The sequence below is a fragment of the Pseudomonas sp. S35 genome (assembly GCF_009866765.1).
Lineage (GTDB): Bacteria > Pseudomonadota > Gammaproteobacteria > Pseudomonadales > Pseudomonadaceae > Aquipseudomonas.
This window is the reverse complement of sequence record NZ_CP019431.1, coordinates 2,925,342-2,983,012: the sequence shown is the minus strand read 5'-3', so window position 1 is coordinate 2,983,012 and position 57,671 is coordinate 2,925,342. Positions and strand designations below refer to the sequence as shown.

Here is a 57,671-nt window from a genome sequence, read left to right as displayed (position 1 = left end):
TCTGGCGTGCGCTCGCTGATGGGGCAGCGAAACCAGTCCATGAACATCTTGACCCGCAATAGCGAAGACACCGCCAGCAGCACCAGCCACACCCGCATGACGTTGTGGTCAAAGCGGTCCCAGCACAACCAGCACAGCATGGCAGCCGCCATGTAACTGCCGAAGATAGCGGCAAACGACTGCCGGAACAGCTGGTGTAGACGGTCTGTCCGCACCTGCTCTTCTATAACGCAATCCTGCTCCTGCCCACGCCCAAGGCCATTCATGAAATCCGCCTGATCCGACTGCCGCGACAAAGGTGCCATTGTGGCACCCTGCCAGCACCGCGGACAACTGAATACCGCACCCCAGAGCCCTTAACTCGTTTCGGGCCGCAGAATCAGCACGCCCAATGGCGGCAAATTCAGTGACAGCGACACCGGCTGGCCATGACGCGGCTCGTCCTGGGTGAACACCGCGCCGCCGTTACCGAAATTGGAACCGGCATAGGTATCCGCATCGGTATTGATCACCTCGCTCCAGCGCCCGGCAAACGGCACGCCCACAGCGTAGGCTTCGCGGGGCACGGGGGTAAAGTTGGCCACGACCAGCACCGGCGCGCCGTCCTTGCTCCAGCGCAACCAGGCGTAGACGCTGTTGATCGCATCATCGCCGATCAACCATTGGAAGCCTTGGGGCGCATCGTCCTGCTCGTGCAAGGCAGGCTCTTGGCGGTAGAGACGGTTCAAGTCCCCCACCAGCTTTTGCACGCCTTTGTGTTCCGCGTACTGCAACAGGTACCAGTCCAGTTGCTGGTCGTGGTTCCATTCGCGCCACTGGCCGAACTCGCAGCCCATGAACAGCAGCTTCTTGCCGGGGTGCATCCACATGAACGCCAGGTAGGCGCGCAGGTTGGCGAACTTCTGCCAGCGGTCGCCGGGCATCTTGTCGATCAGCGAATGCTTGCCGTGCACCACTTCATCGTGGGAGATCGGCAGGATAAAGCGCTCGGACCACGCATACACCAGGCCGAAGCTCAGCTCGTTGTGGTGATGGGCGCGGTACACCGGGTCTTGCTGGATGTAGTGCAGCGAATCGTGCATCCAGCCCATGTTCCATTTGTAGTTGAAACCCAGGCCGCCCTGTTGGGTCGGCTGGCTAACGCCGGGCCAGGCCGTGGATTCTTCGGCGATCACTAGCGCGCCGGGCGCTTCCAGGGCCACCACGTCGTTCAAGTGGCGCAGGAAGTCGATGGCTTCCAGGTTCTCGCGGCCGCCGTGACGGTTAGGCACCCATTCACCGGCCTTGCGCGAATAGTCGCGGTACAGCATCGACGCCACTGCGTCCACGCGCAGCCCGTCGATGTGGAAATGCTTGAGCCAGTGCAGCGCCGAGGCCAGCATAAAGCCGTGCACTTCGGTGCGCCCCAGGTTATAGATCAGCGTGTCCCAGTCCTGGTGGAAGCCTTCCAGCGGGTTGGCGTACTCGTAAAGCGCGGTGCCGTCGAACTGCGCAAGACCGTGGGTATCGGTGGGGAAATGCGCCGGCACCCAGTCAAGAATCACGCCGATATCGGCCTGGTGCAGGGCGTTGACGAAATAAGCGAAATCTTCCGGCGAGCCAAAACGCGCACTCGGGGCGAACTGCGACAAGGCCTGATAACCCCAGGAACCGCCAAACGGATGTTCCATGATCGGCATCAGTTCAATGTGGGTGAAGCCCAATTGCTGCACATACGGGATCAGCCGCTCAGCCAGCTCACGCCAGCCATATTGACGGGCGACTTCACCAGCCTCGTCCAGCTCGCATTGCCACGACCCTACGTGCAATTCATAGATCGACAGCGGTGCGCTGGATTTATGCTTGTCGGTCCGCGACTGCATCCAGTCGTGGTCTTGCCAGTCCACCTGCAACGGCGGCGCGACTTTCGAAGCAGTGTCCGGCGGCAACTGGGTGGCCAGGGCCATCGGATCGGCCTTGAGCGGCAGGATCCCATTGGCGCCGAGTATCTCGTACTTGTAGGCAGCCCCCGGTTGCAGGCGCGGGATGAAAATTTCCCATACACCCGAAGGATGGCGCAGGCGCATTGGGTGGCGACGGCCGTCCCAGATATTGAAGTCGCCCACCACTGACACGCGTCGCGCATTTGGCGCCCACACGGCAAAGCGCACGCCCTGCACGCCATCGACGCTGGTCACCTGGGCGCCCAGGCAACTGCTGAGGTCGCGGTGATTGCCTTCGGCAAACAGGTACAGGTCCATTTCACCAAGCAACAGCTGACTGAAGCTGTAGGGGTCTTCGGTAATCTGCTCACCGCCCGCCCACTGGACCTTCAACAGATAGGGCTGGCGTGTGGTGAAGTGCCCGACAAACAAGCCTGGCACCTGGGTCGCACCCAGGCTGCCGATGGGCTCGCCACTGTCCTGCGCCAATACCTGGACACTCAGGGCTTCCGGCAGGAACGCGCGGATAAACTGCCCGCCCTGCTCGTCATCGTGCGGCCCAAGGATCGAAAACGGGTCATGGTGCTCGGCGCGCACCAGCGCTTCGACGTCCTTGGACGCCGGCATGGCAGTCAACGTGGGCTGCAGCGGTTCTTTATGCGTGTAATTCATGACGTCTCCCCACCGCGTGCAGTGTTAGATAGAGGTGCTAGCCCGCTGAGCAAACCGTGCAGCCCTTGCAGGGGCACCGGCAGCCAGGTCGGGCGGTTTTCCGCTTCGTAAGCCACTTCGTACGCGGCCTTCTCCAAGCTGAACAATGTCAGCGCGGCGTCCTGGCCCTTGGCATCCTGCCAGTCATGCGCCAGTGTAGACGTAGCTGCCTGATAAGCCTGGATAAATGCCTCGCGTGCTTCATTCAGGTAGCGTTCGGTCACACGCCTGCGGGCCTGATCGGCTTGCGGCGAGTGATCCACTCCTTGCACATTCAGGGCCATAGCGGCCGCGTAATCAAACGAACGCAGCACGCCGCTCACATCTTTATACGGGCTGTGCTTGCCCCGTCGCTCATGCAGCGGCCTGGCGGGCTCGCCTTCAAAGTCGATCAGGTAGGCATCGCCCTTCACCACCAGCACCTGGCCCAGGTGCAAATCGCCGTGGACCCGAATGCGCAGCCCGCCCACGGTGGCCTTCGCCAACGCCTGGACATGGGCAGCGATGGTTTTTTTCTGCGCCAGCAAATCACTGACCAACGCCTGATCCGCCGGGTTCAATTGGGTTTGATGGAGCTTGAGCAATTGCAGCGCACGTTCGATCTGCGCACCGACGTCCTTGGCCCAGGCGTGTGTGTCCTTGGCCGTGGTGACCTCGGGCTTGAAGTCCTCGTTGAGGGTCTTCGCGCCCAGCACCAGGTGCATTTCCCCCAGACGCTGGCCGAGCAGGCCGGCAAAGTCCGCCAGTTCGCCCAACGCGTTGTAGTGTTGTTCCTGCTCGGAGATCGCCTGCGCCAGTTCGTCACGAATCGCGCGTTCCAGGTTGTTCTGGGTCCAGCTCCAGGCATCGCCCTGGTTGCTCAGGTAGCCCTGGGCAATCATCAACAGGTTGTCCTGGCCGTCGCCGTCGCGGCGAATCATCGAACCCAGCAGCGGCGAGATGTTCGGGTAATCGGCGGCGGTCAGGTAGGCACTCATTTCCAGCTCCGGGTGCACGCCGGCGCTGACTTTGCGGATCAGCTTGAGCACCAGGCTCTCGCCCACCACCACCGAACTGTTGGACTGCTCGGCCGACAAGTAGCGCACCTGGGCGTCATCGGTCAGTTGCAACGGCGCCAGGTGCGGCGTCGCTTCAAAGCGCAGGTCGCCTTCGCTGGACGTGAGTACCGTACCGGCCTGCAGGCCCTGGATCACCGCGCGGATAAAATGCTCCAGGCTGAACGCATCGGTGACCAACCCCACCTGACGGGTACGCCTTACGCGGGCCAACGCCAATTGCTGGGGCAAGGCGCTGGTGAACTGGTCCTCACCCAGGAAGCCGAAGGGCAATTGATAGCGACTGACTTGGCCACCGCTGGTGACATCAATCTCACTGAGCAACACCGGATGCTGCGGGTCGCCAAAGCGTACGCCGTAGGCGATGTGCACGTTGTCGATAGCAGCGTCCTTACCCGCGAACCAGCGCCGCTTGGGCAGCCAGGCCGGTAAAGAGGTCTGCTCCAGGGTGGTGCGACAAGGGTCTTCGAGCAATTCTTCCATGCGCTTTTTCAGTACCAAGGTGGTGAAGTCGGGAATGCTCTGCGCCGGTTCCACGTGCCAACTGGGCATCTGATTCTCCGCCGCCAATACAAACCAATAGAAGCCATAGGGCGCCAGGGTCAACAGGAAATTCAACTGGCCGATGGGCGGAAAAGCGTTCCCGCCGAGCATCTCCACCGGCACCATGCCGGCAAATGCAGACAGGTCCAACTCAGCCGCCTGGGCACTGCGCGACACGTTGGCCACACACAGGATGATTTCCGTGCGCCCATCTTCCCCGGTGTATTCGCGGGTGTAGGCCAGGATGCGGCGATTGCTTGGCGAGAGCATTTTCAAACTACCCCGGCCAAAGGCCTTGGATTGCTTGCGCACGGCGAGCATGCGCCGGTTCCAGTTGAGCAGCGAGTGCGGGTCTTGGGTCTGGGTTTCGACGTTGACCGACTGGTAGCCGTACAGCGGGTCCATGATCGGCGGCAACACCAGGCTGGCCGGGTCGGCGCGTGAGAAGCCGCCGTTGCGGTCGATGGACCACTGCATCGGCGTGCGCACACCGTCACGATCGCCGAGGTAGATGTTGTCGCCCATGCCGATTTCGTCACCGTAATATAGGGTCGGCGTGCCCGGCATCGACAGCAGCAGGCTGTTGAGCAGCTCCACGCGGCGGCGATCACGCTCGAGCAACGGCGCCAGGCGTCGGCGAATGCCCAGGTTGATGCGGGCGCGGCGGTCGGCAGCGTAGTAATTCCACAGGTAGTCGCGCTCTTTGTCGGTGACCATTTCCAGGGTCAGCTCATCGTGGTTGCGCAGGAAGATCGCCCATTGGCAGTTGGCGGGAATCTCCGGGGTCTGGCGCAGAATATCGGTGATGGGGAAGCGATCTTCCTGGGCCAGCGCCATGTACATGCGCGGCATCAGCGGGAAGTGAAACGCCATATGGCATTCATCACCGTCATCGCCGTGTTTGTCGCCAAAGTACAACTGAGTGTCTTCCGGCCATTGGTTGGCTTCGGCGAGCAGCATGCGATCCGGGTAGTTGGCGTCGATTTCGGCGCGGATCTGCTTGAGCACGTCGTGGGTTTCGGGAAGGTTTTCGTTATTCGTGCCGTCGCGCTCGATCAGGTAAGGGATGGCGTCCAGGCGCAGGCCGTCGATGCCCATGTCCAGCCAATAACGCATCACCGACAGCACGGCCTTCATGACTTGCGGGTTGTCGAAATTGAGATCGGGCTGGTGGGAGTAGAAGCGGTGCCAGAAATACTGGCCGGCGACCGGGTCCCAGGTCCAGTTGGACTTCTCGGTGTCGAGGAAGATGATGCGCGTGCCGTCGTACTTCTGGTCGTCGTCGGACCACACGTAGAAGTCCCGCGCCGCCGAGCCCGGCTTGGCCTTGCGCGCGCGCTGGAACCACGGATGCTGGTCGGAGGTGTGGTTGATCACCAGTTCGGTAATCACCCGCAACCCACGCTTGTGGGCCTCGGCGATAAAACGCTTGGCGTCGGCCAGGGTGCCGTAGTCGCTGTGTACGCCACGGTATTCGGCGATGTCATACCCGTCATCGCGACGTGGCGAGGGGTAGAACGGCAGCAGCCAGATAGTGTTCACGCCGAGGTCGGCGATGTAGTCGAGCTTGGCGATCAGCCCGGGAAAATCACCGATGCCGTCGTTATTGGAGTCGAAGAAGGATTTGACGTGAACCTGATAGATCACCGCATCCTTGTACCAGAGCGGGTCCTTGATGAAGGTGGCAGCCTTGGGTTTCTTCGCCATTGGAAACTCCTGAAAAATAAACAGCCATGCTAAGCACGCGTCTGTGGTGAGCGGGCTCGCCCCGCGCTGGGCTGCGAAGCGGCTCTATTGAAGCCAGTGAGTTCTTTCAGATAGCGCTCGGTGCCAAACTTGAGGGCTGCTGCGCAGCCCGGTGCGGGCGGGGCGACGATTCGACAAGCCCGCTCACTGCACGAGCTTGCTCACCACAAGAGAACTCATACACCTCAGGTCAAAGTGATGCGCCAGATCCCGAACGGCATCTGCGGATCAAGGCGCGTCCACTGGGTCTTGCCATACCAGGTCCAGCGATGGCCGTTCATCAAATCTTCACCTTGGGTCTGCGCATCATCGGGCAGGCCCAACTCCCACAGCGGCAACTCAAAGTGCGCTTGCTGGGCATTGAACGGGTCGAGGTTGATGGCGACCAGGATGAAGTTGCTGCCATCCTCGCTGCGCTTGCCGAAGTACAGGATGTTGTCGTTCCACGCGGTGTAGAGCTTGAACCCCAGGTGAGTCTGCAACGCCGGGTTTTGCCGGCGGATGCGGTTGAGCTGGGCGATTTCGGCAATGATGTTGCCCGGCGCGGTGAAGTCCCGAGGGCGGATCTCGTATTTCTCCGAGTCCAGGTATTCCTCTTTGCCCGGCACCGGTGCGGCTTCGCACAGTTCAAAGCCGGAATACATACCCCACAGGCCCGAGCCCATAGTCGCCAGCGCGGCACGGATCAGAAAGCCAGGGCGGCCGGATTCGTGCAAAAAGCCTGGGTTGATGTCCGGGGTATTGACGAAAAAATTCGGCCGGTAGCACTCGCGCCACGGCGACTGGTTCAATTGAGTGAAGTATTCGCTCAGCTCGGCCTTGGTGTTGCGCCAGGTGAAATAGGTGTAGCTCTGGGAATAACCGACCTTGCCCAACCGCGCCATCATCGCCGGCGTGGTGAAGGCCTCGGCGAGGAAGATCACGTCGGGGTGCTTGGCGCGAACATCGCTGATCAGCCATTGCCAAAAGGGCAACGGCTTGGTGTGGGGGTTGTCGACGCGAAAGGTCTTCACGCCCTCTTCCACCCAGCCCACCACGATATCCCGCAGTTCGGTCCACAGGCCGGGAATGGCATCCGCCGCATAGAAGTCGACGTTGACAATGTCCTGATACTTTTTCGGCGGGTTTTCCGCGTATTTGATCGTGCCGTCCGGGCGCCAGTTGAACCAGCCTGGGTGCTGCTTGAGCCACGGATGGTCCTGGGAACACTGGATGGCGAAATCCAGGGCGATTTCCAGGCCGTGATCGGCGGCCGCCTTGACCAGGCGGCGAAAGTCGTCGCGGCTGCCCAGTTGCGGGTGGATGGCCTCGTGCCCGCCCTCCTCGCTGCCAATCGCGTACGGACTGCCCGGATCATCGGGGCCGGCGGTCAGCGAGTTGTTCTTGCCTTTGCGATGGCTGCGGCCGATGGGATGGATCGGCGGGAAGTACAGCACGTCGAAGCCCATGTCATGGATCATCGACAAACGCGAATGCACGTCGTTGAACGTGCCATGACGCGCCGGGTCGTCGGTGATCGAGCGCGGAAACAGCTCGTACCAACTGGCGAATTGCGCTGCCTCACGCTCAACGTCAATCGGGTACACGGTGCTGATGCTCAAGTAGGCGCGGTGATCAGCCTGGGTCATCAGGTGTGCACTGTCATCGTGCAGGAACAGCGCGACTTGCTCGGTTTCCAGCAGGCCGGACAGTTCATGGTGCAGCAGCATCAGGCGGTCGCGCAGCTCATTGTCACTGCGCTCGGCGGCCTGCAGCACCAGGCTGCGGCCTTCCTGCAACTCCAGGCTGACCGGCACGCCAGCCTCATGCTTCTTGCGCAGTTCGTAGCAGAAGCTGGCGTAGGTATCGATCCAGGCTTCGATGCAGTATTCGTGAGGGCCTTGGGCGGTGACGGTAAACGCACCTTCCCAACCATTGTTGCCTACGTCGGTCATTACCACGCTGTGCCAGCTTTCATCGTGCAGCGGGCGCCAGCGGATCAATACGGCGAGCTTGTCGTGGCCGTCGGCGAATACCTTGCTGGTCACGTTGACCCGCTGGCCTACAGCGGCCTTGACCGAAAATTCGCCGCCGTCGATGACCGGCATGGTGCTTTCAATCGCAATCCTGGGCAGCAACAGCGCCTGGGACAGCGGCAATAAGGAATCATCTGGAACCTGAGTTTCAGCAGTCATCGAGCATCTTCCCCTTACGCCCTGTGGACGCTCTTTGCTTGATCCGAATTCTGAGACGGCAGCGCTCTCCCTGAGCGGGGCCGTAATAGGTCCGAGCCTGGGCCTTGGTCAAAAGTTCAGGTGGATGTACCGCCATTGAGCGGGGAATCAAATCCCACAGGCGGTTGTCCACCGGTAGAGCAAAGCACAAAGGAGGCCACACCGATGAATATCCCGATCCCGGCTGAAACCCCTGATCCTAATATCGACAACCCGACCCTGCCGCCCACCGACCCGGAACCGGTCCCCGAGCAAGACCCTCCCGAAAACGAGCCACCAGCAGTGGAGGAGCCGCCGACGACCATGCCGCCGGTGATCGTCAGCCCTTCTCGAAACGCTTGACGATTTTCGGCATCACGCTGAACACCGCCAGCGCCAGCAACGTACTGAGCACCGCTGTCGATTCCCGGCCCAGCCCGGTCGAGACCCCAATCGCAGCGGTCATCCACAGGCCTGCGGCGGTGGTCAGGCCTTTGACGTGCCCCTCTTCATCATCCTTGCCTTTGATGATAGTGCCGGCGCCGAGAAAGCCGATCCCCGCGATCACGCCCTGCACCACCCGGCTCATGGCGTCCGCCTGACTACCGGACATCTGCGGCACCATCACAAACAGCGCGGCGCCCAACGCCACGAGCATATGGGTGCGCACCCCGGCGGCCTTGCCTTTGCTCTCGCGCTCAAAACCGAGAATGCCGCCCAACACGGCGGCAATCAGCAGGCGCACGGTGATCTGGGTCAGTTGTTTGGCATCGCCGATATCAGCGAACTCAGCCTGCAGGGTTTGCCACACTTCATGCCACCAAGCGTTCATGGAACCGGTCCTTTTAAGAGGCGGATAAATCATGGACAGCGTCTACCGCCAGTCAGTTGCCTTGAACCACGGCCCGAGGCTACCCCCTAACGTTCATAGCCGATGAGAAAGGAGTTCAGCATGAGCGTACGTATTGAAAACCACCTGTGCTATTTCACGCTCGATGACAATGGCCAGGAACAGAGCGTGCCCGCCACACGGGTGAGCATTTTGACGGACGATGACAAGTCCATGTCTTACGTGGAACTGGCCGGCCAACGCATCTACATCACCGAGGCCGAGGCGGATGCCCTGACGGTTGAAGGGGCGACAGACGGGCGCAACCACGTGAAGGCCACCGAGCCTGGTTCGCTGATTTGATTGATCTGTATCATTACCGCTGAAATAACCCTGCACCCCAGGCGCGCCGGGGTGCAGCAGATTGTCGCAGTGCCCGCCTCACAGCGTATCTGATCCGCTTTTTATCGCTTTAGCTGAGTCTGTTATGCACACAGTCGCCGGCCCATAGTTCATTCGCCTGATGGAGGCTGATGAGCGAATGACCATGAGCGAACGAATCCCAACCGTGGAAACCTTTGAGCCTATGCACCCAAAGACGGTGAAGGCCAAGTCCAGCGATACCCTGATCCATACCCGCAGTTTCACCGGCCTGTTCCGCAGCTTGCGCGTGGCCGGTGCTGGTTTTCTGTTCCTGGCGTTTTTCGGCACCGTGTGGCTGAACTGGGGCGCACGCCAAGCCGTGCTGTGGGACCTGGCCGAAAGCAAATTTCATATTTTCGGCGCGACCTTCTGGCCCCAGGATTTCATCCTGTTGTCGGCGCTGCTGATCATCTGCGCCTTCGGCCTGTTTGCGATCACCGTGTTCGCCGGCCGCGTCTGGTGCGGCTACACCTGCCCGCAGAGCTCGTTCACCTGGCTGTTCATGTGGTGCGAAAAAGTCACCGAGGGCGAGCGCAACCAACGCATCAAGCTGCAAGCAGCGCCGTGGAGCTTGAACAAACTGGCACGGCGTTCGGCCAAACACACGTTGTGGCTGGGCATCAGCGTGCTGACCGGGCTCACCTTTGTCGGCTACTTCACACCCATCCGCCCGTTGGCCGAGGAACTGCTGACCTGGCAAATGGGCGGTGTGAGCCTGTTCTGGGTGCTGTTTTTCACTGCTGCTACCTATATCAACGCCGGCTGGCTGCGTGAAGCGGTGTGCATGCACATGTGCCCATATGCGCGGTTCCAGAGCGTGATGTTCGATAAAGACACGCTGACCATCTCTTACGACGCGGCCCGTGGCGAGCATCGAGGCCCGCGCAAACGCGAAGCCAAACCCGCCGACGTCGGCCTGGGCGATTGCATCGACTGCCAACTGTGCGTGCAGGTCTGCCCCACTGGCATCGATATCCGCGACGGTCTGCAAATGGAATGCATCGGCTGCGCCGCCTGCATCGACGCCTGTGATTCGATCATGGACAAGATGGGCTACGCCCGTGGCCTGGTGAGCTACACCAGCGAACATCAACTGCAAGGCGGCAAGACCCATCTGCTACGGCCCCGCCTGATCGGCTACAGTGCGGTGCTGCTGGTGATGATTGCCGCGCTGGTGGTGGCGCTGGTGGAACGGCCAATGGTGTCGTTGGACGTGACCAAGGACCGTGGCATGTTCCGCGAAAACGCCCAGGGCCAGATCGAAAACATCTACAGCCTCAAGGTCATCAACAAGACCCAACAGCGCCAGGATTATCGGGTAGAACTGGTGGATGCCGACGGTTTCCAATTGCAAGGCAAGACCCTGGTCAGCCTGGCGCCGGGTGAAATCATTGATGTACCCGTGTCGGTGGCGTTGCTGGCGGATAAACCGGCGAGCAGTTCGCAGACGTTGCGCTTCAAGGTAATGGATGTGGATGAGCCGTGGATCTACAGCGCGGCCGATAGCCGCTTTGTGGCGCCGCTCAACCGTTGAAATCCATGTGAACCCGCCCCTCCCACACTTTGATTCGCATGCAAACTGAAAACATTGCTCAAGGCCGCTATGAAACGCTACGAAAAATTCGCCGAAGACATTGCCGAACTGATCCGCTCCGGCGTCCTGGGGCCCGGCCAGCGCGTGCCGTCAGTGCGCTATGCCAGCCAGACCTACGGCGTCAGCCCGTCCACGGTGTTCCAGGCCTACTACCTGCTGGAGCGCCGCGGCCTGATCCGTGCGCGGCCGCGTTCCGGCTACTTCGTCAACACCCATGCGCCAAGCCCGTTTTCCGAGCCGGTGGTGAGCGAGCAGGTGCACGAGTCCACCGAGGTGGATGTCAGCGAGCTGGTGTTTTCGGTGCTCGACTCGATCAAAGACCCCAACACCGTGCCCTTCGGCTCGGCGTTTCCCAGCCCGATGCTGTTCCCGCTCCCGCGCCTGGCCCGCTCCCTGGCCAGCGCCAGCCGTGAAATGGACCCGCGCCTGGTGGTCACCGACATGTCGCCGGGCAACCCGCAATTGCGTCGGCAAATCGCCCTGCGTTACATGGTCGGCGGGCTAATGCTGCCGATGGAAGAACTGCTGATCACCAACGGCGCCCTGGAAGCGCTGAACCTGTGCCTGCAAGCGGTGACTGAGCCGGGCGACCTGGTGGCCATCGAATCCCCGGCCTTCTACGCCTGCCTGCAAGTGCTGGAGCGCCTGAAGCTCAAGGCAGTGGAGATTCCCGTGCACCCGCGCGACGGCATCGACCTCGGCGCCCTGGCCCAAGCCCTGGAGCGCTATCCGATCAAGGCCTGCTGGACCATGACCAGTTTCCAGAACCCCATCGGTGCCACATTGCCGGAAGCCAAGAAACAGGCGCTTGTGGAACTGCTGCGCAGCCATCAGGTGCCGCTGATCGAAGACGACGTATACGCCGAGTTGTATTACGGGCAACAGGCACCCAAACCGGCCAAGGCCTTCGACACCGAAGGCCTGGTGATGCACTGCGGTTCCTTCGCCAAGAGCCTGGCACCCGGTTATCGCGTGGGCTGGGTGGCCGCCGGACGCTATGCGCAAAAAGTCGAACGCCTGAAGCTGATGACCTCACTGTGCCCGTCGATGCCGGCCCAGGCGGCGATTGCCGATTACCTGCAACATGGTGGCTACGACCGGCACCTGCGCAAATTGCGCTATGCCCTGGAAGAACAGCAAAGTGCCATGCTCGCCGCCATTGCCCGTTATTTCCCGACGCAGACCCGCGTCAGCCAGCCGGCCGGTGGGTATTTCCTGTGGTTGGAATTGCCGGAACAGACCGATTCATTGAAGTTGTTCCAGATGGCATTGGCCCAAGGCATCAGCATTGCGCCGGGGCCGATCTTCTCGGCGACCCAGCGCTTTCGCAATTGCATTCGTCTGAACTATGGCAGCCCGTGGACCGAGGCGTCGGAGAAGGCGATGGAGACGTTAGGGCGGATTGTGCGTTCGTTTTAAAGGGTGGGGCTGCCCTTTCTGACGCCGTCAGGGCAAGCCTCCTCCCACATTTTTACCGCATCAAGCCTTAAGCGATAAACGAATACACCAACGCCGTAATCGCTACCAACCCGACTGCCGTCACAAACACATTCGACGCCTGCCCCCGGTACTTGGCCATGGCCGGCACTTTGCGGATCGCATACATCGGCATCAGGAACAGGATCGACGCAATGATCGGCCCGCCCAGGGTCTCGATCATGCCGAGGATGCTCGGGTTCAGCGTGGCAACGATCCAGCACACCACCAGCATGAACGCGGCAGTCATGCGGTCCAGGGTCTTGGCAGCTGGGCGACGACCACTTTTGAGCACTAACCCCTTGAGGCCTTCGCTCGCGCCGATGTAATGGCCGAGGAACGACTTGGCAATCGCCACGAACGCGATCAACGGCGCGGCAAACGCGATGGTCGGGTTGTTGAAGTGGTTGGCCAGGTACGACAGGATCGACAGGTTCTGCGCCTTCGCTTGCGCCAACTGTGCCGGCGACAGGGTCAGCACACAGCTGAACACGAAGAACAGCACCATCACCACCATCAACAAGTGCGCACGGGACAGGATCTGCGAACTGCGCTCATCGGCGTGGGCGCCGTACTGGCGCTTCTGGTCAACCGCAAAGGCGGAGATGATCGGCGAGTGGTTGAACGAGAACACCATCACCGGAATCGCCAGCCACAAGGTGTTGAGCAGCGCCGACGGTGCCGGGACCACGCTGGCGGTGCTGAGGATGCCGCCGTTCCAATGCGGGATCAGGTACACGGCGAGGAACAGCAGTGCGACGATAAACGGGTACACCATCAGGCTCATGGCCTTGACGATCACTTGCTCACCACAACGCACCACAGCCAGCAGGCCGAGAATCAGCACAAACGACAGGATCGCCCGTGGCGGCGGCAGGATGTGCAGTTGGTGCTCCATGAAACTGCTGACCGTGTTGGTCAACGCCACGCTGTAGATCAACAGGATCGGGAAGATGGCGAAGAAGTACAGCAAGGTGATCAGCGCACCGGCCTTGATGCCAAAGTGCTCTTCGACCACGTCGGTAATGTCGGAGCCTTCACGGCCGGACAGTACGAAACGGGTCAGGCCACGGTGGGCAAAGAAGGTCATCGGGAACGCCAGCACCGCCAGGATCAGCAGCGGCCAGAACCCCCCGAGGCCTGCATTGATCGGCAGAAACAAGGTGCCGGCGCCAATGGCGGTGCCAAACAGGCCGAGCATCCAGGTGGTGTCCTGGCGGCTCCAGCTTGTGAGGGTTGCAGGTGTCGTTGCATAGCGTTCGTCGACGCTATTGGCCTGATCATTCATCCGGTCGGATCTCCGCATTTACACGGCCGGGACGAGTCAGAAAAACCTGACAGGCAGCGCCCCGACTATAGAAGGGGCCGGATTGTCCGGGATTCTCGTGAATAAGCAAAGACTTAGCTGAGGAACGGTTGTCGCGCAGCCGCCTGATCCGGTTAACGACAATTTGTTTGAATCAGGAACGTCAGCGCCCCCAGGTCCACTCATAGACAGCTTTATCACGAAACTTGGAGATTCAACCATGACGGTATCAAACCTCAACCTGTCCAACGTCGGCCACTTGATCGACAGTGTGGCGATACATATTGCCGATCAAATCGCACCACAAGACAAGCCCAAGCCACAGCAACCGCCCAGCTTCCCCTTCAACGGCGTTGAATACGCCGCCGCGCCCAAATCGCACAACACCATGATCCCGATGCCTCGAATAGGCTGAAGATAGGCGATTAACCAGGGCGATGGATCTACACACAGATCCATCGCCCTTGCCCCGCTCCTGGATCGCGGTTCCTACACACGACAGAGGCAAGCACCTAGGCCACCTCTGCAGGACGCGCCCTGCGGCGTCAGCGGGTTTGCCGGGCCTTATCCTGCTGAGCCTGGGCTATTTCTCGAAAATCATAAGTTGCAAAGAACTCTGTCCGATAGGCACCCCACGCGGTGTTTTCCAAGGCAAGATTCACCGCCGACAAGCGTGATGCGGGAAAGCGCAGCACCACGACCTGGCCGATACCCATTGTGATGTTCCAACTGACCACCTCGACCCCCGCAGGCGGAAACACTTTATAGAACTCCTGCTTGTCCAACTGAGCTCTCAATTCGCTCAACGGGCGAGATTGATCATGTTTGAGAAAGACAGTGAGCATGACGGCATTGTCAGCGGTGGCAACAGGCATGTTGGCGGTTTCGGGGGGGTTGGCCTGTGCATGGACCCCAGGGGAAACAAGTACGCAGATCAATGCACTGGAGAGAAATAGAGACTTAAGTCTGACTCGCATAGGTAAACACCTTTTTTATTTTAAATGTCGCGAAATTTTGTCTATGTGTTTTATTACACACACGAGCGTAACGACATCAAAGCCGGGATAGTTACCCAGTGTATCTAATGAGACGCAGAGGTCTTAATGTTCCCGTTATAGGGCGCATGAACTACATAAATACGCACGGGCGCATTATTTTCAATCATGTCGCGTGGCACTTCCCGCGAGTAAGTGAACTCTTTGTTATTGAGCACTTCCAACCGGCGCACCACTGTTCGGGCGGGACCCTTGTCGGGCACGAGGATATGGGTTGTCTTGTCGCCGGTTACCAGGAAATAGCCGCCACCGCCTTGCTCATATTTCGACAGCCCGGTATCGGTATAGAAAAACTCATAACGATTGCGCTCAGGGTCCCACATCGAAATACCGACCACGCCAGGGTACTTGTCCTTGACGTCGACGTCCGGTGCGCCCTCTATATAAACACGGGTAGTCAGCCACTGAGGTGACGAAGCGAATGCGCGAATATCGGACTGGGCGTCTATCGCGCGTGCATGACTGCCAAGCGAGGTCAGCAGTCCAGCAAGTAATACACTTGCAAAAATAACAGGGCGTTTTTTCATGGGGAAATCCTGTTTCGTTTAGTTAAGTGTTTTCTACAGGGTTGTTTCGCTCCGCTCGGATACTTACAAGATGAGCGAACGAAATATAGGCCTAACGAAAAATGCTCTCAATACCCACGCACACCTTGAAACAATTACTCAGAAAAATAGCTAGAAGTGATTTAATTGCGTTTAATATAGGAAATTTAAGTAGGAATTATCTGATACAACACACTTAACCAATCAACTTTGTTTATTGCATGAAGTCGACATTTGGCATCCAGCCCTATCGCTCCGATTCCACACCGCCACGCAAGACCATAAATTCAGAGGCGCCCTGACAACGCTTGAATTTTTTCCACACCCACAAAACGATCCAGCCTACAAATCCCGCATACTGAGGCCCTCCAACCCACAAGGAAGAGCCGTCCGATGACCACCACTGTTCTGGTCCTGGTTGAAACCATCAACGACTACCTGCCCATCATCGAAAGCAACGACTTTCATGTGATTCTGGCGCCGACCCCCACCGAACGCGCCCAGGCCATCAAGGCTCATGGCGGCCAGATCAAGGCCGTGCTGACCCGTGGCCCGCTAGGCTTATACGCTGAGGAAATCGCCGCGCTGCCGCTGCTGGAAATCATCTGTGTGATCGGCGCCGGATACGAGCATGTGGACCTGCAAGCGGCGAGCAATCGCGCGATAGTGGTGACCAACGGCGCCGGGGTGAACGCCCCGTCGGTGGCGGACCACGCCATGGCGCTGCTGCTCTCACTGGTACGCGGCATCCCGCAGACCGATGCCGCCGTGCGGCGCGGCGAGTGGCCCAAGGTCATGCGCCCCTCCCTGGGCGGCAAGCAGTTAGGCATTCTGGGGTTAGGCGCCGTGGGCCTGGAAATCGCCAAGCGCGCCTCCCTCGGGTTCGGCATGGAGGTGAGCTATCACAACCGCCAACCCCGTGATGATGTGGACTACACCTACTGCGCCACCGCCGTGGAGCTGGCGCGCTCGTCGGACTTCCTGATCCTGGCCACACCCGGCGGCCCGAGCACCCGCCACCTGATTGATCGTCTCGCCCTGGATGCCCTGGGGCCCAATGGCTACCTGGTCAATATCGGCCGTGGCAGCGTGGTGGTCACCGCCGACCTGATCACCGCCCTTGAACAGCGCCGTATCGGCGGTGCGGCGCTGGATGTATTCGATGACGAACCCAAGGTGCCCGACGCCCTCAAGCACCTGAACAATACCGTGCTCACCTCCCATGTGGCGGGCCTGTCGCCGGAAGCCGCCCATGACACCGTGCAACGGGTGGCTGACAATCTGGTGGAGTACTTCGCCGGCCGACCGGTGCTCACCCCGGTACTCTTGCCCGCGCCCGTAAAGTGACCGATCAGGCACGCTGATCCTGCGCCAACACGCTAACCTATTAAGCCGCCCCGACCTTGTCGCTGGGCGGCTGCGCGCATTAGATTAGGAAATAGTCCAAGGCCTTTAGAATAAGCAGAAGGGATAAGCATGGCACTGAACGACCAATCGACCCAGATTCGCCCAGGCGAAGAACTTGATGCCAGCCTGATCGATCCCTACCTCAAGGCCCATATCCCGGGCCTGAGCGGCATGCCCACGATCAGCCAGTTTCCCGGCGGCGCGTCCAACCTGACCTACTTGCTCGAATACCCCGGCCAGGAATTCGTGCTGCGCCGCCCGCCCTTTGGCCACAAGGCCAAGTCCGCCCATGACATGGGCCGCGAATACCGCATTCTCAACCAGCTTAAAGACGGCTTCCCCTATTGCCCCAAAGCCTACGTGCATTGCACCGATGAGTCGGTGATCGGCGCCGAGTTCTACGTGATGGAGCGCGTCAACGGCATCATCCTGCGCTCAGACCTGCCAGCCGAATTGGGGCTGGACGCGACCAAGACCGAAGCATTGTGCAAAAGCTTCATCGACAAGTTCGTCGAACTGCACCAGGTCGACTACACCGCCTGTGGCCTGGCCGACCTGGGCAAACCCGAAGGCTATGTAGCGCGCCAGATCCGTGGCTGGAGCGACCGCTACGAAAAAGCCCTGACCCCCGACGCGCCAAAATGGGAGGTGGTGCGCGCCTGGCTCAATGACAAGATGCCAGCCGACCACGCCACGTCCAGCATCGTGCACAACGACTACCGCTTCGATAATGTGATCCTCGACCCGCACAACCCGATGCAGATCATCGGCGTGCTGGACTGGGAACTGACCACCCTCGGCGACCCGCTGATGGACCTGGGCAACACCCTCGCCTATTGGATCGAAGCCGCCGACCCGGCACCGGTGCAACTGATGCGCCGCCAGCCGAGCAATGCACCCGGCATGCTGACCCGCCGCGAGTTCGTGGATTACTACGCCGAACGCTCAGGCATCCAGATCGACAACTTCGACTTCTACTACACCTACGGCCTGTTCCGCCTGGCCGGCATCGTGCAGCAGATCTACTACCGCTTCTTCCACGGCCAGACGCAGGACAAACGCTTTGCGCAGTTCATTCAGATGAACAAGCTGCTGGAGCAGATGAGCCTGAACGTCATCGGTAAATCAGCCCTCTGATCCTACAAAAACAAGGAACCTCCATGTCCAAGACTCATCTGTTCGACCTCGACGGCAAGATCGCGTTTGTCTCCGGCGCCAGCCGTGGCATCGGTGAGGCCATCGCCAAGTTGCTGGCCCAGCAAGGCGCCCATGTGATCGTCTCCAGCCGCAAGCTCGAAGGCTGCCAGCACGTGGCCGACGCGATCATCGCCGATGGCGGCAAGGCCACGGCGGTTGCCTGCCACATCGGTGAAATGGAGCAGATTACCCAGGTGTTCGCCGGGATTCGCGAGCAGTTCGGCCGCCTGGATATCCTGGTCAACAACGCCGCCACCAACCCGCAGTTCTGCAACGTGTTGGACACCGACTTGGGTGCGTTCCAGAAGACCGTTGACGTGAACATTCGCGGCTACTTCTTCATGTCGGTGGAAGCCGGCAAGCTGATGCGCGAAAACGGCGGCGGCAGCATCATCAACGTGGCTTCGATCAACGGCATCTCGCCGGGTGTATTCCAGGGCATCTACTCGGTGACCAAAGCCGCCGTGATCAACATGACCAAGGTGTTCGCCAAGGAATGCGCCGAGTTCGGCATCCGCTGCAATGCCCTGCTGCCCGGCCTGACCGACACCAAGTTCGCCTCGGCACTGGTGAAGAACGACGCGATCCTGAAAATGGCCCTGGCGCAGATCCCCCTCAAGCGCGTGGCCGACCCAAGCGAGATGGCCGGTGCGGTGTTGTTCCTGGCCAGTGACGCGTCCAGCTACACCACCGGCGTATCGCTGAATGTGGACGGTGGTTTCCTGTCCTGAGTTCGCCTGGGTTTCTGTCGATCGATTTACGCGTAACCTTGGCGTAGATCGATTTGTCTCAGGGTGAAACATGGAACTGCACATCGTCATCAAGGGCCGCAAGGACTTGGCGGCCCAGCTTTATCAGCAATTGCGCGAAGCCATTGCGGGCGGGCGCCTTGCGGCAGGGGCGCAACTGCCCCCCAGCCGCCTGCTGGCCGAGCAACTGGGCATCTCACGCAAGACCGTGTCCGACACCTACGCCACGCTGACCTATGAAGGCTTGCTGGTTGGGAAGATTGGCCGTGGCACTTTCGTTAACGCGTGGGCGCCACCGGCGGATCGCCTGCAAACCGCCACCGACCTGGCCTGCGCCGCCAACCTGGCGAAATGGCAGGCGCTGCCCTCGCCCATGCGCCACCCCACTCGCGACAACACCCTGCGCTACGAATTTCTCGGCGGCGCCACCAGCCGCAACCAGTTCCCCCAGGATGAATGGCGACGCTGCACCCAGGACGCCCTGCGCCGTATCGCGCAGAACAGCGGCTTCTACAGCCAACCCGAAGGCCTGCCCGCACTGCGCAGTGCGATTGCCGGGCATATCGCGTTTTCCAGGGGCGTCAAATGCCGCGACGCTGACATTGTCGTCACCAACGGCGCGCAACAGGCGCTGGACCTGCTGGCCCGCGTGGTGCTGGAACCGGGCAGCATCGTTGCTATGGAAGATCCCGGTTACAGCCCTGCACGCCAGTTGTTCCAGGCGATGGGCGCCAGCGTCGCCAGTGTGCCGGTGGATGACCAAGGCATTCAGGTGCATCAGATCCCCGATGGCACACGGTTGATCTACGTCACGCCCTCCCATCAGTTCCCCCTTGGCATGCCCATGAGCCTGCCACGTCGAGAAGCCCTCTTGGCCCGCGCCTTCGCGCTGGGCGCAATCATCATCGAAGACGACTACGACAGCGAATTCCGCTACGAAGGCCGCCCTACCGACTCCCTGCAAAGCATGGACACCCGTGGCGTGGTCACTTACGTCGGCACCTTCTCCAAAACCCTGCTGCCCGAGCTGCGCCTGGGTTATCTGGTGTTGCCACCGGCGATTTACGGCGCGGTGGTCAAGGCCAAGCAATTGACCGACCAGCACAGCTCCACACTGCCGCAATGGGCACTGGCCAAGTTCATCAGCGAGGGCTATCTGCTCAAGCATATCCGGCGCTGCCATACCGTCTATGCCGGGCGGCGCGAGCGCATCCTACAACGTCTGGCAGACGACTTGGCGCCGTGGTTCGACGCAGTGCCCACGGTGGCCGGGTTCCATATGGCCGCGCTGTGCAAGGTGCCGGTGGATATTGCGTTATTGATAGAACGGGCACGCCAAGTGGAAGTGGGTTTGTACCCGCTGGACGTGTTCTTCCACGACGCACCGGTGCGCCCTGGGCTGATTATTGGGTTCGGCGCCATCGAGACCCTGGATATCGACCCAGCCTTGGACAAGGTGCGCGACATTCTCCAGCAGATTGGCTAAGGGGTTTTCCGGCGCATTGGTCATTGGTCGGCCAGGCGCTGCGGCGTAGGGTGGACAGGCCTCGAACCACTCGGAAACCTGACCATGAAACGCCTGCTCGCCACCACCCTGCTGCTCACTTCCCTGAGCGCCTTTGCCCACGAACCGGTGTACAACCAGGAATCGATCAAGGTGCTGCAGGAACACGCCCTGGGCAACGTGCCCGGCAAGAAAACCATCATGCTCACCGTGGACTACGCGCCCGGCCAGGCCACCGTGCCCCATAGCCACACCGGTACGGCGGTGGCTTATGTGCTGGAGGGCGCAATCACTTCACGGGTCAACGATGAGAAGGTGAAGACTTACAAGGTCGGCGAGTCATTCTACGAGCCTGCCGGTTCGCGGCACTTTGAATCGAGCAACGCCAGCCAGACGAAGCCGGCAAAATTGCTGGTGGTAATGGTGCTGGATGACAAGGCCGAGGTGCTCACTCCCCTGCCCCATTAGCCCGCTGCCCCTCCCACCAACAGCCTGGGTGGGGGGCTAAATGTGGGAGGGGGCTTGCCCCGATAGCGATGGATCAGTCGACATCTATTTGGCTGATATGCCGCCATCGGAAGCAAGCCCCTCCTACAGTTTTGACCGTGCTCGGTCAGGCGTTCAGGGGCGTTTGAACTGGCGGCGCAGGTGTTCGATCTGCTGGCGGCACACGCACCCTTCAAGGTGATCATTGACCATGCCCATCGCCTGCATCAACGCGTACATCGTGGTCGGCCCCACGAACGTCCAGCCGCGCTTCTTCAAGGCCTTGGACAGTCGCACCGAAGCCGATGAGGTCGGATTAGCCGTCCAATAAGCCAGGTCCACCACGGCGGGGCGCTCTTCAGGACCAGGCTCAAACGCCCACAACCAGCGCGCCAGCGACCCGGTTTCATCCACCAACTCACACGCCCGGCGCGCATTGTTGATGGTCGACACGATTTTCGCCCGATTACGCACAATGCCCGGATCCTGCATAAGTCGCGCTATATCGGCCTCGCCATACTGCGCCACGCGGCGAAAATCAAAACCCTCGAACGCCGCACGAAACTGCTCGCGCTTGCGCAAAATGGTGATCCACGCCATCCCCGCCTGAAAGCCTTCCAGGCAAATCTTCTCGTACAACTGGACATCATCCGCCACCGGCACGCCCCACTCATGGTCGTGGTAACGCGGGTATTGCGGTGCCGAGGTGCGCCAGCTGCAATGGGTGTGGCCCGATGCGTCAGTGGTCAATCCTGGAGTGTCCATCCATCACCTCATAAGCCAAGCGGCGGATGATAGACGAAATTTTTTCCACCCCGCCAACCGCTCAAGCATCGCCTTCAGCGACCAACTGGTCAGACCGGGACTTATCAATCCACCAATAATGACTTGTGATTTCGAAAAAACCCGGCGTAGACTGGCCCCGCACTGGACTTACCGGTATGACCACAACAATTAAGCCCTGGAACCACCAGGGCACCGAATAGAGATCCCTCCCATGCTCAGATGGTGCTCGCGTTCGATTTTCCTGCAAGTCGTGATTGGCCTGATGCTAGGCATCATCTGCGGCCTGGCCCTTCCCGAATTCTCCTCGCAACTCAAACCCCTCGGCGACGGCTTTATCAAGCTGATCAAAATGCTGATTGGCCTGATCGTGTTCTGCGTGGTGGTCAGCGGCATCTCCGGCGCCGGCGACTTGAAGAAAGTCGGGCGTATCGGCCTCAAGTCGGTGATCTACTTTGAGATCCTCACCACCATCGCCCTGGTGATCGGCCTGATCATGGCCTTCAGCACCGGTATCGGCCAAGGCGCCAATATCCACCTGGAGCAGCTCTCCTCTGCCGGCCTGAATGAACTGGCCGACAAGGGCCAGCACATCAAAGGCACCAGCCAGTTCCTGATGGACCTGATCCCTAATTCGGTGATCGGCGCCTTTGCCGACAACAACGTGCTGCAAGTGCTGCTGTTCTCGGTACTGTTCGGCAGCGCGCTGAACCTGGTAGGCGAAGCAGCCTCGGGCATCACCCGGCTGATCAACGAACTCAGCCACGTGATTTTCCGCATCATGGGCATGATCGTGCGCCTGGCGCCGATCGGTGTGTTCGGCGCAATCGCCTTCACCACCAGCACCTACGGCCTGGATTCGCTGCAACACCTGGGCAGCCTGGTCGGCCTGTTCTACCTGACCTGCTTTGCCTTCGTCGCGCTGATCCTGGGCCTGGTGATGCGCCTGTCGGGCCTGCGCATGCTGCCGTTGCTCAAGTACCTGCGCGAAGAACTGTTGATCGTGATGGGTACCGCCTCCTCCGATGCCGTGCTGCCGCAGGTCATGCGTAAACTCGAGCACCTGGGGATCGGCAGCTCCACCGTGGGCCTGGTAATTCCAACAGGGTATTCGTTCAACCTTGACGGTTTCTCCATCTACCTGACCCTGGCCATTGTGTTTATTGCCAATGCCACCGGCACACCGCTGTCGATGACGGACTTGCTGACCATCCTGCTGGTGTCGCTGATCACCTCCAAAGGCGCCCACGGGATACCCGGCTCTGCCCTGGTGATTCTGGCCGCGACACTCACGGCGATCCCGGCGATTCCCGTCGTGGGCCTGGTGCTGGTACTGGCGGTGGACTGGTTCATGGGCATTGGCCGCGCATTGACTAACCTGATCGGCAACTGCGTCGCCACCGTGGCCATTGCCCGCTGGGAAAAAGACATCGATATCCAACGCGCCAACAAAGTCTTGGACGGCCAGCAAGGCTATGCCTTCCAGGCCAAGAAGCCGGTGTTGCCAGCGCATCAAGAGTTCTGAAATGTGGGAGGGGGCTTGCCCCCTCCCACAGTGGATTTTCACCAGATTGAATCATCTATTCGCAACATCAAGGAGCGCACGACGTGATCAGCACCTCAACCGTCGTCAATTCAGTCGTAGAAAAACTGCGCGCCGCCCTGGCGCGTGGCCAGTGGCGGCGTGGTGAAATGCTGCCCGGCCAGCGTGAACTGGCCGAACAGATGGGCATCAGCCGCCCCAGCCTGCGCGAAGCGGTCATCGTGCTGGAAACCCTCGGACTGGTGCGTTCCATGCCCGGCAAAGGCGTGGTCGTGCTGGAAACCAGCATCAGCGAACCGCAATCGAGCGACGCCGTGGCCGATGCCAGCCTCGAAGACATCCTGCAACTGCGCTACACCCTCGAACCCTTCATCGTCGGCCTGGTAGCCCAGTCCATCAGCAGCAAGGAAGTCGGCCAGCTGCGCCTGACCCTCATGGACATGCGCGAAGCCCTCGACGCCGGGGACGCCGAAGCCGGGATGAACGCCTATATCGGCTTTCACGAAGAACTCTTCGCCCTCACCTCCAACCCGATTTTCCAGAACGTGGTGCAGCAGACCAGCAACGCCCTCAAGCAAAGCGCCCAGGTGCTGCGCAATTCTCCGGAACACCTGGCCGAGCGACTGCAGGAAAACGACGCCGTGGTGCGCGCCATCCGCAACAAAAACAGCGCCCTGGCCAGCGCCGAAATGCGCAAGCACATCCTCCAGGAAGGCCTGCGCATGGGCATCCGCTTGAACATCCCGGACGACCATCTGGGCAGCTGATTTTTTGGAGACGACCATGACCGCCCACGCCCTGCACCGCGAGCCCTTCCTCCCTGCCCTGCGCCTGGTAGCCGGTAAAAAGCCCTCGGTGGACGATATCTACCCACGGCTGTTCGACGCGATCCTCGAACAACGTATCGCCCCGGCCAGCCGCTTCACCGAAGAAAGCCTGGGCGAAACCTTCGGCGTGAGCCGCAGCGTGATCCGTCGGGTATTGGCCAAACTGTCCCATCAGCAAGTGATTATCCTGCGTCCGAACCAGCGCGCCCAAGTAGCGGCGCCGGATGCCCAGCAGACGCGGCAAATCCTCGAAGCGCGGCGCATGACCGAAATGACCGTGGTGCAATTGGCATGCGCCCAGGCCAGCTCCGGGCAAATCCGCCAATTACGCGAATTGATCGCCCGCGAGCGCGATTGCATTGAACGTAACCAGCGTGGGCCGGCGATACGCTTGTCGGGGGAGTTTCACCTGCAGTTGGCAGCCATAGCAGGCAATGCGCCGCTGGCGCAGTTCCTGAACAGCCTGGTGCCGCTGACGTCGTTGATCATTGCGCAATATGAGGCCAAAGCCTGCACGTATTGTGCGTGGCAGGAGCACGTGGCGATTGTCGACGCAGTTGAGCAATGCGACGTCAACCGTGCGATCAGCCTGATGACCCAGCATTTGGATCACCTGGAATCGAAACTGCTCAAGCTAACGCAATAGCTATGTAACGCCTGAGCGCCCAGGCAATCTCACACCCTGTTTGCGCACAATTTCAGTGCGTATTACAGGCACCAATCATGAAATCAGATTCAAAAATACGACCAGCACTGTTCAGCGTGCTTTCGCAACTGAACACGCAAAAAACAACAATGCCACTGGAAATGCAGACGGCTCTGAACGAGTTGAACGATGCTGCGCTTCACACGGGCGCGAAAATATTCCAGCTCAACAAACTTGAAGAAGCCGAGCGCTTTCTAAACATAGCCGCCGCGAACGGCAACGCTTGGTCTCAGTTCGCCCTGGCCACATGCGGTGCTTACCGCGACGGCATCTGGCATCACAAGAACGGTGAGGTCACTTCCCACGCAAGCGACGATACAAAGAAATGGCTCAGAATGGCTGCGGCTCAGAACTATATTCCTGCCTTGATACAACTGGGTGACGCCCAGTCCCTGGAAAAAGCCAAGGGCCTGCTGACCAACCCGGCGAGCCAAGAGAATCCCCAGGGCATGTATTACATGTACCTCATTACCAATGACACCCATTGGTTGGAGAAGTCCGCCGCCGTCGGCTGGAACCAAGCCCAATACAAACTCGCCCAGTTGTATCAACAAAAGCCTGAGATCTTTAGTAACGACACCCTACGCCACGCCCGAATCGAAGAACTCCTGCAAGCGTCCGCAGACGGTGGACTGCCTTTGGCGGTATACGCACGAGTCTTTTCTGATGAGTCGAATGCCAGTTTTGCCGAAAAACAATCACGTCTTGCTCAACTGGCGTGGATGGGACAGGTATACGGGATGCTCGAATACGGCTACGCACTCGCCAACTTTGCGCGCGCGCAAAAAGACGCATCCCGCTATGCCCCTGGCGAGCGACAGGCGCCGCGCACGTACGGCCTAGCCAAGGACCTCGGCCTGGCCTACGCGATGTTGAAGTATGTACTCAAGAAAACAGCGGAGGTCGATGAGGTTCCCATGCTTGCATCCGACCTCCACGCAATCGAAATGCAGATGACGCAAACGGATTGGGAAAAGGCCAGGACGACCCTGACCGAGCTTGCAGATAAGGCTATTGAACCCTTCTCTCGCCTTGAGGAGTTGATCATTCCGGGCACTGCGAAATAATCGTCCAATAGCGGGCTGCCCGGGTTCACCGGGCCAAAAAAAATCCCTGAATCGTGAGATTCAGGGATTCTTCCAGTACCAGTCGTTGTTTTACAACACCGATTGACCACTCAACGCCAGGTCCAGCAACTCACGGTTGGCCACCGCGTACATGGCGTAGTCCGTGCCGACCGCAGCACGGATTTCCACCATCATTGCGACCCAACGATCAGCCATGTCCTTGTGCTGCTCAAGCCACAGGGCCACGCGGGCTTCCATGTCTTGTGGCGCATCGGCCATTTGCAGGACGGAAATGGTGATCGCCCGTTGCTGCCAGTCCACATCGTCGCGGAACGCTTCGCGCGCCTGGGCCTGCCAGTTGTTGGCCACGGGCAGATCGCTGATCTGCTGCAGGTACCACGGCAAGTCCAAGGCGCTGCCGACGGCGAAGTAGGCCTTGGCCACTTCAGCGGCGTCATGCCCGGTCACGTCGGCGGCCTCGATGATCGGCAGCAAGGTGTACAGATGGGTAGTGCCTGCAACCATGCGCGCCAACAACTCCGGCACGCCGGCTTCGGTGTAGGCCTGGTAGCGGGTCTGCCAGCCTTCGCGGGTCGGACCTTCCAGCAGTTCGTCGAGCTTGAGGCCCAACGCGGCCAGGTGCGGGCCGAAGTGCGCAGTATCGCGCCCAGCGTCCTGCTCGTTGCGACGGCTGCGCAGGAACCAGCGCGTAGCACGACGGCCCAGGCGCATCAGCTCATCCATCAGCTCCAATTGCACATCAGCGCAAACCTGATGGTCCAAGGCTTCGATCTGACGGAACCAGTGCGGGAGGTGGAAGATGTCGCGGACGATCACGTAGGCGCCGGCCACGTTCGCCGGGCTCATGCCGGTCGACTCTTTGAGTCGTTGAACGAAGGTGATGCCCATGTGGTTGACCAGGTCGTTGGCGATCTGGGTGCTGACGATCTCACGCTTAAGACGGTGGCGACGCATGGCTTCGCCGAACTTGGCCACCAGGCTCGGCGGGAACGCGGTCTCCATGTCACGGGTCAGGTACTCGTCATCCGGCACTTGGGACTTGAGCAGCGCTTCCTTGAGGTCGATCTTGCTGTACGAGATCAGCACCGACAGTTCCGGACGGGTCAGGCCCTTGCCGGTGGCGGCGCGCTCGGTGAGCTGCTCCTCGGTCGGCAGGTACTCGATGGCGCGGTCCAGCTTGCCACGGCCTTCCAGGTCGCTCATCAGGCGCTTGTACTCGGCTGCTCGCTCGTAAGCCTTGCGAGCTGCCAGGGACAAGGCCTGGGTTTGCTTGTAGTTGTTGCCCAACACCAGGTTGCCGACTTCGTCGGTCATGCTCGCCAGCAACTGGTTGCGTTGCTTGTCGGTCATGTCACCAGCCTGCACCACTTCGTTGAGCAGGATCTTGATGTTCACTTCGTGGTCGGAGCAGTCCACACCACCGGCGTTGTCGATGAAGTCGGTGTTGGAACCGCCGCCATTGAGGCCGAACTCCACACGACCCAGCTGGGTCATGCCGAGGTTACCGCCCTCGCCCACCACCTTGCAGCGCAGCTCGTTACCGTTGACGCGCAGCGCGTCGTTGGCCTTGTCGCCCACATCGGCGTGGCTTTCGGTGCTGGCCTTGACGTACGTACCGATACCGCCGTTCCACAACAGGTCCACCGGCGCCTTGAGCAAGGCGTTCAGCAGTTCGGTCGGGGTCAGTTTATCGGCCGAGATGTCGAAGCGTTCTTTCATCTGTGGCGAGATGGCAATGCTCTTCGCGCTACGCGAGAAGATACCGCCGCCTTCGGACATGATGCTGGTGTCGTAGTCGGTCCAGGCCGAACGCGGCAGCTCGAACATACGCTGGCGCTCGACGAAGCTGGTCGCCGGGTTCGGGTTTGGATCGATAAAGATGTGCAGGTGGTTGAAGGCCGCGACCAGTTGCAGCTTGTCCGACATCAACAGGCCATTACCGAACACGTCGCCGGCCATATCGCCGACGCCCACCACCGTGATGCTGTCTTCCTGCACGTTGATGCCGCGCTCACGGAAGTGACGCTGCACACCGACCCACGCGCCTTTGGCGGTGATGCCCATTTTCTTGTGGTCGTAACCGGCGGAACCACCGGAGGCGAACGCATCGCCCAGCCAGAAGCCGTAGTCGATGGCGATGCCGTTGGCGATGTCGGAGAAGGTCGCAGTGCCTTTGTCCGCTGCTACCACCAGGTACGGGTCATCGTCGTCATGACGAACCACATTCAACGGCGGTACCAGGGCGCCGTCCTTCAGGTTGTCGGTGATGTCCAACAGGCCCGAAATGAAGATGCGGTAGCAGGCGATGCCCTCGGCCGCGATCTCGTCCCGGCTGCCGCCCAACGGCAGGCGACGCGGCAGGAAGCCGCCCTTGGCGCCCACCGGCACGATCACCGAGTTCTTCACTTGCTGGGCTTTTACCAGGCCGAGTACTTCGGTACGGAAGTCTTCTTCACGGTCGGACCAGCGCAGGCCGCCGCGAGCGACGTTGCCGAAACGCAGGTGCACGCCTTCAACCCGTGGCGAGTAGACGAAGATTTCAAACTTCGGCACCGGCTTGGGCAGCTCAGGGATAGCACGCGGGTCGAACTTGAAGCTGAAGTACGACTTGTTCTGGCCGTTGGCGTCGGTCTGGTAGAAGTTGGTGCGCAGGGTGGCCTTGATCAGGTCCAGGTAGCGACGCAGGATGCGGTCTTCGTTGAGCACCTGAACATCGTCCAGGGCGCTGAGGATCGCTTGCTCCAGGCGAAGCTGCTTGTCTTCCAGGTCGTCGGCGGTGAGCTTGCGCGCCAGGTAGAAGCGCGTCTTGAACAACCGTGTCAACTCGCGAGCGATGTCGGTGTGGTTGTTCAGGGTGCTGGCGATGTAACCCAGGTCGAAGCCCAGGCGAATCTGCTTCAGGTAACGGGCATAAGCACGCAGCAGCGCGACGTCGCGCCATGGCAGGCCGGCGGTCAGTACCAGGCGGTTGAACGCATCGTTCTCGGCGTCGCCGTGGACGATATGCACGAACGCATCCTGCAACGTGTCGTTGAGCTGCTGGATATCCAGGTTCACGCCTTCTGCGGCGATGAACGCAAAATCATGGATCCAGAACTCACGGCCATTGGCGTGGCGCAGGCGGTACGGGAATTCACCCAGCACGCGCAGGCCGAGGTTTTCCAGGATCGGCAACACGTCGGACAGTGCCAGCGGGGTATCCGCGTGGTACAGCTTGCAATGCAGCTCACGCTGCCCGGACACCTGGCCTAGCGGCTGATAGAAGCTCATGACCAGCGGGTTGGCCTCGGTGAGGCTGAGCAAATGCTGCATGTCGACCACGGCCGAATGCGCCGCGAAACGCTCGCGATAACCCGCCGGGAAGCCTTTCGGGAAATCTGCCAGCACGTTGGTGCCGTGGGCTTCGCCGAAGCTTTCCACCACCAGGCTGGAGTAGTCGTCCTGCCAGCTGCGGCAGGCCTGCACCACTTCTTTTTCCAGTTGCAGCGGGTCGATGTCGAGGCGGTTCTTCGGGTCTACCCGCAGAATCAGCTGCACGCGGGCCAGTACGGATTCGGAGAAGAAGGTCCAGAACTCGCAGTCCGAGGCTTTCAGGCGATCCATCAGTACTTGCTGGATCTTCTGGCGCACTTCGGTGGAATAGATATCGCGCGGCACGTAGGCCAGGCAGTAGCAGAAACGACCGTACGGGTCTTTGCGCAGGAACACGCGGATCTTGTTGCGTTCCTGGATCTGCACGATCGACATCACGGTGCTGAACAGCTCGTCGACCGGGGTCTGGAACAGGTCGTCACGGGGCAGCACTTCAACGACTTGCGCCAGCTCCTTGCCCAGGTGCGCCTTGGCCTGGAAGCCCGAACGGCGTTCGATCTCGGCCACTTTGCGACGGATGTACGGGATGACGCGCACGCTTTCGCCGTACACCGACGAGGTGTACAGGCCCATGAAGCGGTGTTCCTTGATGACCTTGCCGCTCGCATCGATCTCGCGGATCGACACGTAGTCCGGGTACGCCGGGCGGTGTACGCGGCTAGGGTGTGCGGCCTTGGCGAACGACAGCACGGTCGGTTCACGCAGGTACGACACGGCGTAGTCTTCGATGCGCAGGTCGTCGGCGGTGAGGCCGGCGCGCAGCAGCTTGGTCAGACCGAGGAACGAGCTGGCGTCATATTCGATATGACCGCCGTCCGCCTCGTCACGTACCACGAATTCTTCATAACCGAGGAAGGTGAAGTGGTTGCCCACCAACCACTCCAGGAAGTTCTTGATCTCGGCTTTCTCTTCGCCGTCGATACCGAACTCGCTGGCGTCGATACCGGCCAGCAGGTCCTGGACCTTGGCTTTCATCGGCTCGAAATCGGCCACGGCCACACGCACTTCGCCCAGTACCTGCTCAAGCTCTTTGCTCAGCACGTTCAGTTCGGCAGCGTTGGCGCAGCGGTCGATTTCCAGGTACATCAGCGATTCTTGCTGGATGTCGTCGCCCTGGGTGCCTTTGGGCAGGATTTCCAGCAACTCGCCTTTGCTGCCACGGCGCACGCTGAGCACGGTGGTCTGCAGGGTGTGGATGCTGTAGCCGCGGCGGTTCAGCTCGGTACGCACCGAGTCCACCAGGAACGGCAGGTCATGGTGCAGCACTTCGACCGCGGTGTGGGTCGACTGCCAGCCATGACGTTCGTAATCGGGGTTGTAGACCCGCACTTGCGGTTGGGTGTGATCAAAGCGCTCAAGCAGGCGCCAGGCAGACAGGGTGCAACCGGCCAGGTCGGAAAGGCGACGCTGGGTCAGTTCGTCCAGGGAAATGATGCCGAAGAATTGTTCAGCGAACAGCGCCACTTGTGGCAGTGCCTGTTCACTGATGTGCTGCGCCAGTGCCGCTTGCAGTTGATGCTGGAAGTCGGCCTTGCTGGCTGCGGTGAAGAACGCCATCTGTGGTACTCCGCTTGGGCTTGTTATTGATGGAAGCGTCGCGTGTTATCCCCTTGCGGGGAGACCGTCAGCTCTGTTCGCGGTCTACCATAACGAATTCAGAGTGACAGGTGGGTGAAGCTGGACAAGACAGTCAGGTCACATACAACTTCCATAAGATGCGCACCTTGCCGGGTGACGGTACGACGGGCAGGTCAGGCCCCTGGAACATGCGCATCCGTTGCGCAGCTTAACGAGTGTAGGAGGACTGCTCTTGCAGCGCTGCGACATATTCGGTCATCGGTAAGCAGGGTTAGGGTTGCGACGAGTGCAACCCGACAGTCGCCGTGAAAAAAAACGCAAATTTCAAACCCGCGAGTGCCGAAAATGACTGATTCTAGCTGTCAGGTCATGCAACACGTGTGACACAGGATGCAGCGCAAAATTCGCCGCAATGGCACAATTGCGCCACGCGACGCCCTCTTCCAGACAGGATTTCCCATGCTGCAATTTAAAACCGACGCCCTGATGGCCACTCCGTGCGACGACGAAGAAGACAATATGGCCATGCTCTGCTGCCACGGAAAAAACGGCGAGATGTTCATGCTGACCCGTTATCCGGACGAAGACGAAGTGGAATTGACCTGGGATTACGAGCCGTCGACCCTGGATGGGCTGAAGGTGACGCTGGGCGAGACCACCCTGTTGGTGGAGTTGGCGGCGGGCGATGCCGATGCACTGGGGGGCAAGGATCAGTTGCAGATCACCCACGCCACCGCCGCATCGGACATGGCCGAGCTGGACGAAACCCTGCAGAACATCCTCAAGGGTACCGGCACCTTCACCCGGATCTAAGACCACCCAATAAATAAATGCGGGAGGGGGCTTGCCCCCGATGGCGGTATATCAGTCAGCGGGTTCATAACTGACACTCTGCTCTCGGGGGGCAAGCCCCCTTCCCACATTGACAGTGTTCACAACAAGAAATGTTCTGGGCAGAACTGCGCACTCCACACAAAATTCCTACAAGTTTTGCCAAAAATACCCGCTACGCCGTTAGTCGCCGCCCCCTTCCATGCATTAAAGTAGGCACCCCAGCCCGATGCTTGCCACACAGCACTCGGGCTCATCTTTCCAGGAACCGTCATCGATGGAACATCGTGAAGCGCTGCTTGCGCTGCGAACCTTTCTTTCTACGCAGATTCTCGGCCAGGAAAAACTCATCGATCGCCTGTTGATCGCCTTGCTCGCTGACGGCCATATGTTGGTGGAAGGCGCGCCGGGCCTGGCCAAGACCAAGGCCATCAAAGAGTTGGCCGAAGGGATCGAAGCGCAGTTCCATCGAATCCAGTTCACCCCCGACCTGTTGCCCGCCGACATCACCGGCACCGAGATCTATCGCCCGGAAACCGGCAGCTTCGTATTCCAACAAGGGCCGATCTTCCACAACCTGGTACTGGCCGACGAAATCAACCGCGCCCCGGCCAAGGTGCAATCAGCCTTGCTCGAAGCGATGGCCGAGCGCCAGGTCAGCGTGGGGCGCAGCACCTATGACCTGTCGCCGCTGTTCCTGGTGATGGCCACGCAAAACCCCATTGAGCAGGAAGGCACCTACCCGCTGCCCGAAGCCCAGCTCGACCGGTTCCTGATGCACGTCAAGATCGGCTTCCCGGACGCAACCGTGGAGCGGCGCATCCTGCAACAAGCCCGTGGCGAAGCCCTCAACGGTGAAACCAAGCCCGAGCGCCGCGTCAGCCAGCAGGCAATCTTCGCCGCGCGCAAGGAAATCCTCGGCCTGTACATGGCCGATGCCGTGGAGGAATACCTGGTGCAACTGGTAATGGCCACGCGCACCCCGGCCAAGTTCGATCCGGAGATGGCCGAATGGATCGCCTACGGCGCCAGCCCACGCGGTTCCATCGCCCTCGACCGCTGCGCCCGCGCCCACGCCTGGCTGGCCGGGCGTGACTTCGTGAGCCCGGAAGATATTCAGGCGGTGCTGTTCGACGTACTGCGCCATCGCATCATCTTGTCGTTCGAGGCTGAAGCCGCCGGGATAGACCAGGACCGCGTGGTGCAACGCATTCTCGACGTTGTTGCCGTCGCTTGACGCCGATGAACGCCACCGATGGTATCCGCGTCACGCTCAGTGAGTTGATCCAGATGCGTCATCGCGTGCGCGAAGTGCAGCTGTTTTCCACGCCGAGCCAGCGCAGCCCGTTGATTGGCCTGCACCACTCCAAGCTGCGCGGGCGCGGTGTCGACTTCGACCAGGTGCGCGTGTACCAGGCCGGCGATGATGTGCGCACCATCGACTGGCGCGTGACCGCACGCACCCAGGAGCCCCACACCAAGCTGTTCCACGAAGAACGCGAGCGGCCGATCTTCATCATGGTCGAGCAAAGCTGCCGGCTGTTCTTCGGCTCGGGGCAGATGTTCAAATCGGTGTTGGCGGCGCAGGCGGCCAGCCTGATCGGCTGGGCGGCCCTGGGGCATAACGACCGCGTCGGCGGGTTGGTATTCGGCGACAACGAGCACTACGAAATCAAACCCCGGCGCAGCAAGCAAAGCCTGCTGCAACTGCTTAACCGCCTGGTGCGGGTCAACCAGAGCCTGGACACCGAAAGCCGCCCCGAAGCCGACGCGTTGGGCATGGCCCTGCGCCGTGGCCGCGAAGTGTTGCGACCGGGCAGCCTGGTGATCGTAATCTGCGATGAGCGCGCCCTCACCGAAGGCGCCGAGCAACAGTTGAGCCTGCTGTCACGCCACTGCGACTTGCTGCTGCTGCCGATCTCCGACCCACTGGACCACGCCCTGCCCGCCGCTGGGCTGCTGCGTTTCGCGCAACGAGGTGCGCAGTTGGAGCTGGACACGCTGAACTACGACTTGCGCCAAGCCTATAAGGCGCAGGCCGAAGCACGTATCGCCCGCTGGGAACTGCTCGCACAAAAGCTGCGGGTGCTGCTGATGCCCTTGAGCACCCAGAGCCAAATGGTCGAGCAACTGCGCGAATACCTCAACCCGCAACGCCCGGCCAAAAAACAATGAGCAGCCTTGACCAACTGCAACCCTTGATTGCCCCGCCGCCTATCGGCTTCTGGCCGCCTGCGCCGGGCTGGTGGTTACTGCTGCTGGTGATCCCGCTGCTCGGCTGGGGATTATGGTCCCTGCGACGGTTTTTGCCCGCGCGGCGACCGCTTGCCCGTGCTGAACAACCACTGGACCCGCTGCGCATCGCTGCCCTGGCAGAGCTGGCGCTGATGCCCAAGCCTTACGACGGTGCACCCGCCGGTGCCTGGCTGCAACAACTCAACGGCCTGCTCAAGCGCCTGTGCCGCAACGACTACCCCTACAGCCAGAGCCACACCCTCAACGGGCGAAAATGGCTGGCATTCCTCGACAACCGCTGCCCGGCCGCTGGCCTTACGCGCTGGATGGTGCTGGTGGAAGGCACCTACAAGCCCGAATGCAAACTCGACGACAAGGCCATCGCCGGCTTGACCCAAGCCGTCGACACCTGGATTCGCAAACATGTTTGAGTTCGCCTGGCCGTGGATCTTCGCCCTGCTGCCATTGCCCTGGTTGATGCGGCTGGTCCTGCCGGTAGCCGACAGCGGCGAGCCCGCACTTAAAGTCAGCTACCTCAGTGACCTGGAAAGCCTGGCCAAGCGCCGCGCTCGCGTCAACCTGCCGAGCTGGCGCCAGCAGGCCCCCTTCGTCGTGCTGTGGTTGCTGCTGCTAAGCGCCGCCGCACGCCCGGAATGGCTCGGCGAACCGCTGCCGATTGCCGCCAGTGGCCGCGATTTGCTGGTGGCGGTAGACGTGTCCGGCTCGATGGATTTTCCAGACATGCACTGGCAGGACGAGGAAATCAGCCGCCTGAGCCTGGTCAAGCACCTGCTCGGGGATTTCCTTGAGGGCCGCGATGGCGACCGGGTCGGCCTGATCCTGTTCGGCAGCCAGGCTTACCTGCAGGCGCCGCTGACCTTCGACCGCCGCACCGTGCGCACCTGGCTGGACGAAGCGCGCATCGGCATCGCGGGTAAGAACACTGCGATTGGCGATGCCATCGGCCTGGCCCTCAAACGCCTGCGCCAGCGCCCGGCGCAAAGCCGCGTGCTGATCCTGGTGACTGACGGGGCCAACAACGCCGGGCAGATCGACCCGCTGACCGCCGCGCGCCTGGCCGCCGAAGAAGGCGTCAAAATCTACCCGATCGGCATTGGCGCCGACCCGGAGCAAACCGGTTCCCTGGGCATCCTGGGCGTCAACCCGAGCGTGGACCTCGACGAACCGACACTCAAGGCCATCGCCCAAGCCACTGGCGGCCAGTACTTCCGAGCCCGCGATGGCGAAGAGCTGAAAACCATCAAGCAAACCCTCGACCAACTCGAACCCGTCGAACAACAACCCACCCAGGCGCGCCCCACGCAAGCACTGTACAGCGGGCCCTTGGCACTGGCGCTGGTCCTGAGCGTGTTGCTGGTGATTCAGGAGCGTTGGCCCAACAACGCGCTGCAACGCTTGTTCAACAAACTGTCGAGCAAGGGGATCTTTCTGCAACAACACCCGCAATGGCGTCAACGCCTCAAACGCCTGCGCTTGCGGAGGCGTCGATGATCGAGCTGTGGCCTCACTGGTTCCGTCCCTGGTGGCTGTTGCTGCTACCGCTGCTCGGCTGGTTGCTGTGGCAGTTGTGGCACCGGCAAAAACGCGCCGGGCGCTGGCAGATGATCCTGCCACCCGCCTTCCATGCCGTGCTGCTCAGCGGCGGCAACGGCCGCGAGAGCAAGTCACCGTGGGTGGTGCTCGGGATCGCCTGGTTGCTGGCGGTGCTGGCATTGCTCGGCCCCAGTTGGCAACGGGTGGAACAAGCCAGCCAGAAGCCGTCCGACCCGTTGGTGGTTCTGCTCGAACTGACGCCGCAAATGCTCGCCACCGACAGCCCGCCCAACCGCTTGGAACAGGCGCGACGCAAGCTGTATGACTTGTTGCAGGCGCGCACCGATGCGCAAACCGCCATCGTCGTGTACGCCGGTAGCGCCCACACCCTGGTGCCGCTGTCGGACGACCTGGCCACCAGCCGCAACCTGCTGGACGCCCTGCGCCCCTCGCTCATGCCCGAGCCCGGCCACCGCGCCGATCTGGCCGTGGAGAAAGCCCTGGGCTTGCTCAACCAAGGCGGCCTTGGCCAAGGCCGCCTGCTGCTGATCGGCTCATCGCTGTCCAAACAAGAACGCCAGGGCATCCGCCTGCTGCTGCAAAGCAACCAGGCGCCGCCCCTGTCGATCCTGGGCATCGGCAGCCGTGAAGGCACACCCGTCACTCAGGAAAGCGGCGAGTTCCTCAAGGACGAACAAGGCGCGATCCTCGTCCCGCGTCTCGACAGCCCCACGCTGAAAGCCTTCGCCAGCGAGATGGGCGGCCGTTACCGTGCGGCGCGCCTGGACGACAAGGACCTGCGCCAGCTCGGTGTGCTCGACCCACCGCAAGCCCTGCGTAACGACGGCGAGCTGCTGCACCTGGACACCTGGGCCGACCAAGGTTATTGGCTGCTGCTTCCGCTGTTGTTGCTGGCGGCCTGCGCCGGGCGCCGTGGTTGGTTGTTCTGCCTGCCGTTGCTGCTGATGGCCACGCCACAGCCCAGCTATGCCTTTGAGTTCCGGGATTTGTGGCTGCGCCCCGACCAGCAAGGTCAATACTTACTCAAGAAAAAACGCCCGGCCGAGGCCGCCGAGCATTTCCAGGATGCGCAATGGCAGGGTGTCGCGCTGTATGAGGCTGGCAACTATGCCGAGGCCATCAAGCGGTTTGCCGAAGGCAACGACGCCTACTCCCACTACAATCGCGCAAATGCCCTGGCCAGGGCGGGCGAGCTGGAAGCCGCCATCGATGCCTACGAACAGGCCCTGGAAGCCCAGCCCGACCTGCAACCGGCCCTGAAAAACAAGGCCCTGGTCGAAACCCTGATGCAGGAACAGGCGCGGCCCCAGCCTGAAGAACCGGCCAAAAACGAAGATGACGAAACCACCCAACCCGGCCAAACTGCGCAACCGGGCGCCAGTGGGCAAAACGCGACAGGTGGCGAGCAGTCATCCCAAGGCCAGGGTGAAGCAGGTACGGGCGACACCCAGACCGGCGCCACACCCCAGGCCGGCGGCACCGAAGTGCCGGGCAGCGAACTTGAGGATGAGCACACGACCACCCCGCCGCTGCGCCCCACGGACGCCAGCCTTGACGGTGAACATCGCCAGGCCCTGGAACAATGGCTGCAGGAGATCCCGGACAATCCCGGCGAACTGCTGCGACGTAAATTCTGGTACGAACAGCAACAGCATCAGGACAAGACTCGATGAGCCGCCGCACTCCCCTACTGCTTCTGCTCGCGTTGTCGGCAGGCCACGCCCAGGCGGCGAACCTGGTCGCCAGCGTCGACCGTAGCCGCCTCAATTCAGGCGAAACGGTGGAACTGACGGTGGAGTCCAGCGACGTCACTCAGTTCGGCAAGCCCGACCTGTCGCCTCTGGATGCGCAGTTTGAAGTCAGCGGCACGCGCCAGCTCAACCAACTCACCACCCTGGGCGACGACAACCACGCCACCACGCGCTGGATCATCACCCTGCTGCCCAAGCAAAACGGCACGGTGGTGATCCCGCCCTTGCAAGTGGGCGAACACCAGACCCAGCCCATCAGCCTGCAAGTCGTGGAAACCACCAGCCAGAGCACTAACGCCGAACTGGCACCGGTGTTTGTCGAAGCGAGCCTCGACCAGCCCAGCGTCTACGTGCAGGCCCAGGCACTGTTGACCGTGCGCGTGTATCACTCGGTGTCGCTGTATGACGACAGTAGCCTTACACCGTTGCAGATCATCGATGCTCGCGTGGAGCAGTTGGGCGAGTCACGCACCTACGAAAAAGTCATCAACAGCATCCGCCATGGCGTAATCGAAACCCGCTACGCGATCTACCCGCAGCACAGTGGCGCCCTGGAGATTCCCGCACAGACCTTCAGCGCCACGCTGGTGGAATCGCGCCCGCCCCAGGAAAACACCCTGCAAGGCACCAAGCCCGGCAAGCTGATCCACGTCAGTTCGGCGCCCCTGGCGTTGGAGGTCAAGCCCAAGCCTGCGCTGTATCCGGCCGATACGCCTTGGCTGCCCGCGCGCAGCCTGACCCTGACCGAAAGCTGGAACCCGGAACCGGAACATGTGCAGGTCGGCGACTCCCTGACCCGCAGCCTCACGATCAAGGCCGAAGGCCTCTCCAGCGCGCAACTGCCGGCCCTGCCGAGCACCGACATCAGTGGTTTGCGCCGTTACCCGGACCAACCGGTGCTCGGCAACCAAACCAGTGACCGCGGGCTCGTCGGCAGCCGTGAAGACCGCGAGGCGCTGGTGCCCAATCGCGTCGGCCCTTTGGAAATACCGGCCGTGGACGTGGTGTGGTGGAACACCCATGAAGACCACCTGGAGCGCACCAGTCTGCCGGCCCGCACCCTGCAAGCCGCAATCAACCCGAGCCTGGTGGTGGACACCCCCGCCACGCCGACCATCATCACAGCGCCGGACGACACCCGCCTGTGGTTATGGCAACTGAGCACACTGGTCTTGGCCTGCACTACCCTGCTGGGCTTCGGCCTGTGGTGGCGTGCGCGCTGGCAACCGGCGGTACTGCGCGCAGCACAAACCGGCCCAAGCCCACGCACCTTGCTCGACGACCTCAAGCGCGCCACCCAGGCCAACGACCCCCAGGCCACGCGCCAGGCGCTGGATGCCTGGGCCCGCCAACAACCGGAAACCCTGGCGGACATGGCGGCGCGGTTTGTGCCGTTGTCGGATGCGTTGGATGGGCTCAATGGCGCGCTGTACAGCGAGAGCGGTCAATACTGGCTGGGTGAAGAGCTGTGGCGCGCAGTCAAAGCCATCCCGATGGCCGAGCGCGAGCAAGACCCGGCGACGGACACCACCAGCTTGCCGCCGCTTTATCCCAAGTAACCCCCGCAGCGTAATCGTTACCACGCTCTGCGGGGGAATACCGCGCTGGATACTCCGCGTCCAAGCTGCACAGGCAGGGCTCAATTGCTGTGCAACGGTGACGCGTAGCGTCACGGGATGCGTTACCACGCGGAGCGTGGGAACGATCAAAAACACACTGACATCGCATAACCCTGTGGCAGGGGCTTGCCCCTACCACACTGGAACCGCTTCGTCTGGGGCCGCAAGTTCGCATTCCGATGCGCAGGACTTGAACCTTGCCTATGCCGGTGAGCGCACCGGCATAGGCCTTATTTGCCTTGCAACGAGGTCATCCATTTGAGCATCGAAAGCGCGTTATGACCTCCCGCATTCGCGATTTTTGAATCGCCCTTTTCCGAGACCATATCTTCAAGCCAGCGCCTGGACTGCTCTGGTGTTGCCTGTGGCTCAGTTTTTGTTTGCGGCCTCTTTTCAGCCGTGACAGGTATGATGTTCGAGTAAGGAAAGTGACTGCCACCGGGGAAATTTACACTCATATGCAGCACATCCTTCATACAGTTCATAGGGGCCCCGCCTTCAGACGGACACCTGTTTTAAGTGCATCCTTTCAGCCGTCAGTTCCAAGCGCGATTGGTAACGCGGTATTTACAGGTAAACTCTCCTGCTTTTATCGCCACTCTTTAGTTTCGGCGGCCATTCATCCTCTCTTCCTCCACGGAGTTCGCCTTGCGTCTGTTCCACACCTCCGACTGGCACCTTGGCCAAAACCTGCACGGCCAGGAACGCGACTTCGAACACGCCTGCTTCCTTGAGTGGCTGTTGCGCCAGATCGCCACGCAGCAGCCTGACGTGCTCTTGATCGCCGGCGATATCTTCGACACGGTCAACCCGCCGCTCAAGGCCCAGGAGCGGCTGTACGATTTCATCATCAGCGCCCACGAACAAAACCCGACGCTGACCATCGTAATGATCGCCGGCAACCACGATTCCGGCTCGCGCATCGAACTGCCCGCGCCGTTGATGCGGCGCCTGCGCACCCATGCCCTCGGCCGCGTGCTGTGGCTGGATGACGGGCAGTTGGATGCCGAACGCCTGCTGATCCCGCTGCCGGATGCCAAAGGCAAGATCGCCGCCTGGTGCCTGGCCCTGCCCTTCCTGCGGCCAGCGGAAGTCACCGGCGCCCACCTCGGTGACGATTACCTGCGCGGTATCGGCCAGGTACATGAATGGCTGATCGCCGCCGCCAACGCCAAACGCAAAAAAGGCCAGGCGCTGATTGCCATCAGCCATGCGCACATGGCCGGTGGTTCGGTGTCGGAAGACTCCGAGCGCAGCCTGATCATCGGCAACGCCGAGGCGCTGCCGGCCACACTGTTCGACAAGAGTGTGGGCTATGTGGCCCTCGGCCATTTGCACAAGCCGCAAAAGGTCAATGGCGAAGAGCGCATTCGCTACAGCGGCTCACCGATTCCACTGTCGTTTTCCGAAATCGGCTACAAGCACCAGATTCTCGATGTGACGTTCCAGGGCCAATGCCTGGTGAGCGTCGAACCGCTGCTGATTCCCCGCTCGGTCGACCTGCAACGCCTGGAAGCCGCGCCGCTGGCGGATATTCTTAAACAGCTGGCAGAGCTGCCCGATATCGACCTGCTCGCCGAAACCCAACGCCATCCCTGGCTGGAAGTGCGCGTACTTCTGGACGAACCCCAGCCCGACCTGCGCCAGCAGATCGAAACCGCCCTACAAGGCAAGGCCGTGCGCTTGGTGCGTATCGCCGCCGAGTACGCGGGTAAACGTGGCAGTGATACCCATGACGAAGAGCGTTTTATCGAACTCGATCAACTCTCGCCGCAAGAGCTGTTCAGCCGCGCCTGGCAGGACAGCTATGGCAGTGAAGTGGATGAACAGACCTTGAAGGATTTCGCCGTGCTGCTCCAGGAAGTGCAACAGGAGGGTGAACAGCCATGAAGATCCTCGCCATTCGCCTGAAAAACCTCGCCTCCCTGGCCGGCCCGTTCGAAATCGACTTTACCGCCGAGCCCCTGGCCAGCGCCGGGCTGTTCGCGATCACCGGCCCGACCGGCGCAGGTAAAAGTACCTTGCTCGATGCCTTGTGCCTGGCGCTGTTCGGTTCTGTTCCACGCTTGAACAACACCGGCCGTGACGCCCGGGTGCCGGACGCCGAGGGTGAAATTGCCACCGGCGACCCGCGTACCCTGCTGCGTCGTGGCACCGGTGAAGGCTATGCCGAAGTTGACTTCATTGGCGTCGACGGCCGTCGCTATCGAGCACGCTGGGAAGCCAACCGTGCCCGCGAGAAAGCCGGCGGCAAGTTGCAGGCCAGCCGCCAGAGCCTGCGCGATATCGATCAAAACCAATTGCTCGCCAGCCAGAAAGGCGAATACAAGACCCAGCTTGAAGCCGCGCTGGGCCTGAACTTCGAACAGTTCACCCGTGCCGTGCTACTGGCCCAGAGCGAATTCAGCGCGTTCCTCAAGGCGGACGATAACGACCGCAGCGAACTGCTGGAAAAACTCACCGATACCGCGCTGTACACCCGCCTCGGCCGCCGTGCCTACGATAAAACCAAAGAAGCGCGTGAAGCGCTCAAGCTGCTGCAGGACCAGGCCACCGGCGTCACGCCGATGGGGCCCGAAGCACGGGCTGAACTGGATGAACGTTTCAACGCCGCACAACGTCAACTGAAGGCCGAGCAGGCGCAGCTCAAGCAACTGGAACAACAACACGCCTGGCTCAAGGATTTACGGGTACTACAGGACGCGCAGCACGCCGTCACCGAGCAGTTGCACAGTGCCGAAAAAGACTGGCAAGCGCTGGCCGGTGACCGGGTGAACCTTGCCCGCCTGGAACAGCTCGCACCACAACGGCACCAGTTTGCGCGCAAGGCCGAACTCCAGACCCTGCTGACGCCATTGGCGGCCCGAATAGCCGAACACACGCAGCAACATGTCCAACTGGCTGAACGCCAGGTGCAACTGGAGCAGGCCCTTGAGGCCGCCAAAGTGGCCTTGAGCGAAGCGCAATTGCGCCAGACGGACAACGCACCGTTGTTGCGCCAGGCCTTCGACGAACAGAGCAGCCTCGCCCGCCTGGCCAAGGACACCGCCCTCGGCGCCGAGACCCGGCAAAACGCGCAACTGGCCTGCACCGAAGGCCAGGCCGCGATTCAAGGGTTGCTGCACAAGCAGGCCGAGGCCGCCGACCAGTTGCAGCGTATCGCCGCCGAACTGGAACACAGCATCCAATTGGCGCCATTGAGCGACGCCTGGAATGCCTACCGCGATCGCCTGCAACAGCTGATGCTGATCGGTAACCGCGTGAGCAAGGGGCAGGCCGAACTGGCCAGCCTCGAACAACAGGCCACTGCCAGCGCTGACGCACTCGCCACGCAACAGCAACAGCTTGAAGTGTTGTTCAAGGAAGCCGGCGCCGAACCGGATGCCGTCGCCGAACAGATCGGCATCCTCGCTACCCTGCTGCAAGACAACCGCAAGCATTTGCGCGGGATCGAAGACCTGTCGCGCCTGTGGGCCACCCAACAGGACCTCGACACGCGCAGTGCCGAACTGCAACAACGCCAACTCGGCGCCCAGCAGCAGCGCGAGCAATTGACCCAGGACGGGGTGAAAACCAAGGCAGAACTGGGCGTCGCCGAGCAAACCTTGACGGTCACGCGTGAATTGCTGGAGCGCCAGCGCGTGGCGCGCAGCGCCAGTGTCGAAGAGTTGCGCGCGCAATTGCAGGATGATCAGCCCTGCCCGGTCTGCGGCAGTAACGAGCATCCTTATCATCAGCCTGAGGCGTTGTTGCAGAGCCTGGGCCGCCATGATGACAACGAGCAGTCCAACGCGCAGCACGTGGTGGACCAGCTCAAGGAGAAACTCACCGAGTTGCGCGCCGAAGTCAGCGGCGTGATCGTGCAGCAAAAGGAACTGCTGCAACAGCAGGAAAAGCTGGCCGCCCAGCAACTGGCGCTGCAGCCGAGCCTCGACGCGCACCCGCATGCCGAACAGTTGCTGAGCCAGGACGCCGACAAACGCGACACCTGGCTGGCTCGGCAGAACGAACAGTTGAGCCAGCGCATCGCGCAGGATGAACAACGCCAAGCTGCCTTGCTCACGCTGCAACAAGATGCTGCGCGGCTGACCCAGCAATTGCGCCAGGCCGAAACCACGCATCAGCACGCCGCGCAGCACCTCGGCAACCAGCAACGCGAACTGGCCAGCGACCGGCAACGGCTCGTTGAAGAACTCAACGCGCTCGGCAATGTATTGCCGGCAGACACCCTTGAAGCCCTGCGCCTTGAGCCAACGGCGACGTTCATGCAACTTGACCGGCAGATCGCCGAGCGCCTGGCGCAGCTCGAGCAGCAAAAGGACGCGCTCGGCGAACAGCAACAACGCCAGCAAACCCTGGACAAGGAACAAGACCGCCAGCACACCCGCGCGCAACAGGCGCAAACGGCCGAGCAGCAGTTCAATGCACTGGCGCAGCAGCAACAGGCCGCGCAGCAAAAACTCACACAACTGCTTGGCGAGCACAGCAGCGCCGAGCAGTGGCAGCAGCAACTGGAACACGCCGTGGAGCAGGCGCGCCACGCCGAAACCGGCACGGTCCAGGCCCTGCAAGACGTCAACACCCAACGCGTACAGATCGCGGCTGAACTCAAGGCCCAGCAAGACAGCTTGCAGACACTCGAACACGAAGAAGCCGATGTAGCAGGCAAGATCAGCGAATGGCGCGCTCGCCACCCGGAATTGGATGACGGCGGCCTCGATGAACTGTTGAGCGTCGATGAACTGCACATCACAGAGTTGCGTGCGCGTTTGCAACACAACGAGAAGGCCCTCGAACAAGCCAGGGTACTGCTACAGGAGCGTGAGCAACGCTTGCTCGATCATCAGGCCCAGCACAACGGCAATCTCGATGCCGAGCAACTGGCCAGCGCCCTGGCCGATGTGCAGGGCCAATTCGTCGCCAGTGAACAGCGCTGTGCCGAGCTGCGCGCCGAACAAGTTGAAGACCAGCGCCGGCAGAACGCCAACCAGGCACTGGCGCAACAGATCGCCGACGCGAATGCCGAATACCAGCGCTGGGCACGCCTGAATGCGCTGATCGGCTCGGCCACCGGCGACACGTTCCGCAAGATCGCCCAAGCCTACAACCTCGACCTGCTGGTGCATCACGCCAACGTGCAATTGCGCCAACTGGTGCGCCGCTACCGCCTCAAGCGTGGTGGCAGCATGTTGGGCCTGTTGGTGATGGACACGGAGATGGGCGACGAACTGCGCTCGGTGCATTCGTTGTCCGGCGGTGAGACGTTCCTGGTGTCGTTGGCATTGGCCTTGGGCCTGGCGTCGATGGCGTCGAGCACCTTGAAGATCGAGTCGCTGTTTATCGACGAAGGTTTTGGCAGCCTCGACCCGGAGTCGCTGCAATTGGCCATGGATGCCTTGGATGGTTTGCAGGCCCAGGGTCGCAAGGTCGCGGTGATTTCCCACGTGCAGGAAATGCATGAGCGCATCCCGGTGCAGATCCAGGTCAAGCGCCAAGGCAATGGCCTGAGCACCCTGGAGGTCAAGTGAGCGAAGCGCTGCTGTATTCGTTCCGGCGCTGCCCGTATGCGATGCGCGCGCGGCTAGCCTTGCGCTATTCGGGCGTGCCGGTGCAGATCATCGAAGTGAGCCTCAAAGCCAAGCCGCCAGACATGCTGGCGCTGTCGCCCAAGGGCACGGTGCCGGTGTTGAGTGTGGGCGGCCAGGTAATCGATGAGAGCCTGGCGATCATGCAGTGGGCCTTGGCGCAGAACGATCCGCACGATTGGTTGCTGCACGGCAATCCCGGCGCGCTGGCGCTGATCATCGAGAATGATCAAGACTTCAAGCAGCACTTGAATCGCTACAAGTACGCCGAGCGTTACCCGGAGCAACCGATGGAATTTTATCGAGCCGAAGGTGAGGTGTTCTTGCGCAAGCTCGATGACTTACTGACGGAGCGCGACTATTTGCTCGCGGACCACCTGAGCCTCGCCGATGTGGCACTGGCGCCGTTTGTGCGCCAGTTTGCCCATGTGGATCGAGAGTGGTTTGCGGCTGCGCCGTATCAACGTTTACAAGCCTGGTTGCAGCGGTTCCTGGAATCGCCGTTGTTCATCGCGGTCATGGCAAAACCTTAGACGCCGATCAGTGCGGGGTCTTGTGATCCAGGGCGGCATAGAAGTTGGCACTTTGTTGCAGGTATTTCTGGGTGTAGGCGCTGGTGCTGGATTGCTTGCCGCTGACCTCCACACTGGCGGATGCTGGCAGGGCAACAGTGGCGGAGACGGCGGAAGCGGCGATGATCGAGAAGAGATTGAAGTTCATGTCGGTAACCCTTGTGTTCGTTTGGTTGGGTGGCCGGGGAAGGCCTTGGAACCAACTTACGCCCGAGGGTTGATCCATAGAAATGCTTTGAAACACTAGCCGCTATCAATGTAATTAATAGAAAGACACAGGCCCCGCAATGCGGGGCCTGTGGCTTATTGACGCACCAGAAACTTAAGGTCGCTGGGTGCATCGATCGGCAATTTCTGCACGGTTTTACCCAGCAGACCGGTCTTGGGGTCGCGTTCGACCACCACGATTTCATTGCTTTTCTGGTTGGCGATCAGCAGGAACTTGCCGCTCGGATCGAGGCTGAACTCTCGCGGGTGATCGCCTTCCACCGAGCGCTGCTGCACCTGCTTGAGGTGCGCAGTGGCCGGGTCGATGCTGAATACCAGGATCTGATTGGCCGTGCCACGATTGCTCACGTAGAGGAACTTGCCATCGCTTGACGCGTGCAGCGCCGCGCCGGCTTTGTCCGACACCGGCTGCCCCGGCGCATAGTCCAGCAACTGGGTCTGTGTGAGCGTACCGTCGTGGTAATCGAACACCGCGACCTGGGCGCTCATCTCGGTGGTCAGCCAGGCATGCTTGCCATCTGCGCTGAACAGCAAGTGACGCGGGCCGCTGCCTGGAGGCAATTGCACCGAGGCCGGGTTGGCCGGGGTCAACGGCAGTTCGTGGTTGGCCTTGGGGTCATAACGGTAGGCAAACACTTTGTCGGCCCCCAAGTCCTGCACAAACACGTACTTGCCATCCGGCGACGACGCCACCGAGTGCACATGGTTGGACGCCTGGCGCTCGGGGTTCACGCGGCTGGCGGGGTGCCCGCTCAACTGCACGGGCGCAGACAGCTTGCCGGTGGCGTCCACCGGCAGGATCGCCAGGCTGCCGCCCGGATCTTGCAGCACCGAATAGTTGGCGACGAACAGGTAGCGCCCATCAGCGGCGACGCTGGAGTGGGTGGGCTCGTTGCCCAGGCTCTGGACCTGGTTGATCAAGGTCAACTGGTGGCTCTGCGGGTCAATGCTGTAACTGCTCACACGCCCCACTGCGTCTTTCTGCCCTGGGCCGTTTTCGTTGACCACAAACAGGTGTTTCTGATCCTTCGAGACCGTCAGCCACGATGGGTTGGCTGCCTTGGCCGCCAGTACCGGCGCGCCCTGGAATTGGCCGGTGCGGCTGTCGAACTGCACGCGGTAAATGCCTTCGCTGGTACCGGCGGTGTAGCTGCCGACCAACAGCTCGTAGGTGTCAGCCGGTGCGGCGTGTACCGACATCGCACCGACACTGCCGGCCATCAGCAGCGGCCAGAATTTACGCATCATCATCGGCTGGGTCCTCATCGTTATTGTTGCCGGTGAACGCGCTCATGCAGATCAGGCGGTGCTCGCCCGACTCACCCGTCAGGGTCCAACTTTGCAAGGGCTCGTCGAAGGTGGCGGCCTGCACCTGCGCCGTGCTGAAGCTCCAGCGTTTTTCGGCACGGCCGTCCATGGCGGTGATCAGCAGCTTTTCATCAGCGAGCTGGAAGTCGAAGGCGTGCAGCCCGTCGATTTCAAGCATATCGCTGGCTTCAAGGACGGTTTTCAGGTTGTCGGCAGTCATCAGGATCATTCATCAGTTCATAAAGACGCTGATGATAGGCCAATCTCTCGCGCGTTTCCCCTCTTGCGGTAATCGACTACCACCTTTCCCCGCCAACCAGTCGCCATGCTTGGGCCGATACGACACTTCCTCAGCCACGGAATGGAATCTGCTATGCCAACTACCCCCCCCCCGCTGCCGCCCACACCCCCGACCTTTACCCAACACAGCGACGCCCCGGCCCAGGCGGTCAGCCGTCAGTTCGCCTCGCGCCCGAACCTGCGAGCGGTGTTCGGGCAAATGCTGCAAAAAGCGATCAAAGAGCAATACCCGCCGCTGGACCTTGACGTGCAGCTTACCCGGCTAGCGGTCCCTAACCTGGTCGGGGGCTGGGACCTTAAGCACTTGCTGGATGTGGCGCTCGATTACGTGGGCAGCGGTACGCTGTTAGACATGGACACGGTCATCGACGGGCGCCGCTGCTTCCTGACCAACCGAGCGCCCCACCCCCTGACCTATGAGGCCGAAGCGGTCAGAGAGCCGGATTTGCAACTGATCAAGGCGAAAATCCTCGACCTGACACCCACCCTGATGACGGTATTCCAGGACGCTCTGACAGACTACTGGAACCAGCCGGGCGACACCGGCCCTATCCGCTGGCAATGGCTGGGCGACCTGTTGGCCACAGGCTTGAGCAGCACCGCCAGCCTGTTACCGGCCGAGTACCAGCAACAACAAGCGGCGCTGCACCACCTGACCGCTTACCCGGACCAAAGAACGCGCCCGACGCCGGTGCAAGGCGGGGTGCATTCCTATTGCCTGGAAACGAGCATCGTCCAGGGCAGCCACACCGCCAACATCATGGAACCCGAATTGCTGGTGGTGCAGGCACAAAACGTCATGCTGTACCGCAGCAACGGCACATTGGAGTTCCATGATTCCCTTGAAGCCTTCACCCAGGCGCGGGGGCGGGACCTGTCGCGCCAGGTGCTGGCCGACAGCGTGACCATCAAACGTTATGAGCCCGACGGCAATAGCTTCGACACCCTCGCGGCCTTGCTGCTTAACCAACAACTGGAAGCGCTCGGCACCGTCGTGCTGCCGGCCAGCGACGGCCTGAACGCCTTGGAACAGCGGATTGCCGACACCACAGACCCCACGCCCTGGTTCATCCAGGCCCCGGCGCCGAGCCCGACCTTTGAGCACACCCTCCAGGCGAACCTTCCCGTGTGGCTGCAAACAGCGGCACCCGGTGATCGTTTTGCCTACGGCCAACAGCTGGCTGAATTGGCACGCGTACACCGGCAAACGGCGGGGGCTTCGTTTCTGGATGGCGTCGAGAACCTGCATGATTTCACGCGCAATACCTTGCTCGAACAGATCCACGCCGATCACCCCGAGGTCACGACGATTGATCCGGACGACCTTGAATTGACCTTCCATGTACCCGTCGGCGACCTGGGCAGCGGCTACCTCACGCCCGTGTCCATGAGCCTGACGCAATTGGCGATCAAGAACCTGGCGGCCGCGCCCCAGGGAAGCCTGACCCTGCGCTCCAAATCCGGCGCGACGATACCGGCCTGGATGAACGCCGATTACCTGCTGGGAGAAAAAGGCCTGTTCACCAGCACCCAGGGGCTGATCGCTCGCACCAATATCGGCGAGCGCTACCCCACCACCCTCAGGGTCCTGTTGTTGGGCAACGACAGTGAAGCCCAACGCCGTGAAGCGTTGTTCGACCAAGCATTGCGCGTGCGCCTGCCACTGCAGGCCCTGGAGCACAAGATACGGGGCGAGCATGGCATGACCTGGCAAGGCTACCGTTATGTGCAGGCGTTGATGCAGCGCAGCGCCGCGGACCGGGTGGTCGACGACCTGAGCATTGTGATTCACGCCCTGGCCTTCCACCGCAAACCGCATTCCAAGCCGGATGTGGTCAACAACATGTTCATTATCGAGGCGTCGGACCGTCAGGTCGGTCCGCATATCCTCTACCGGCCGCTGTATCCGGACTCGCTACGCCAGTTTGCGAGCCGTGACGCGCTGTTGGGCGCCATTGCTGAGCCTGGCCCCCTGCAAGACAGTGTGCTCAGTTGGCTACCCGACCACGCCCGGCCGATCTACAGCAACAATGGCTTTGTCAGCCCGCATATCATCCGTTTTGGCCAGGGCGACGACACCGTGCAATGGCCGGCACCGGCACCCGCGCAGTTGGCGGACGATAGCAACGGGGATGCAGTGCTGGGGTCTCTCGCCCAGTCGTTGGCCGCTGGCAACCTGACCCAATACCTGTACGGCAGCAACGCGCGGGCGCTGGTCGACCTGGCCGACCGTGACACCGTGTCCAACGCCGAAAGCCGCTGGGCGATTCTGCTGGAGGGTGGCTGGCTGCTGTTCAACGCACTATTGCTGCCGTTGCTGCGCGGCCCCGCGATGGTCGCGGGCTGGATGGTACAACTGGCCGTCAGCCTGCAACATGACCTGGAGGCCTTGCACGGCGATGACCCGGTCGCACGCGAACTGGCCTGGGTCGATGTCCTGCTCAATATCGGCCTGTTACTGATACACAAGGCGTCGGCGCAACATCCATCAATCGAGCCCGCTTTCACCCCAGCCAAACCGCCCGTGCCCAAGGCCTTGAGTACCTTGCTGCGACGACCTCCCACGCCGTCTGCACACGTTGCGCCAAAGATTGAACAAGGCCCGGTTGGCCTGCCGTCCGAGCCGCCTGCGAGTGATCGCACCGAGGTGGACTTCATCCACTCCACCGCGCGTGACGGTTCCCGACGCCGTCTGTTCAACGCGTTGCTCGAGCACCACGTAGCCTGGCCGGTGCCCGCTCCCTCTCCGGTCGAGTTGGGTGCCTTCAAAGGGTTGTACCGCATTGGTCAGCAGTGGCATGCCTCGGTAGCCGGCCTGCTGTTCCAGGTCAGCATCGTTCCCGACGCAGGCGAAGTGTTCATCGTCAATCCACAAAAAAACCTGCACCCAGGCTTTAAGCTCAGCTCCGACGGGCAAGGACGCTGGGCCTTGGACCTGGGTCTCAAACTGCGTGGAGGGGGGCCGAAAAACCGACTCAAGGCCAAGTTGGCGCAAATTGAACAGCAACGTGCAGAGGCGTGGCTGAAGGTCACTCGCCTGGAAAGCCAGATCCTTGAACAAGTTGACCAAACCTCCCATTTGTTCGACACCGTGACGGCAACCAAGAAACAATTTGAAGTGCGCGACCGCGAGTTGGCCCATGCAATGCAACGCCTGCGCCTGTCCCCTAATGACCCGTCAGCCATCAGCGCCCACGCCGTTGAGGCGCGTAACAGGACCCGGGCTCGCTTGCACTTTCTCGTGGCCTATGAAAAGTACGTCCCGGTCACCGATCAGTTGCAGCAAAATCGCCGCGCGATAATCGACGCCTACGCGCAGGTCAAGGCGGCCGATGGCAAGTTCGATTATGAGTCCAGTTGCCTGGAACAGTACCAAACCCTGCTGGCGGCGCAGGAGGTGGATGTCAGCTTCCTGGCGTCACTGCACACCGCCACGTTTGTGTCTGATCGGGGCGAGCTGATGAACGACCTGTTGCGGATGGAGCGCGACGAGCCGGCCAATCAGCGGTTGCTCGATATGACTGAAATGCACTTTGCCACCTCCGAGCGCCATGCCCAGTCCCTGATTGCTATCGACATGACGTTGGAAGAGATGGCGAACCGCCTCAAGACCGGGCCGGCAGAGCGCCTGAAGTTCCTCAATGCCATGCCCCATCGGCGCTTCTACAACCGCCTCTGTGCCATTGTCGAGCCGCTCGACCTGCTGGCGGCGTTGAGCATTGACGAGCTGAGGGAGCCAGCCACCGCCCAGGAAGAATACTTTATGGCGCGGCTGGAGACCTTGCACTTCCCTCAGGTCTCCGTAGAGCACTCGTACATCGACCTGTTGACCACCCAAGGCTTCACCTCTGCCGAGCGCAAAGAGGTGTTGGTGAATGTGATCGAGCATTACAGCCGGCGCCTCCAGGCCTACCGCATGCTGATGGAACTGGACTCGACACTGCTGCGTCCGCGCTATATGCCGCTGTTGATCGAGCGCCTGGAAACCCTGCGCGCCGCAGCCGAGACAGACCTGGCGGATGTACTGCGCGAGGATGAATTCCTGCCTGCCCAATTCGTGCGTTTCAAACCAGCGCAACTGCCGTCCCCGACCAAGCGCGTGTTCCGGTCGCGGGACAAAGGAACACTGGTGGGCAACCTGCTGCCCCCCGACGCCGAGATGCCCTTTCCAACCATTGTGGTCAAAAACCCGCAGACCGACGAGATCAGCGCGCGGTTCATGGAGCATCCCCATGAAGGCTGGGTGGAAATCGTCGACGCACCGCCGCAGCGCCCGGCACCCGTGCCACGCCAGCGAGCCCTGGCGACCCTGCGTACGGAAGCTCAGCGGCTGATCGATCAAATCACCGCCCTGGAAAAATCCATCGAGTTTCAGAAACGCAAACTGGCCGACCCGCAGCGCCGTGACGACGTCAACCCACAAGACTGGAATGACATGTTCGGCCACCAAGCCAGGAAAATCGAGGCGATTGCCGATGAAATCCAAGCCCATCACCTGGATAAGCCTGATGTCCCCCAGGCCCTGGAGCGCCTGCGCATGCGTGCAACGGACCTGCGCCGTCAGGGTGAGCAACACTGCATAGAAGGCTACAAGGCCCAGCGTCCGCGCCAGGAAAACATTGATTACCTGCGTCGCCATGCCGCCGTGGATATCGGCCTGGTGCATGGCCCGCAGCGCACTGGCGCGAATGACTATGTTTCGGAGTTTGCCATTCGCGAAAAGAACCGCGTCGACGTGCTGTGGTACGCGCATTTTCACTACAGCAGCGCCGACAGCCCGCGCGGCGACTACACCGCCGCCCACCTCAAACGCCCGGAACACCGGTTCACCACCTTCAAGGACCTGATCGCCAAGGCAGGCCCGGACAGCCACGTGATCGTCAATGACCTCTACAGCCCCATCAACCGGCCGCTGGACCAACAACTGTTCCTCGTCCTGATACCTGAATAAACCCCGCGTCGGGCTGACCGCCCATAAAAAGGATTTTTATGTCGATGCACACTACACCCACTACTCATGCGCTGACCGCCCAGGCCGTCAGTGCCCAATTTGCCAGTCGCCCCTCCCTGGAGGCGGTGATCCAACCCTTACTCGGCGCAGCCATTGCCCAAACATACCCCGACTTGGTCATCGACCTGTCGCGCACACGCCTGGCAACCCCCACCGGGAAAGGTGGCTGGACCCTGGCCCCCTTGATGACGGTTATCCAGCGCTACCTGGCCGAAGGTGGACCACTGGACTTCAACGAAGTCGACCATCTGCCCTACTACCTGTCGGATGCCCCCCCCAAGCGCCTCAAGCTACCCGGCACCGAGACGCCTGGGCCGGACATGAAAGTCATTGAGGCGCTGATCAAGACGCTGCCGCCCACCCTGCCCATTGCCCTGCAAGACGCATTGGCCGAGTACTGGAATGCCCCGTCAGACACAACAGTCAGCCGCTGGCGCTGGCTCAGCGACATGCTCAGGAGTACCTTGCGCGCCAGCACCCTGCGCCAGCCGGAACTGGACGAGGCCGCCTGGCAAACCCTGGACCAACTCATCACCACCCCGGACCGTGCACAACGCCTGGCCAAATACGGCGACCACAGCGTGCTCGCCTATGGGCTTGAGACCACGTTGAGCAGCAATGGCCAGGCCGATCGCCAACTGACCGAACACATGGTGCTGACCCGCGCCATCAACGGCGTGGCGCCGGCCCTTTTGTGTGCGCCAAACGGGCAAGTCGAATCCTTTGCCTCAATGGACGCGCTCTTGCAGGCCTGGGGCGAGCGCCTGGCGGCGCACTACCAGGCCAGCACGATTACCTGTAATCGTTACGAACCCGAAGGCTCCATCTTCGACCACCAGGCGTCGATGATTCTGAACCAGCAACTCACGCGCCTGGGCGCCCTGCAACTGCCACTCGGCCAAGACCAGCAGACGCTGCACACGCTGTACCTGGAAATCACCGACCCAGGGCTGTGCTTTCTCGACGCCCTGCAAGCCCCTGCGCAAACACTCGCCAGCGTGCGTGCGCAGCTACCGCAGAATCTGCGCGGCGCCAGCCCCGCCGACCGTGCCCGCTACCGCCATTACACCTTGGCCCTGGCGGGCCTGAAACAACGCGCACAGGACCCGGCCCTTGCCACCGACATTGAAGACATCCAACGTTTTACCGTTGCGGCCCTACAACGTGAAATGGGCCGTGAAACAGCCGTCGGCAACGGTCCAGACCAGATCCCGACACAGGGGCTTAACCCGGATGATGTGCAGCTGACGTTCGTGGTTGCCGCCGGTTACCCGGGTGGTGCCGGGATTGTCGAGCACGTGCGCATGAGCCTCACGGAGCTGGCCATCAGAAACCTGAGTGGTCGTCCCAGCGGCGAGTTCACCCTCGCCCATCGCCAGGGCACCCCCTTACCGGCGTGGCTGACACCGGCCTACGTTATCGCCCTGGTTGAGCGAGTGGATATCGGCCAGCATTACCCCCATTACCTCAAGGACCAGTTGCTCAGCGATACGGCCAAGGCCCGCGCCCAGGAAACGCTGTTCGCTGAACACCTGTCGGTACAACTGCCGCTATTGGCGCTGGAGTTGAGCCTCAAGCGCGAAGCCGGTGTGACGCCCGTGGGCGCACGCATGGTCGAGTGCCTGATGCAGGCCACCAGCAGCGAGCAGCAACTCGACGGCCGTGCAGTGGTGATTCGTCATCTGGCGCTGCTGCACAGCCCTGCCGCCCAGCCGGACGTGGTGAGCAACATGTACATCATTGAGTTCCAGGACGTCAGCAGCGGCCCGCACCTGCTGTTTCGCCCGCTCTATGCCCAACCGTTGCACGAGTACGCCAGCCACGCCGACCTGCTGGCCGCGATCGCCGCACCTGGCGACATGCAAGCCAGCATCCTGACCTGGCTGCCCGACAACACCAGGCCGATCTACGACAACGGAGGTTTTCACCAACCCCATTACCTGCGGTTCGGCCAGGGCGATGAGTTCGCCCCCCGGGAAACGCCGCCGCCGGCGACCCTGGCACTCGATGGTATCAACGAAGAATTGCAGCAGTGCCTGGTCACGGGCAGCCTGATGCAGTACCTGTTCAGCGATAACGCCCGCGCCTTGGTACAACAGGCTGACCGAGCCTCCGTGTCCAACAGTGAAAGTCGCTGGCAGACCTTGCGCGAAGGCAGCGGCTTGCTGTTCTTCAGTGTCATACAGCCCGTGCTGCGCGGCCCGGCAATGCTGATGGGGTGGTTGCTGGCCATCACGACCAGCCTGACGCAAGACATCCAGGCGCTCGGCAGCCAGAACCCCAAGGTCCGTGAACAGGGCAGCATCGACCTGTTGCTGAACGTCGCGCTGTTGCTGCTGGACTTCCCGGCAACGCCCATCACACGGCGCCCGCTGCCGTTGGCGGTCACACCGCCCGCCTCCGCCACCGCGCTGCCACGGCGCAGCGCCGAACAATGGCCGGTGCCTGCGCCGGCCCAGATTCGCCAAGGCACCGTCGCCCTGCCCGGCGAGCTGCCGCAGGGCAACCACGCCGCCCTGGATTTCAGCTTTGCCCAGGCCCACCAGCGCCTCACCCACAGCCAGCGCATGCGCTTGCAAACCTTCAGGGTCACACCACCTGCCACGTTGCCGCAGCCGGTGCTCAACGGTCCGCGCAAGGGACTGTACTTGATCGGCACCACCTGGCATGCCCGGGTTGACGGTGAGCTGTTTCAAGTCAGCCTGGGGCACGACGCCAGCGTGGTGATTGTGGATCCCGCCGACCCTGATCGCAGCGGCCCTTACCTAAGGACGCAGACGCCCGGCACGTGGACGATCGATACCCGCCTGCGCCTGCGCGGTGGCATGCCCCTGGGCCGCATTGCCGCCGAACGCCAACGTAAAGCGATGCGTATCAGCCAATTGCAAACCGAGTATGAGCAATTTCTCAAAGGCCAGGCGCCGCTGCAGAGCTCCGCCGATGAAGCTCAAGCGGCCATGGACAAAGCCGACAAGGACCCGACGATCGGAGAAACCCAACGGGCCCGGATCCGAAAACAATTTGACAGCGCGCTGCACAGCCAGACAGCGGAATTTCAGAAGATCCTAGACAGCGCCAAGGAACGGGGCGAACTGGGCATCGCATTACCGCTTACACCGCTCGAGCGCATCCTGGAAAATACCGTCAAAAATGCGCGCAAGCATGTGGTCGTGGCAGAAAATGACCGGCAAGCCCTCTATCGCGCCAATCAACGCTTTACCCGCGAAGGCCCGGCGTTGCACCTGGCGGTGCTTGGTGAGCCGGCGAGCTACCGGCAGTTTCTCCAGCGGCTGCTGGAGATCAATGAACGCAGCATTCATTGGCTGGAGCTCAAGGACCGCTCCCTGGAACAGCTGTTTGAGCTGAGCCCTGCCGGCGCCGAGAGTGCGACTGGATTGACGGCCGACCGGTCGAACGAAATCAGCGCCCTGGCAGTCAAGGACCTGCACATTCGCTGCTTGAAGCGTTTGATTGTCAAAGACGTTGAACATCCTCTGTTCAATGCCTTGAACACCATCGTCGATCCCTTGCAGGAGCATGTACGCACCCACAGCGAACTCAACAGCCTTGAACTGCCGGGCAGTGACCGCCTGAATGTACTGGAGAGCCTGGTGGAACACTATGGCAGTGCCCTCGACGCCTTGCAGGGCCTTGGCATCCTCGATGCCGAAGTCCTCGACCACACCTACAGCAGCAAACTGTTCACGCTGGTCGAGGCGCTCTACCAGGACGCCAGCCAGCGCCTGGCCAGCGAAATCAAACCGGCGGCACAAGCGCCCAAGCGCTTGCCAAAACGCCCCATGAGCAGCCACGGCGCTGCGCCTAAGCGCGTGATCAAGACCCGCCGCAAAGGCATATTCATCGGTGAACTCAAGCCCATCGGCAACGTCGATATCGTCGAAGTCCGCGCCGAGGGCAGCGACCAGTTGCTGGGGATGTATTCACAAAGCGGTGATGAATGGGTTGAATTCGTCCAGGCGCCGGCCCCACAACCGCTGGCGCCGACCCGTAGCCTGAGCGTAGTAAAGGGCCAGGCACGCAAACTCCTGGCCATGCTTCAGGACCACTTGAACCGGGGGGAGGCCTATCGAAAAATCTCCAGGCACCCGCAGGAAGTGCAGGAAATTTTGCAGTATGAAGCCGTGCGCTATGACATCTTGGCCACAGAGCTGCACCGTGCCATCGAAGCCCAACCCGAGGCTAGCAGGAGCGCCGCCGACCAAGCGCTGGTGGTGCAACTGCGCGAGGCCTACTCGCGGTTGAACAGCCAAGGCCAGGCGTTACGTTTGCAACTGTGCCTGCAACTGCCGCCCACCCATGCCAACCTCGAATACCTCATCGACCAGCAACAGGCGAACGTTGCGTTGCTGGGCAAACGTATTCAGTTGGGTGGCCCACGCCGTGACTTCATCCAGGAGTACGCGATCAACGACGCGAAAGGCTTTACGCTGTGGTACGCGCACTTTCACTACCCCGGCGCGAATACGCCCAAGGCCGATTACACGGCCGCCCATTTGAAAACCCGTGAGCAACGCCGCGAGAGCTATTACAGCCTGCTGGCCAAGGCGCAAAGTCCCCAGGCCATCGTCAATGTGCATCGAGGCTTGATCGGCAAACAGCTGGCTGAACGCTGGTTCCTGTCCTTCGAGTCGTGAGACCGGCAATAGCCTGTGGCGGCGGCGCTTACGCGTTCGCCACAGGCTGCAGGCTCAGTGGGCGAACAGCGAATTACCCTTCTGCCCCGCCAGCTTCTCAGGCTTGATCAGGAACCGCGCCAGCGCCGGCAACAGCCATAGCGCACCGAACATGTTCCACAACAGCATGAAGGTCAGCATCAGGCCCATGTCGGCCTGGAACTTGATGGCCGAAAAAATCCAGGTACACACACCGATGGCCAGGCACAGGCCGGTAAACAGCACCGCTTTGCCGGTGGACTTGAGCGTCTGGTAATAGGCTTCCTGCAACGGCAACCCCGCACGCAGGAAGCTCTCCAGGCGGCTGTAGATGTAGATGCCGTAGTCCACGCCGATCCCCACGCCCAAGGCCACCACCGGCAAGGTCGCGACCTTGACGCCGATACCCATGAACGCCATCAGCGCATTACCCAGCACCGAGGTCAGCACCAGCGGCAGCACGATGCACAGGGTCGCGGCCCAGGAGCGGAAAGTGATCATGCACATGGTCGCCACGCACAGGTACACCAGGATCAGGATGGTCAGCTCGGACTCCTTGATCACCTCGTTGGTGGCCGCTTCGATCCCGGCATTACCGGCGGCGAGGATGAATTCCAGGCCGTCCTTGTTGTTCTCCTTGGCGAAGTCCTGCACCGCATGCACGGCGCGGTCGAGGGTTTCGGCCTTGTGGTCGTTGAGGAACACCAGCACCGGTGCCAGGGAGCAATTGTTGTTATACAGGCCGTCAGCGCGAGCTATGGAGTTGTTCAGCACATCCGGGTTGCGCGACAGGGTTTCCCATTTCAGGTTGCCCTCGTTCATGCCCTTGATCATCTGCTTGGACACGGTCACCAGCGAGATCGCCGACTGTACGCCCTCGGTGTTCTGCATCTTCCACATCAACTGGTCGATGGGCGCCATGGCTTCATAGCGCGAGCAGCCTTCAGCCGTGGTCTTGACCATCACCACCAGCACGTCGGAGCTGGTGGAGTAGTTGCTGATGATGAAGTTGTTGTCTTTGTTGTAACGCGAGTCCGGGCGCAGCTCCGGCGCACCTTGGTCCAAGTCACCGATTTTCAGGTTCTGGCTGTACCAGAGGCCGCCGCCAAAGGCGACCAGGGCCAGCAGAACCGAGACCGGCGCGACTTTGGCGCTGGCAAATTTGGACAGCAGGCGCCAGAACGCATGTTCGCGGTTTGCGTCTTTCTTGCTCTTGGCAATGGCACGTTTGCTGATGCCGACATAGGAAATCGCCACCGGCAGCAGGATCAGGTTGGTGAACACGATCACAGCCACGCCGATGGAGGCGCCGATCGCCAGTTCACGGATTACGCCGATGTCGATGA

General features: G+C 61.2%; 41 protein-coding genes (2 of these 41 cut by a window edge). 26 read left to right on the top strand and 15 right to left on the bottom strand.

Annotation, left to right across the window (positions count from 1 at the left end; genetic code table 11):
• From PspS35_RS13155 to PspS35_RS13140, 4 genes are all read right to left on the bottom strand, one after another.
• A protein-coding gene (locus PspS35_RS13155; RefSeq protein ID WP_159935104.1) for a GGDEF domain-containing protein crosses the window boundary here: on the bottom strand, positions 1–305 show its 5' portion. The gene continues 862 nt to the left of window position 1, outside the view; the window shows 305 of its 1,167 coding nt (coding positions 1–305); its start codon is at positions 303–305; the stop codon falls past the left edge of the window.
• A 51-nt stretch (positions 306–356) separates the two neighbouring features.
• Entirely contained in the window at positions 357–2,594 is a 2,238-nt protein-coding gene (gene glgB / locus PspS35_RS13150) for a 1,4-alpha-glucan branching protein GlgB (RefSeq protein ID WP_159935102.1), read from the bottom strand.
• Entirely contained in the window at positions 2,591–5,938 is a 3,348-nt protein-coding gene (gene treS, locus PspS35_RS13145; RefSeq protein WP_159935100.1) for a maltose alpha-D-glucosyltransferase, read from the bottom strand. The genes glgB and treS overlap by 4 nt, the downstream gene beginning before the upstream one ends.
• 224 nt (positions 5,939–6,162) lie before the next feature.
• The gene (locus PspS35_RS13140; protein WP_159935098.1) at positions 6,163–8,151 is read right to left on the bottom strand and encodes an alpha-1,4-glucan--maltose-1-phosphate maltosyltransferase; all 1,989 of its coding nucleotides are present in this window, start codon (positions 8,149–8,151) and stop codon (positions 6,163–6,165) included.
• Positions 8,152–8,355: 204 nt separating this feature from the next.
• Here PspS35_RS13140 and PspS35_RS30045 point away from each other — a divergent pair, with 204 nt between their 5' ends.
• Positions 8,356–8,532 (top strand): hypothetical protein, encoded by a 177-nt coding sequence (locus tag PspS35_RS30045; protein WP_174244809.1) that lies wholly within the window; start codon positions 8,356–8,358, stop codon positions 8,530–8,532.
• On the opposite strand, the gene PspS35_RS13135 is transcribed toward PspS35_RS30045, so the two are convergent.
• Positions 8,510–9,001: an MgtC/SapB family protein gene (locus tag PspS35_RS13135; RefSeq protein WP_159935096.1), complete on the bottom strand. Its 492-nt coding sequence runs from the start codon at positions 8,999–9,001 to the stop codon at positions 8,510–8,512. The two genes, PspS35_RS30045 and PspS35_RS13135, sit on opposite strands and share 23 nt — an antisense overlap.
• A 120-nt stretch (positions 9,002–9,121) precedes the next feature.
• On the opposite strand from PspS35_RS13135, the gene PspS35_RS13130 reads away from it, so the two are divergent.
• From PspS35_RS13130 to mapR, 3 genes are all read left to right on the top strand, one after another.
• Positions 9,122–9,361, top strand: coding sequence for a DUF3203 family protein (locus PspS35_RS13130; protein WP_159935094.1), 240 nt, complete (start codon positions 9,122–9,124; stop codon positions 9,359–9,361).
• Between the two features lie 184 nt (positions 9,362–9,545).
• A complete protein-coding gene (gene ccoG / locus PspS35_RS13125) occupies positions 9,546–10,955 on the top strand; it encodes a cytochrome c oxidase accessory protein CcoG (protein ID WP_159935092.1) in 1,410 nt (469 codons plus the stop codon).
• 69 nt (positions 10,956–11,024) lie between these two features.
• Positions 11,025–12,434: a GntR family transcriptional regulator MpaR gene (mapR, locus tag PspS35_RS13120; RefSeq protein ID WP_159935090.1), complete on the top strand. Its 1,410-nt coding sequence runs from the start codon at positions 11,025–11,027 to the stop codon at positions 12,432–12,434.
• Positions 12,435–12,501: 67 nt separating this feature from the next.
• Here the strand turns inward: mapR and PspS35_RS13115 are convergent, their stop codons facing one another.
• Positions 12,502–13,779, bottom strand: coding sequence for a serine/threonine transporter (locus PspS35_RS13115; protein WP_159935088.1), 1,278 nt, complete (start codon positions 13,777–13,779; stop codon positions 12,502–12,504).
• A 238-nt stretch (positions 13,780–14,017) separates the two neighbouring features.
• Here PspS35_RS13115 and PspS35_RS13110 point away from each other — a divergent pair, with 238 nt between their 5' ends.
• Positions 14,018–14,212 carry a hypothetical protein gene (locus PspS35_RS13110; protein WP_159935086.1) on the top strand — a complete coding sequence of 65 codons (195 nt, stop codon included), beginning with the start codon at positions 14,018–14,020 and terminating at the stop codon, positions 14,210–14,212.
• Between the two features lie 130 nt (positions 14,213–14,342).
• On the opposite strand, the gene PspS35_RS13105 is transcribed toward PspS35_RS13110, so the two are convergent.
• The gene (locus PspS35_RS13105; protein ID WP_159935084.1) at positions 14,343–14,774 is read right to left on the bottom strand and encodes a hypothetical protein; all 432 of its coding nucleotides are present in this window, start codon (positions 14,772–14,774) and stop codon (positions 14,343–14,345) included.
• A 104-nt stretch (positions 14,775–14,878) separates the two neighbouring features.
• Positions 14,879–15,379 (bottom strand): DUF4822 domain-containing protein, encoded by a 501-nt coding sequence (locus tag PspS35_RS13100; protein WP_159935082.1) that lies wholly within the window; start codon positions 15,377–15,379, stop codon positions 14,879–14,881.
• Between the two features lie 411 nt (positions 15,380–15,790).
• Between PspS35_RS13100 and PspS35_RS13095 the strand changes: the two genes are divergently transcribed.
• The 5 genes from PspS35_RS13095 (at position 15,791) to PspS35_RS13075 (ending at position 20,722) form a co-directional block, all read left to right on the top strand.
• Positions 15,791–16,744, top strand: coding sequence for a 2-hydroxyacid dehydrogenase (locus PspS35_RS13095; protein ID WP_159935080.1), 954 nt, complete (start codon positions 15,791–15,793; stop codon positions 16,742–16,744).
• 129 nt (positions 16,745–16,873) lie between these two features.
• Complete coding sequence (locus PspS35_RS13090; protein ID WP_159935078.1) at positions 16,874–17,941, top strand: phosphotransferase family protein; 1,068 nt, start codon at positions 16,874–16,876, stop codon at positions 17,939–17,941.
• A 23-nt stretch (positions 17,942–17,964) separates the two neighbouring features.
• Positions 17,965–18,732: an SDR family oxidoreductase gene (locus PspS35_RS13085; RefSeq protein ID WP_122488127.1), complete on the top strand. Its 768-nt coding sequence runs from the start codon at positions 17,965–17,967 to the stop codon at positions 18,730–18,732.
• 70 nt (positions 18,733–18,802) lie between these two features.
• Positions 18,803–20,236 (top strand): PLP-dependent aminotransferase family protein, encoded by a 1,434-nt coding sequence (locus PspS35_RS13080; RefSeq protein ID WP_159935076.1) that lies wholly within the window; start codon positions 18,803–18,805, stop codon positions 20,234–20,236.
• A gap of 84 nt (positions 20,237–20,320) precedes the next feature.
• A complete protein-coding gene (locus PspS35_RS13075) occupies positions 20,321–20,722 on the top strand; it encodes a cupin domain-containing protein (RefSeq protein ID WP_159935074.1) in 402 nt (133 codons plus the stop codon).
• A 153-nt stretch (positions 20,723–20,875) separates the two neighbouring features.
• Here the strand turns inward: PspS35_RS13075 and PspS35_RS13070 are convergent, their stop codons facing one another.
• Positions 20,876–21,505: a DNA-3-methyladenine glycosylase I gene (locus PspS35_RS13070; protein ID WP_159935072.1), complete on the bottom strand. Its 630-nt coding sequence runs from the start codon at positions 21,503–21,505 to the stop codon at positions 20,876–20,878.
• Between the two features lie 217 nt (positions 21,506–21,722).
• Here PspS35_RS13070 and PspS35_RS13065 point away from each other — a divergent pair, with 217 nt between their 5' ends.
• The 4 genes from PspS35_RS13065 (at position 21,723) to PspS35_RS13050 (ending at position 25,666) form a co-directional block, all read left to right on the top strand.
• Complete coding sequence (locus PspS35_RS13065; RefSeq protein ID WP_174244871.1) at positions 21,723–23,048, top strand: C4-dicarboxylate transporter DctA; 1,326 nt, start codon at positions 21,723–21,725, stop codon at positions 23,046–23,048.
• Between the two features lie 83 nt (positions 23,049–23,131).
• Positions 23,132–23,833: a FadR/GntR family transcriptional regulator gene (locus tag PspS35_RS13060; protein ID WP_159935070.1), complete on the top strand. Its 702-nt coding sequence runs from the start codon at positions 23,132–23,134 to the stop codon at positions 23,831–23,833.
• 16 nt (positions 23,834–23,849) lie between these two features.
• Complete coding sequence (locus PspS35_RS13055; protein ID WP_159935068.1) at positions 23,850–24,539, top strand: GntR family transcriptional regulator; 690 nt, start codon at positions 23,850–23,852, stop codon at positions 24,537–24,539.
• A gap of 77 nt (positions 24,540–24,616) precedes the next feature.
• Positions 24,617–25,666: a hypothetical protein gene (locus PspS35_RS13050; RefSeq protein WP_159935066.1), complete on the top strand. Its 1,050-nt coding sequence runs from the start codon at positions 24,617–24,619 to the stop codon at positions 25,664–25,666.
• Positions 25,667–25,756: 90 nt separating this feature from the next.
• Here PspS35_RS13050 and PspS35_RS13045 read toward each other — a convergent pair whose 3' ends face one another.
• Entirely contained in the window at positions 25,757–30,616 is a 4,860-nt protein-coding gene (locus PspS35_RS13045) for an NAD-glutamate dehydrogenase (protein WP_159935064.1), read from the bottom strand.
• A gap of 480 nt (positions 30,617–31,096) precedes the next feature.
• Here PspS35_RS13045 and PspS35_RS13040 point away from each other — a divergent pair, with 480 nt between their 5' ends.
• The 7 genes from PspS35_RS13040 to PspS35_RS13010 all read left to right on the top strand — a co-directional run bounded on the left by PspS35_RS13040 (position 31,097) and on the right by PspS35_RS13010 (position 38,588).
• Positions 31,097–31,450 (top strand): hypothetical protein, encoded by a 354-nt coding sequence (locus tag PspS35_RS13040; protein ID WP_159935062.1) that lies wholly within the window; start codon positions 31,097–31,099, stop codon positions 31,448–31,450.
• Between the two features lie 295 nt (positions 31,451–31,745).
• Complete coding sequence (locus tag PspS35_RS13035) at positions 31,746–32,705, top strand: MoxR family ATPase (protein ID WP_016971759.1); 960 nt, start codon at positions 31,746–31,748, stop codon at positions 32,703–32,705.
• 5 nt (positions 32,706–32,710) lie between these two features.
• On the top strand, positions 32,711–33,643 hold the full coding sequence (locus tag PspS35_RS13030; RefSeq protein ID WP_159935060.1) for a DUF58 domain-containing protein: 933 nt from the start codon (positions 32,711–32,713) through the stop codon (positions 33,641–33,643).
• Positions 33,640–34,134 (top strand): DUF4381 domain-containing protein, encoded by a 495-nt coding sequence (locus tag PspS35_RS13025; protein WP_159935058.1) that lies wholly within the window; start codon positions 33,640–33,642, stop codon positions 34,132–34,134. Before PspS35_RS13030 ends, PspS35_RS13025 begins: the two co-directional genes overlap by 4 nt.
• Positions 34,127–35,215, top strand: a complete 1,089-nt coding sequence (locus PspS35_RS13020) for a VWA domain-containing protein (RefSeq protein WP_159935056.1) — start codon at positions 34,127–34,129, stop codon at positions 35,213–35,215. Before PspS35_RS13025 ends, PspS35_RS13020 begins: the two co-directional genes overlap by 8 nt.
• Positions 35,212–36,951 carry a tetratricopeptide repeat protein gene (locus PspS35_RS13015; RefSeq protein WP_159935054.1) on the top strand — a complete coding sequence of 580 codons (1,740 nt, stop codon included), beginning with the start codon at positions 35,212–35,214 and terminating at the stop codon, positions 36,949–36,951. Before PspS35_RS13020 ends, PspS35_RS13015 begins: the two co-directional genes overlap by 4 nt.
• Entirely contained in the window at positions 36,948–38,588 is a 1,641-nt protein-coding gene (locus tag PspS35_RS13010) for a BatD family protein (RefSeq protein ID WP_159935052.1), read from the top strand. Before PspS35_RS13015 ends, PspS35_RS13010 begins: the two co-directional genes overlap by 4 nt.
• Positions 38,589–38,878: 290 nt before the next feature.
• Here the strand turns inward: PspS35_RS13010 and PspS35_RS13005 are convergent, their stop codons facing one another.
• Positions 38,879–39,106, bottom strand: a complete 228-nt coding sequence (locus tag PspS35_RS13005; protein ID WP_159935050.1) for a hypothetical protein — start codon at positions 39,104–39,106, stop codon at positions 38,879–38,881.
• A 190-nt stretch (positions 39,107–39,296) separates the two neighbouring features.
• On the opposite strand from PspS35_RS13005, the gene PspS35_RS13000 reads away from it, so the two are divergent.
• Genes PspS35_RS13000 through PspS35_RS12990 form a run of 3 tightly spaced genes read left to right on the top strand, consistent with a single transcriptional unit; the run spans position 39,297 to position 44,766 of the window.
• Positions 39,297–40,538 carry an exonuclease SbcCD subunit D C-terminal domain-containing protein gene (locus tag PspS35_RS13000; RefSeq protein ID WP_159935048.1) on the top strand — a complete coding sequence of 414 codons (1,242 nt, stop codon included), beginning with the start codon at positions 39,297–39,299 and terminating at the stop codon, positions 40,536–40,538.
• Positions 40,535–44,176 (top strand): SbcC/MukB-like Walker B domain-containing protein, encoded by a 3,642-nt coding sequence (locus PspS35_RS12995; RefSeq protein WP_159935046.1) that lies wholly within the window; start codon positions 40,535–40,537, stop codon positions 44,174–44,176. Before PspS35_RS13000 ends, PspS35_RS12995 begins: the two co-directional genes overlap by 4 nt.
• The gene (locus PspS35_RS12990; RefSeq protein ID WP_159935044.1) at positions 44,173–44,766 is read left to right on the top strand and encodes a glutathione S-transferase; all 594 of its coding nucleotides are present in this window, start codon (positions 44,173–44,175) and stop codon (positions 44,764–44,766) included. The genes PspS35_RS12995 and PspS35_RS12990 overlap by 4 nt, the downstream gene beginning before the upstream one ends.
• Before the next feature lie 7 nt (positions 44,767–44,773).
• On the opposite strand, the gene PspS35_RS12985 is transcribed toward PspS35_RS12990, so the two are convergent.
• The 3 genes from PspS35_RS12985 to PspS35_RS12975 form a co-directional block, all read right to left on the bottom strand.
• On the bottom strand, positions 44,774–44,953 hold the full coding sequence (locus PspS35_RS12985) for a hypothetical protein (RefSeq protein WP_159935042.1): 180 nt from the start codon (positions 44,951–44,953) through the stop codon (positions 44,774–44,776).
• A gap of 155 nt (positions 44,954–45,108) precedes the next feature.
• A complete protein-coding gene (locus PspS35_RS12980; protein ID WP_159935040.1) occupies positions 45,109–46,284 on the bottom strand; it encodes a lactonase family protein in 1,176 nt (391 codons plus the stop codon).
• Positions 46,271–46,561, bottom strand: coding sequence for a DUF5629 family protein (locus tag PspS35_RS12975; RefSeq protein ID WP_074848180.1), 291 nt, complete (start codon positions 46,559–46,561; stop codon positions 46,271–46,273). Before PspS35_RS12975 ends, PspS35_RS12980 begins: the two co-directional genes overlap by 14 nt.
• Positions 46,562–46,714: 153 nt before the next feature.
• Between PspS35_RS12975 and PspS35_RS12970 the strand changes: the two genes are divergently transcribed.
• Both PspS35_RS12970 and PspS35_RS12965 read left to right on the top strand, forming a co-directional pair.
• Positions 46,715–51,592, top strand: a complete 4,878-nt coding sequence (locus PspS35_RS12970) for a DUF6543 domain-containing protein (RefSeq protein WP_159935038.1) — start codon at positions 46,715–46,717, stop codon at positions 51,590–51,592.
• A 44-nt stretch (positions 51,593–51,636) separates the two neighbouring features.
• Positions 51,637–56,307: a DUF6543 domain-containing protein gene (locus PspS35_RS12965; RefSeq protein WP_159935036.1), complete on the top strand. Its 4,671-nt coding sequence runs from the start codon at positions 51,637–51,639 to the stop codon at positions 56,305–56,307.
• 54 nt (positions 56,308–56,361) lie between these two features.
• Here PspS35_RS12965 and PspS35_RS12960 read toward each other — a convergent pair whose 3' ends face one another.
• Positions 56,362–57,671: the 3' portion of an RND family transporter gene (locus PspS35_RS12960; RefSeq protein WP_159935034.1), read on the bottom strand. 1,066 nt of this gene lie beyond the right edge of the window; the window shows 1,310 of its 2,376 coding nt (coding positions 1,067–2,376); its start codon lies off the right edge, out of view; its stop codon occupies positions 56,362–56,364.

Excerpts from the sequence above, each read along its gene's own strand:
- glgB (WP_159935102.1), bottom strand. The coding sequence starts at position 2,594 with ATGAATTACACGCATAAAGAACCGCTGCAGCCCACGTTGACTGCCATG.
- treS (WP_159935100.1), bottom strand. The coding sequence starts at position 5,938 with ATGGCGAAGAAACCCAAGGCTGCCACCTTCATCAAGGACCCGCTCTGG.
- PspS35_RS13140 (WP_159935098.1), bottom strand. The coding sequence starts at position 8,151 with ATGACTGCTGAAACTCAGGTTCCAGATGATTCCTTATTGCCGCTGTCC.
- PspS35_RS30045 (WP_174244809.1), top strand. The coding sequence starts at position 8,356 with ATGAATATCCCGATCCCGGCTGAAACCCCTGATCCTAATATCGACAAC.
- PspS35_RS13135 (WP_159935096.1), bottom strand. The coding sequence starts at position 9,001 with ATGAACGCTTGGTGGCATGAAGTGTGGCAAACCCTGCAGGCTGAGTTC.
- PspS35_RS13130 (WP_159935094.1), top strand. The coding sequence starts at position 9,122 with ATGAGCGTACGTATTGAAAACCACCTGTGCTATTTCACGCTCGATGAC.
- ccoG (WP_159935092.1), top strand. The coding sequence starts at position 9,546 with ATGAGCGAACGAATCCCAACCGTGGAAACCTTTGAGCCTATGCACCCA.
- mapR (WP_159935090.1), top strand. The coding sequence starts at position 11,025 with ATGAAACGCTACGAAAAATTCGCCGAAGACATTGCCGAACTGATCCGC.
- PspS35_RS13115 (WP_159935088.1), bottom strand. The coding sequence starts at position 13,779 with ATGAATGATCAGGCCAATAGCGTCGACGAACGCTATGCAACGACACCT.
- PspS35_RS13110 (WP_159935086.1), top strand. The coding sequence starts at position 14,018 with ATGACGGTATCAAACCTCAACCTGTCCAACGTCGGCCACTTGATCGAC.
- PspS35_RS13105 (WP_159935084.1), bottom strand. The coding sequence starts at position 14,774 with ATGCGAGTCAGACTTAAGTCTCTATTTCTCTCCAGTGCATTGATCTGC.
- PspS35_RS13100 (WP_159935082.1), bottom strand. The coding sequence starts at position 15,379 with ATGAAAAAACGCCCTGTTATTTTTGCAAGTGTATTACTTGCTGGACTG.
- PspS35_RS13095 (WP_159935080.1), top strand. The coding sequence starts at position 15,791 with ATGACCACCACTGTTCTGGTCCTGGTTGAAACCATCAACGACTACCTG.
- PspS35_RS13090 (WP_159935078.1), top strand. The coding sequence starts at position 16,874 with ATGGCACTGAACGACCAATCGACCCAGATTCGCCCAGGCGAAGAACTT.
- PspS35_RS13085 (WP_122488127.1), top strand. The coding sequence starts at position 17,965 with ATGTCCAAGACTCATCTGTTCGACCTCGACGGCAAGATCGCGTTTGTC.
- PspS35_RS13080 (WP_159935076.1), top strand. The coding sequence starts at position 18,803 with ATGGAACTGCACATCGTCATCAAGGGCCGCAAGGACTTGGCGGCCCAG.
- PspS35_RS13075 (WP_159935074.1), top strand. The coding sequence starts at position 20,321 with ATGAAACGCCTGCTCGCCACCACCCTGCTGCTCACTTCCCTGAGCGCC.
- PspS35_RS13070 (WP_159935072.1), bottom strand. The coding sequence starts at position 21,505 with ATGGACACTCCAGGATTGACCACTGACGCATCGGGCCACACCCATTGC.
- PspS35_RS13055 (WP_159935068.1), top strand. The coding sequence starts at position 23,850 with ATGACCGCCCACGCCCTGCACCGCGAGCCCTTCCTCCCTGCCCTGCGC.
- PspS35_RS13050 (WP_159935066.1), top strand. The coding sequence starts at position 24,617 with ATGAAATCAGATTCAAAAATACGACCAGCACTGTTCAGCGTGCTTTCG.
- PspS35_RS13045 (WP_159935064.1), bottom strand. The coding sequence starts at position 30,616 with ATGGCGTTCTTCACCGCAGCCAGCAAGGCCGACTTCCAGCATCAACTG.
- PspS35_RS13040 (WP_159935062.1), top strand. The coding sequence starts at position 31,097 with ATGCTGCAATTTAAAACCGACGCCCTGATGGCCACTCCGTGCGACGAC.
- PspS35_RS13035 (WP_016971759.1), top strand. The coding sequence starts at position 31,746 with ATGGAACATCGTGAAGCGCTGCTTGCGCTGCGAACCTTTCTTTCTACG.
- PspS35_RS13030 (WP_159935060.1), top strand. The coding sequence starts at position 32,711 with ATGAACGCCACCGATGGTATCCGCGTCACGCTCAGTGAGTTGATCCAG.
- PspS35_RS13025 (WP_159935058.1), top strand. The coding sequence starts at position 33,640 with ATGAGCAGCCTTGACCAACTGCAACCCTTGATTGCCCCGCCGCCTATC.
- PspS35_RS13020 (WP_159935056.1), top strand. The coding sequence starts at position 34,127 with ATGTTTGAGTTCGCCTGGCCGTGGATCTTCGCCCTGCTGCCATTGCCC.
- PspS35_RS13015 (WP_159935054.1), top strand. The coding sequence starts at position 35,212 with ATGATCGAGCTGTGGCCTCACTGGTTCCGTCCCTGGTGGCTGTTGCTG.
- PspS35_RS13010 (WP_159935052.1), top strand. The coding sequence starts at position 36,948 with ATGAGCCGCCGCACTCCCCTACTGCTTCTGCTCGCGTTGTCGGCAGGC.
- PspS35_RS13005 (WP_159935050.1), bottom strand. The coding sequence starts at position 39,106 with ATGAGTGTAAATTTCCCCGGTGGCAGTCACTTTCCTTACTCGAACATC.
- PspS35_RS12995 (WP_159935046.1), top strand. The coding sequence starts at position 40,535 with ATGAAGATCCTCGCCATTCGCCTGAAAAACCTCGCCTCCCTGGCCGGC.
- PspS35_RS12985 (WP_159935042.1), bottom strand. The coding sequence starts at position 44,953 with ATGAACTTCAATCTCTTCTCGATCATCGCCGCTTCCGCCGTCTCCGCC.
- PspS35_RS12980 (WP_159935040.1), bottom strand. The coding sequence starts at position 46,284 with ATGATGATGCGTAAATTCTGGCCGCTGCTGATGGCCGGCAGTGTCGGT.
- PspS35_RS12975 (WP_074848180.1), bottom strand. The coding sequence starts at position 46,561 with ATGACTGCCGACAACCTGAAAACCGTCCTTGAAGCCAGCGATATGCTT.
- PspS35_RS12970 (WP_159935038.1), top strand. The coding sequence starts at position 46,715 with ATGCCAACTACCCCCCCCCCGCTGCCGCCCACACCCCCGACCTTTACC.
- PspS35_RS12965 (WP_159935036.1), top strand. The coding sequence starts at position 51,637 with ATGCACACTACACCCACTACTCATGCGCTGACCGCCCAGGCCGTCAGT.